The organism is Shewanella sp. ENK2 (genome assembly GCF_043568515.1).
Lineage (GTDB): Bacteria > Pseudomonadota > Gammaproteobacteria > Enterobacterales > Shewanellaceae > Shewanella > Shewanella japonica.
Map to the genome: position 1 here is coordinate 2,529,802 of NZ_CP171406.1, position 57,671 is coordinate 2,587,472.

General features: G+C 40.6%; 45 protein-coding genes, 6 pseudogenes and 2 riboswitches (2 of these 53 only partly in view). Of the genes and pseudogenes, 26 read left to right on the forward strand and 25 right to left on the reverse strand.

Translation table 11 applies throughout. The features are described from left to right. Window positions 1-97: the 5' portion of a DUF1852 domain-containing protein gene (locus ACGEDC_RS11200; protein ID WP_394493252.1), read on the reverse strand. The gene continues 881 nt to the left of window position 1, outside the view; only the first 97 of its 978 coding nucleotides appear in the window; the start codon lies at window positions 95-97; the stop codon falls past the left edge of the window. Window positions 98-595: 498 nt separating this feature from the next. On the opposite strand from ACGEDC_RS11200, the gene ACGEDC_RS11205 reads away from it, so the two are divergent. Then, complete coding sequence (locus ACGEDC_RS11205) at window positions 596-958, forward strand: hypothetical protein (protein ID WP_394493254.1); 363 nt, start codon at window positions 596-598, stop codon at window positions 956-958. 124 nt (window positions 959-1,082) lie between these two features. Here the strand turns inward: ACGEDC_RS11205 and ACGEDC_RS11210 are convergent, their stop codons facing one another. The 3 genes from ACGEDC_RS11210 to ACGEDC_RS11220 form a co-directional block, all read right to left on the reverse strand. Beyond that, a complete protein-coding gene (locus tag ACGEDC_RS11210) occupies window positions 1,083-1,535 on the reverse strand; it encodes a YHS domain-containing (seleno)protein (protein ID WP_394493256.1) in 453 nt (150 codons plus the stop codon). A 142-nt stretch (window positions 1,536-1,677) separates the two neighbouring features. Further along, window positions 1,678-2,193, reverse strand: coding sequence for a TlpA family protein disulfide reductase (locus tag ACGEDC_RS11215; protein ID WP_394493258.1), 516 nt, complete (start codon window positions 2,191-2,193; stop codon window positions 1,678-1,680). Beyond that, a complete protein-coding gene (locus tag ACGEDC_RS11220) occupies window positions 2,168-4,285 on the reverse strand; it encodes a TonB-dependent receptor plug domain-containing protein (protein WP_394493260.1) in 2,118 nt (705 codons plus the stop codon). Before ACGEDC_RS11220 ends, ACGEDC_RS11215 begins: the two co-directional genes overlap by 26 nt. 535 nt (window positions 4,286-4,820) lie before the next feature. On the opposite strand from ACGEDC_RS11220, the gene ACGEDC_RS11225 reads away from it, so the two are divergent. From ACGEDC_RS11225 to ACGEDC_RS11245, 5 genes and pseudogenes are all read left to right on the forward strand, one after another. Continuing rightward, window positions 4,821-6,533 (forward strand): sensor domain-containing diguanylate cyclase, encoded by a 1,713-nt coding sequence (locus ACGEDC_RS11225; protein WP_394493262.1) that lies wholly within the window; start codon window positions 4,821-4,823, stop codon window positions 6,531-6,533. Between the two features lie 263 nt (window positions 6,534-6,796). Beyond that, complete coding sequence (locus ACGEDC_RS11230) at window positions 6,797-7,963, forward strand: BamA/TamA family outer membrane protein (RefSeq protein ID WP_394493264.1); 1,167 nt, start codon at window positions 6,797-6,799, stop codon at window positions 7,961-7,963. Between the two features lie 54 nt (window positions 7,964-8,017). Continuing rightward, window positions 8,018-8,758 (forward strand): hypothetical protein, encoded by a 741-nt coding sequence (locus ACGEDC_RS11235; RefSeq protein WP_394493266.1) that lies wholly within the window; start codon window positions 8,018-8,020, stop codon window positions 8,756-8,758. 407 nt (window positions 8,759-9,165) lie between these two features. Further along, a pseudogene (locus tag ACGEDC_RS11240) lies at window positions 9,166-10,334 on the forward strand (MFS transporter). A 476-nt stretch (window positions 10,335-10,810) separates the two neighbouring features. After that, complete coding sequence (locus ACGEDC_RS11245) at window positions 10,811-12,295, forward strand: lytic polysaccharide monooxygenase (RefSeq protein ID WP_394493268.1); 1,485 nt, start codon at window positions 10,811-10,813, stop codon at window positions 12,293-12,295. 121 nt (window positions 12,296-12,416) lie between these two features. Here ACGEDC_RS11245 and ACGEDC_RS11250 read toward each other — a convergent pair whose 3' ends face one another. The 3 genes from ACGEDC_RS11250 to ACGEDC_RS11260 form a co-directional block, all read right to left on the reverse strand. After that, a complete protein-coding gene (locus ACGEDC_RS11250; protein WP_055022838.1) occupies window positions 12,417-12,671 on the reverse strand; it encodes a DUF2999 family protein in 255 nt (84 codons plus the stop codon). A gap of 211 nt (window positions 12,672-12,882) precedes the next feature. Further along, the gene (locus ACGEDC_RS11255) at window positions 12,883-14,265 is read right to left on the reverse strand and encodes a hypothetical protein (protein ID WP_394493271.1); all 1,383 of its coding nucleotides are present in this window, start codon (window positions 14,263-14,265) and stop codon (window positions 12,883-12,885) included. Between the two features lie 857 nt (window positions 14,266-15,122). Beyond that, window positions 15,123-15,596, reverse strand: a complete 474-nt coding sequence (locus ACGEDC_RS11260; protein ID WP_080914801.1) for a hypothetical protein — start codon at window positions 15,594-15,596, stop codon at window positions 15,123-15,125. Between the two features lie 535 nt (window positions 15,597-16,131). On the opposite strand from ACGEDC_RS11260, the pseudogene ACGEDC_RS11265 reads away from it, so the two are divergent. Next, window positions 16,132-18,200, forward strand: a pseudogene (locus ACGEDC_RS11265) (prolyl oligopeptidase family serine peptidase). A gap of 156 nt (window positions 18,201-18,356) precedes the next feature. Here ACGEDC_RS11265 and ACGEDC_RS11270 read toward each other — a convergent pair. Next, entirely contained in the window at window positions 18,357-18,728 is a 372-nt protein-coding gene (locus tag ACGEDC_RS11270) for a response regulator (RefSeq protein ID WP_055022834.1), read from the reverse strand. A 119-nt stretch (window positions 18,729-18,847) separates the two neighbouring features. Continuing rightward, window positions 18,848-19,153 (reverse strand): hypothetical protein, encoded by a 306-nt coding sequence (locus ACGEDC_RS11275; protein WP_394493274.1) that lies wholly within the window; start codon window positions 19,151-19,153, stop codon window positions 18,848-18,850. A 190-nt stretch (window positions 19,154-19,343) separates the two neighbouring features. On the opposite strand from ACGEDC_RS11275, the gene ACGEDC_RS11280 reads away from it, so the two are divergent. The 4 genes from ACGEDC_RS11280 (at window position 19,344) to ACGEDC_RS11295 (ending at window position 23,304) form a co-directional block, all read left to right on the forward strand. Then, window positions 19,344-20,183 (forward strand): hypothetical protein, encoded by an 840-nt coding sequence (locus tag ACGEDC_RS11280; protein ID WP_394493276.1) that lies wholly within the window; start codon window positions 19,344-19,346, stop codon window positions 20,181-20,183. A gap of 39 nt (window positions 20,184-20,222) precedes the next feature. Then, a complete protein-coding gene (locus ACGEDC_RS11285) occupies window positions 20,223-21,101 on the forward strand; it encodes a LysR family transcriptional regulator (RefSeq protein ID WP_394493278.1) in 879 nt (292 codons plus the stop codon). Between the two features lie 195 nt (window positions 21,102-21,296). Then, window positions 21,297-22,199 carry a cation transporter gene (locus tag ACGEDC_RS11290; protein ID WP_394493280.1) on the forward strand — a complete coding sequence of 301 codons (903 nt, stop codon included), beginning with the start codon at window positions 21,297-21,299 and terminating at the stop codon, window positions 22,197-22,199. Window positions 22,200-22,575: 376 nt separating this feature from the next. Further along, complete coding sequence (locus tag ACGEDC_RS11295) at window positions 22,576-23,304, forward strand: substrate-binding periplasmic protein (RefSeq protein ID WP_055022829.1); 729 nt, start codon at window positions 22,576-22,578, stop codon at window positions 23,302-23,304. 6 nt (window positions 23,305-23,310) lie between these two features. Here ACGEDC_RS11295 and ACGEDC_RS11300 read toward each other — a convergent pair whose 3' ends face one another. Both ACGEDC_RS11300 and ACGEDC_RS11305 read right to left on the reverse strand, forming a co-directional pair. After that, window positions 23,311-24,684, reverse strand: coding sequence for an alanine/glycine:cation symporter family protein (locus ACGEDC_RS11300; RefSeq protein WP_065109709.1), 1,374 nt, complete (start codon window positions 24,682-24,684; stop codon window positions 23,311-23,313). Window positions 24,685-24,833: 149 nt separating this feature from the next. Beyond that, a riboswitch (glycine riboswitch) is annotated at window positions 24,834-24,962 on the reverse strand. Between the two features lie 344 nt (window positions 24,963-25,306). Continuing rightward, window positions 25,307-25,684: a DUF805 domain-containing protein gene (locus ACGEDC_RS11305; protein WP_394493283.1), complete on the reverse strand. Its 378-nt coding sequence runs from the start codon at window positions 25,682-25,684 to the stop codon at window positions 25,307-25,309. 220 nt (window positions 25,685-25,904) lie between these two features. Between ACGEDC_RS11305 and ACGEDC_RS11310 the strand changes: the two genes are divergently transcribed. Beyond that, window positions 25,905-26,174 carry a DUF6482 family protein gene (locus ACGEDC_RS11310; RefSeq protein WP_394493285.1) on the forward strand — a complete coding sequence of 90 codons (270 nt, stop codon included), beginning with the start codon at window positions 25,905-25,907 and terminating at the stop codon, window positions 26,172-26,174. Window positions 26,175-26,227: 53 nt separating this feature from the next. Here ACGEDC_RS11310 and ACGEDC_RS11315 read toward each other — a convergent pair whose 3' ends face one another. The 3 genes and pseudogenes from ACGEDC_RS11315 to ACGEDC_RS11330 form a co-directional block, all read right to left on the reverse strand. Beyond that, complete coding sequence (locus ACGEDC_RS11315; RefSeq protein ID WP_394493287.1) at window positions 26,228-27,457, reverse strand: sensor domain-containing diguanylate cyclase; 1,230 nt, start codon at window positions 27,455-27,457, stop codon at window positions 26,228-26,230. Window positions 27,458-27,599: 142 nt separating this feature from the next. Next, a complete protein-coding gene (locus ACGEDC_RS11320; protein WP_394493289.1) occupies window positions 27,600-27,980 on the reverse strand; it encodes a DP-EP family protein in 381 nt (126 codons plus the stop codon). A gap of 15 nt (window positions 27,981-27,995) precedes the next feature. After that, window positions 27,996-31,262 (reverse strand): annotated as a pseudogene (locus tag ACGEDC_RS11330) (winged helix-turn-helix domain-containing protein). Window positions 31,263-31,634: 372 nt separating this feature from the next. Here ACGEDC_RS11330 and ACGEDC_RS11340 point away from each other — a divergent pair. Beyond that, window positions 31,635-31,937 carry a hypothetical protein gene (locus ACGEDC_RS11340; protein WP_394493297.1) on the forward strand — a complete coding sequence of 101 codons (303 nt, stop codon included), beginning with the start codon at window positions 31,635-31,637 and terminating at the stop codon, window positions 31,935-31,937. An 87-nt stretch (window positions 31,938-32,024) separates the two neighbouring features. Here the strand turns inward: ACGEDC_RS11340 and ACGEDC_RS11345 are convergent, their stop codons facing one another. Continuing rightward, window positions 32,025-33,122: a phosphotransferase gene (locus ACGEDC_RS11345; protein WP_394493299.1), complete on the reverse strand. Its 1,098-nt coding sequence runs from the start codon at window positions 33,120-33,122 to the stop codon at window positions 32,025-32,027. A 173-nt stretch (window positions 33,123-33,295) separates the two neighbouring features. Here ACGEDC_RS11345 and ACGEDC_RS11350 point away from each other — a divergent pair. Continuing rightward, window positions 33,296-33,555, forward strand: a pseudogene (locus tag ACGEDC_RS11350) (DUF5062 family protein). Between the two features lie 91 nt (window positions 33,556-33,646). Here the strand turns inward: ACGEDC_RS11350 and ACGEDC_RS11355 are convergent. Continuing rightward, the gene (locus tag ACGEDC_RS11355; protein WP_394493301.1) at window positions 33,647-35,479 is read right to left on the reverse strand and encodes a mechanosensitive ion channel family protein; all 1,833 of its coding nucleotides are present in this window, start codon (window positions 35,477-35,479) and stop codon (window positions 33,647-33,649) included. Window positions 35,480-35,873: 394 nt separating this feature from the next. On the opposite strand from ACGEDC_RS11355, the gene ACGEDC_RS11360 reads away from it, so the two are divergent. After that, complete coding sequence (locus ACGEDC_RS11360; protein ID WP_144430113.1) at window positions 35,874-36,686, forward strand: hypothetical protein; 813 nt, start codon at window positions 35,874-35,876, stop codon at window positions 36,684-36,686. Between the two features lie 81 nt (window positions 36,687-36,767). Here the strand turns inward: ACGEDC_RS11360 and ACGEDC_RS11365 are convergent, their stop codons facing one another. Continuing rightward, complete coding sequence (locus ACGEDC_RS11365) at window positions 36,768-37,298, reverse strand: GNAT family N-acetyltransferase (protein WP_394493303.1); 531 nt, start codon at window positions 37,296-37,298, stop codon at window positions 36,768-36,770. A 29-nt stretch (window positions 37,299-37,327) separates the two neighbouring features. After that, window positions 37,328-37,936: a cold shock domain-containing protein gene (locus tag ACGEDC_RS11370; RefSeq protein ID WP_394498320.1), complete on the reverse strand. Its 609-nt coding sequence runs from the start codon at window positions 37,934-37,936 to the stop codon at window positions 37,328-37,330. Window positions 37,937-38,081: 145 nt separating this feature from the next. On the opposite strand from ACGEDC_RS11370, the pseudogene ACGEDC_RS11375 reads away from it, so the two are divergent. The 6 genes and pseudogenes from ACGEDC_RS11375 (at window position 38,082) to ACGEDC_RS11400 (ending at window position 46,043) form a co-directional block, all read left to right on the forward strand. Beyond that, window positions 38,082-39,428 (forward strand): annotated as a pseudogene (locus tag ACGEDC_RS11375) (M20 metallopeptidase family protein). A gap of 103 nt (window positions 39,429-39,531) precedes the next feature. After that, window positions 39,532-40,026 (forward strand): peptidylprolyl isomerase, encoded by a 495-nt coding sequence (locus ACGEDC_RS11380; RefSeq protein WP_055022815.1) that lies wholly within the window; start codon window positions 39,532-39,534, stop codon window positions 40,024-40,026. 132 nt (window positions 40,027-40,158) lie between these two features. Next, complete coding sequence (locus tag ACGEDC_RS11385; protein WP_394493306.1) at window positions 40,159-40,950, forward strand: EcsC family protein; 792 nt, start codon at window positions 40,159-40,161, stop codon at window positions 40,948-40,950. Between the two features lie 188 nt (window positions 40,951-41,138). Further along, window positions 41,139-42,767, forward strand: coding sequence for an FG-GAP repeat domain-containing protein (locus ACGEDC_RS11390; protein ID WP_394493308.1), 1,629 nt, complete (start codon window positions 41,139-41,141; stop codon window positions 42,765-42,767). A 296-nt stretch (window positions 42,768-43,063) separates the two neighbouring features. Beyond that, a complete protein-coding gene (hcp, locus tag ACGEDC_RS11395) occupies window positions 43,064-44,722 on the forward strand; it encodes a hydroxylamine reductase (protein WP_394493310.1) in 1,659 nt (552 codons plus the stop codon). Window positions 44,723-44,810: 88 nt separating this feature from the next. Continuing rightward, entirely contained in the window at window positions 44,811-46,043 is a 1,233-nt protein-coding gene (locus tag ACGEDC_RS11400) for a hybrid-cluster NAD(P)-dependent oxidoreductase (RefSeq protein ID WP_394493312.1), read from the forward strand. A gap of 68 nt (window positions 46,044-46,111) precedes the next feature. Here ACGEDC_RS11400 and ACGEDC_RS11405 read toward each other — a convergent pair whose 3' ends face one another. Continuing rightward, window positions 46,112-46,447 carry a DUF2956 domain-containing protein gene (locus ACGEDC_RS11405; protein ID WP_055022812.1) on the reverse strand — a complete coding sequence of 112 codons (336 nt, stop codon included), beginning with the start codon at window positions 46,445-46,447 and terminating at the stop codon, window positions 46,112-46,114. Between the two features lie 159 nt (window positions 46,448-46,606). Between ACGEDC_RS11405 and ACGEDC_RS11410 the strand changes: the two genes are divergently transcribed. Next, window positions 46,607-46,882, forward strand: coding sequence for a YecH family protein (locus tag ACGEDC_RS11410; protein WP_394493314.1), 276 nt, complete (start codon window positions 46,607-46,609; stop codon window positions 46,880-46,882). A gap of 114 nt (window positions 46,883-46,996) precedes the next feature. On the opposite strand, the pseudogene gltS reads toward ACGEDC_RS11410, so the two are convergent. Beyond that, a pseudogene (gene gltS / locus ACGEDC_RS11415) lies at window positions 46,997-48,219 on the reverse strand (sodium/glutamate symporter). Between the two features lie 519 nt (window positions 48,220-48,738). Beyond that, window positions 48,739-48,948 (reverse strand): TOBE domain-containing protein, encoded by a 210-nt coding sequence (locus tag ACGEDC_RS11420; RefSeq protein WP_055022809.1) that lies wholly within the window; start codon window positions 48,946-48,948, stop codon window positions 48,739-48,741. 350 nt (window positions 48,949-49,298) lie between these two features. Further along, window positions 49,299-49,376: riboswitch (cyclic di-GMP riboswitch) on the forward strand. A 51-nt stretch (window positions 49,377-49,427) separates the two neighbouring features. Between ACGEDC_RS11420 and ACGEDC_RS11425 the strand changes: the two genes are divergently transcribed. Beyond that, window positions 49,428-50,852: a hypothetical protein gene (locus tag ACGEDC_RS11425; protein ID WP_394493316.1), complete on the forward strand. Its 1,425-nt coding sequence runs from the start codon at window positions 49,428-49,430 to the stop codon at window positions 50,850-50,852. 267 nt (window positions 50,853-51,119) lie between these two features. Continuing rightward, window positions 51,120-52,385: a tetratricopeptide repeat protein gene (locus tag ACGEDC_RS11430; RefSeq protein WP_394493318.1), complete on the forward strand. Its 1,266-nt coding sequence runs from the start codon at window positions 51,120-51,122 to the stop codon at window positions 52,383-52,385. A 115-nt stretch (window positions 52,386-52,500) separates the two neighbouring features. Here ACGEDC_RS11430 and ACGEDC_RS11435 read toward each other — a convergent pair whose 3' ends face one another. Further along, entirely contained in the window at window positions 52,501-53,508 is a 1,008-nt protein-coding gene (locus ACGEDC_RS11435) for a class I SAM-dependent rRNA methyltransferase (RefSeq protein ID WP_394493320.1), read from the reverse strand. Between the two features lie 310 nt (window positions 53,509-53,818). Here ACGEDC_RS11435 and ACGEDC_RS11440 point away from each other — a divergent pair, with 310 nt between their 5' ends. Then, window positions 53,819-55,717, forward strand: coding sequence for a tetratricopeptide repeat-containing diguanylate cyclase (locus ACGEDC_RS11440; protein WP_394493322.1), 1,899 nt, complete (start codon window positions 53,819-53,821; stop codon window positions 55,715-55,717). A gap of 31 nt (window positions 55,718-55,748) precedes the next feature. Here the strand turns inward: ACGEDC_RS11440 and ACGEDC_RS11445 are convergent, their stop codons facing one another. From ACGEDC_RS11445 to arfB, 3 genes are all read right to left on the reverse strand, one after another. Then, on the reverse strand, window positions 55,749-56,150 hold the full coding sequence (locus tag ACGEDC_RS11445) for a DUF3859 domain-containing protein (RefSeq protein WP_394493324.1): 402 nt from the start codon (window positions 56,148-56,150) through the stop codon (window positions 55,749-55,751). A 32-nt stretch (window positions 56,151-56,182) separates the two neighbouring features. Further along, window positions 56,183-56,626 carry a type II 3-dehydroquinate dehydratase gene (aroQ, locus tag ACGEDC_RS11450; RefSeq protein WP_394493326.1) on the reverse strand — a complete coding sequence of 148 codons (444 nt, stop codon included), beginning with the start codon at window positions 56,624-56,626 and terminating at the stop codon, window positions 56,183-56,185. 147 nt (window positions 56,627-56,773) lie between these two features. Continuing rightward, the gene (arfB, locus tag ACGEDC_RS11455; protein ID WP_055022802.1) at window positions 56,774-57,190 is read right to left on the reverse strand and encodes an alternative ribosome rescue aminoacyl-tRNA hydrolase ArfB; all 417 of its coding nucleotides are present in this window, start codon (window positions 57,188-57,190) and stop codon (window positions 56,774-56,776) included. A 160-nt stretch (window positions 57,191-57,350) separates the two neighbouring features. Between arfB and ACGEDC_RS11460 the strand changes: the two genes are divergently transcribed. Further along, window positions 57,351-57,671, forward strand: partial view of an STAS/SEC14 domain-containing protein gene (locus tag ACGEDC_RS11460; protein WP_055022801.1) — the 5' portion only. 33 nt of this gene lie beyond the right edge of the window; the window shows 321 of its 354 coding nt (coding positions 1-321); the start codon lies at window positions 57,351-57,353; its stop codon lies off the right edge, out of view.

Here is a 57,671-nt window from a genome sequence, read left to right on the forward strand (position 1 = left end):
AGTTGGCAAAGTTAGTGGTAATGCGAGTGCTGTCTGATGGTTGGTAGTTTTCATCAAGACAAATATTTTTAATCGAAAATGTAAAATCGTTACTCATGATCTGCTATCCCTTTTCGTAATAAACCCTGAACCTGTCGCTAATGCTTACTTGGCTTTCAAATCCTTTTGAAAGTGCTCTGCGATTAGCCTTCATCGTTTTTTGTAAGCTGAGTGTGTTTTATACGTGTTTAGGTAGATGATGAAAATTGATTAAATTTCCGCTGCAACATGAGCGTTGTTCATGTTGAGGATGTCAAGAAAATAACTTGGCTTAACTATAAGATTTTAAGGGTTTTAAGTGTTTTTTAGATATTTAGGTAAAGTGAGGTAAGGGCTGAATTTAGCGCTTTATGATGAATTAATTATGTTGTGGAGTGAGTTTCAATAGCTTAAAAATTAGCGCACTTAAAAATAAAGCGCTAAAGTTTTAAGCTAATTCTCAGATACGTTTATTACAATTCACACCTTATTGTGTATTTCACCCGTTAAAGAGGGACTTGTTATCAAGGATACAACTCAATCTAGTCAGTCAACTAAGTCTCGCAAGCCTTGGATTGTGTTAGGCGTCATTGCTGCCATTGTGATGTTAATTGCTGTGGTATTTAGTGTATTGCCGAAAGGTTTTAAAACGACACATGAAGATATTGGTTCTGGTAAACCCGTTTTAGTGTTTGTTTACGACCCTAACCTTGCAGTGAGTAACAGTCAGACTGAGCAAATGAATACAGCACGTGCGACGTTAGGTGATGACGTGTCATTTTTGATTGCGAGAATAGGGACGCCAGAGGGCGATCAATTTATTCGTAAATATCAAGCAAGACCAGCAGAGCTACTCATGTTTGAGCCCGCTGGTAGTTTGGTAAAAAGGCAATATGCCTTAATGCAATCCAATGAAATCATGCAGTGGGTAAATTATTGAAATAGCTAGTTAAATAGCTAAACCTCAAAGCGTGATATTTCACAGCTTTAGTCATTAAAAAGGGTCGAATGGTTTCATTCGGCCCTTTTTATATGTTAACTAACAGTCATAACTTAATTGATATTCAATTTTTGGCGACTTTTTGCTGCCAATATCCATCGGCTTCTTGAATAAATTGCGTTTTATTTTCGAGCCAGTTTTCTCGCACACTTAAACTGTAGTTTAAATATAGTTTGTCTTGATACACGGTAAAAGCTTGTGGATCACTGCTGACAACAAAGCCGCTGCTCATGGCGTAGGCGCAATAACCGCCGTATTGTGGAATGTAACGTTCGGGCGATTGTTCAAACTGTTGTTGATGTTGTTTAGTTGCAAACAACCACTGTGAGCCTTGGTATTCTGTTTGGAATGCTGTACTGCCTTTAACTGCTTTATTATCAGTAAAATACGCAACGACATCATAACCTGTAACCGCATAGCCTTGGTCGTTATAAATTGGCTTGTCACTCAAGCTAGTGCATCCCATCAGAGCCATGGATAAACCGAGTAATATTAAAAGGCGGTGTAATGTTCTCATCTTATTTCCTTTGATGTCCCTTGACTGATGACAATCACTGTTTAAGTCATTGGTAAATAAGACCCCGCAAACGAGAAAAACATTTCATTGTTGGGTATATCATGGAGGAGGTTATCTTTGGGAGTTTTAACGGCATCCCCTGTTATTGCAGGGCACATTCTCCTTGGCTGAGCTCATTTGTTAATTTGCGTAGCATTGCTTCATCAGTAAAACCACGGCGTTTAGCCAGCACATGACCTTGAGTATCGAGCACTAAGGTGGTGGGGAACCCTTTAACACCGCCACTTTTACGGGCAAATAGTTGTGTGCTTTGCTGAGAGGGAATCGTTTCTGAAAAATGACGCAACTCTCGTTTGAGTTGTCTTTTAGAACCTTTATCTCCAACTAAAGTAAAGTGGACTCTGTTACCGCACTCACTGACTAGTTGAGTAATGATCTTGCCCTGCTTTTTGCACCAACTACAGTCAGGTTGAAAGAACATCAATACGGTGGGCTTTTGTGAGTGATAACTGACGGATGACTGACTGGTACGCAAATCCTTTAGCTGGATTTGCGCCACAGACAGTTCAGTGCTGTTGTTACCTGCACTGGCAGTGCTACTAACAGCTAACGCTGTCAGTAGCACTAGGTTGTTAAAGCTTGCCTTCAATGCCAACATAGAATTCACGACCGTGAAGTGGACCATATATGTAAGCAACGTCATAGCCGCCATCAGCATCATAAAACAGTGGTGATTCCCCTTCTTCAATTTGGGTATAGTTAAAGATATTTGATAAGCCGCCGTAGACTTTGATTTGGTCTGTTAGGCTGTACTGTACTTTTACATCAGATACTGTAAAGGCTGGTGCATCTTGGCTTTTAAGCGAGCTAGGGTCACCTTTGATGTCATAACCTTCGTAACCGTAATCGGTTAAGTCACGCTCGCCAAACCATGTGGTATTCCAAAATACGGTGAAATCGTCAGTTTTCCACTCAAGCTCAATACCTGCACGGGTTTCAACCGGGGCAATTGAGTATGAAGAGCGAAATACGTCGTTATAATCAAAGTATTCAGCACTGGCATTAATGGTAAGCTCATCAGTTAGGCTGTAACCCGCCACGATGTCGACTGTAGTGACTGATGCATCTTCATCAAGCTGAGTCAGAATTGGTACACCGTCGTCAGTTTCTTGCAGTGATGCTAAGTTTTGCACTTTTGAATGCGCGACAGAGAAAGTTCCCGTTAATGTGCCTGCATCATAGCTTAAGGCATAGTTAGCTGATAACGATTCTTCTAATGAATCGACGTCAATCAGGTAGCCTTTTTCAGAGTCTAGAATACCGTGGTCAGTTTCAAAGAATGATAATGGCGCGCGGTAGCCTCGACCTGCAGACAAGCGTGAAGTCCATTCGTCGGTATGGAAGTAACGCATATCGACGCGAGGTGCGATAAAGGTTTCGTCGATTTCAGTGCCTGGTTTTTTGTCATCAACAAAATCAGCGGTCACTTTGTCTACCCTAAGTGCCATCGCGATTTCAATATCGTCAGTAGGAGTCCATGTATCTTGAATGAATACGCCTTTTACATCGTAATCAAATGAGTCACTGACATAAGCTTCAACGTCATGCAGCGCATCGGTATGCGAGCGCATTTCTTCGGTGCGAATATCTGCGCCGTAGGTTAAAAAGTGATTGTCGGTCAGTTCTGTATCAAACTTAGTTCGGGCATAGTACATGGTGTCTTTTGCACGGTAATCAATGCCTTCATAAAAAGAGTCTTGCTCATGTCTTGCATAGCTTACGGCAAACTCAGAGGTGGTGTAATCGGTTAGTTCGCTTAACCATTTAATGTAGGCTTCGTCACGGTTGGTTTCAATCCACTCAGTGGTTTCCCACGCTTTACCTATGTACTCATTACGGACATCATCACCAACAAATAAGCTATCAGACTCTACGCCATCATAGCTGCTGATCGCCTCTTGAATAGATCCAACATTGTCGCCAATCACAGGGCCACCAAAGATCTCGCTCCGCACCTTTGCTACACGCAGGTGAATGTTATTGGTGTCGTTTAAATCATGGCTGACTAACGAACTGACGGTATAGTTCTCTTGGAAAGGCGCTTCACTAACACCATTATCATCATGATCTTCCTGATCTTGTTTATCATATTGGCCGATTAAGGTGATACCCGTTTTGCCGTCATCTGAAATTCCTGTTGCCATTCCTTTCATTGCGGTGAAGTCATGTGATCCCTTAGCGATATCAACAGACACTTCGTTTTCGTAGGCTTGTTTAGTGACAACGTTAACGGTTCCGCCAATCGCTTCAGGGGCAATTAAGGAAGCGCCTGCGCCACGCGCGATTTCGATACGGTCAACACCCGTGGTTGAAATCGCATCAACCGCATAGTAACCAGAAATCATAGTATGTGTTGGTAGGCCATCTACTAAAATCGTCGTATGTTCGCCTTTCATACCATTGAGCATGATGCGCTTAACACCACACATTGAACATTCATTTGAAACATTCACGCCGGGTTCATTATTGATTGCATCAGTTAAACTCAAGGCGTTTTTGTTTTGAATCATCAGTTCATCCAACACTTCTGTTTTTTGAATGACATCTTTCAAACGACCATCTTGCTGTAATTTTTGACGCACACCTCTGACTTCAATTTTCTCGATTTCATCATCGGTGGCTGTGGTCTCAGCTTGAGCCGAAAAGGTCAGTGCGCTGAGTATTGCTGCGGCTAAAATTGAATGCTTCATATTGTCAACTTTTGTGATTGTTAGTGTATGTAAATGTTGCTTTCGTGCTGCACTTGTTAAGCTTGTTGCAATTTTATGGCGTAGATAAAGCTGATACAAATGATAATGATTAGCATTTGTTGTAATTGTGGGCTGGTGCACAAAGGTGTGAATTACTTGGCTTTATAGATGATCTCAGATCAATAAATGTTGTGATTTATTTTGCTGTATTTGGTGTGTAAATGACATATATCAGCTGAAAGTGGAGGGTTTTGTGATTTAATAAACTGTCAAGGATGTTAATTTTAGTATTTTCTTTATCATGTTTTTGGGCATTAAAAATGCCATTTAAAAGCTGTAATCACTTTTCCCTACATGATTAGAACGGCTTGTTCTTCAATTGAAACAAGCATCTATCGAAGATTTATTACTTCAGTGTTATTATCAAAAAAATAACAACTATATATCATTTGTTTTTATGCTTGAGCTGAGTGTATGGAATAAAATATTTTCAAAGAAAGCGGCGTGTGTTGGTTTCCAACATATGAGGCTGGTGATGATACTTTTTTACTCAGTCATGTCATTATTCATGAGCTTTACACTGCATGCAGACACAATTGAGATCCCTAGCTTTAGTAAAGGCAGTGTTGGTAAACATACGGCATATTTTCGTGAACGTGACGGTAAGCTTTCTTTAACAGAAGCGCGTCAACAATTTCAAACAACTGAACTTTCTCTTGGTACAAGTAACTCTATTTCTTTGGGCATTGGCGTTGATCCTGTGTGGATGTCAGTTAAGGTCAATAATGTCGCTAATACAAGCCAAGACTATCGCTTATCAGTAGAAACGCCATGGATTGATTATATTGATACTTGGCTGATTAAAGATGGGCAGCTAATCAAACATATTGCGGGTGGCGATGCTTTTAGTTTCGATACTAGGCCAATGCAGTATCGCTTTTACGCTTTCGAACATGCCTATTTACCTGGCGTCACTGACATTATTATGCGGGTTGAAACGAAAGGTCCAATGGCGCTACCTGTGCAATTTAATAGTGTAGAAAATGCGATAAATCGCGACATTGTCAGTGGTTATCAGTATGGCGCGTTATACGGAATTATGGTGGCGCTAGCATTATATAATTTAGTGCTATTTGTGTTTATTCGTCAGCGTGAATATGGCTTATATGGTTTGTACCTGTTGGGCTTTGTTTTAAATAGCTTGTCTTATACTGGTCAGTTGCACACGATTATTACCTATGATTTTGGTCCTTATTTCCAAGATTGGCTCGATATCTTTTTAATGATCACTTATAGCGTTGCTGGGTTACATTTTGCAAGATCGCTACTGCACACCAAAGAATATGCACCAAGATTAGATAAATTTGTATTGCGTACAACGCTGTATATTCCGCTAGGGATGTTAATTGGCTTTGCGTTTAACCAACTATTTTTTTCAATGGTGTTGGCATTTATCTTAAATACCTGTTTTGTCATGTTATTTATCGCCATGGGGATAAAAGCATTGCAAGCACAAAAGCCATTTGCGGTTCTTTTCATTTTATCTTCGGTGACTGCCGCGGTGTGTATAACTATTTCAACACTCGCTGTTGCAGGCGTGTTAGTGCCTTATAACGATTACACGTTTAAAGCAATTGAAGTGGGTATGGCATTCGAAGCAATTTTACTGGCATCCATTTTGGCAAGGCAGTTTAGAATAGCGCAAATTGACAAGTTGATAGCTGAAAAATATGCCCGCACGGATCCATTGACTGAACTGAATAATCGACGTGGTTTTAAAGTGCTTACAGAGTTAACTTGGCCAAACATTGTCGATACTCAACGTAATATCTCAGTTGCTCTCATTGATATTGATTTCTTTAAAAAAGTAAATGATGAGTATGGGCATAGTAAAGGCGATGAAGTATTAAAAAAAGTGGCGAAAGTCATTGCTGAAACATCAAGAGAAGGCGATATCTCAGCCCGCTGGGGAGGTGAGGAGTTTATTGTATTTTTACCTGATACCACACGAGATGGCGCTATTATGCATGCAGAAAGAATACGTGAGGCTATTGAGGCCATTTCATTTACGGGCATTGATTGCGAGTTAATGTTAACTGCAAGTATTGGTGTTGCTGGTAGCGTCGCTGCTCGATTTGAGCATGAATCAATTAATCATGACACCCTTGAGGTTATGATAAAAAATGCCGATAGGGCACTTTATATTGCTAAGCAAGATGGTAAAAACCAAGTTAGAGTGGTGAGTTAATGGTCACCTCTGTCATTCCGGTTAAGTTCATTGATGACTTCTTAAACTTATAAATCAAACTCTTAGCCTAATGCTGAAGTTCAGCACACCTCAGTGCTAGGTCAATCTTCATATTGAAACGCCGTAATATAAAATGTAAGCGCATTAAATTAATACCTAAGTTACAACAAAATTAATTGTTGAAAATTTTTGTAATGGTAGAATGCGCCCCACGAGCCACATGGCAATTTTCCCGATATTTTTCACTTCACATTAGAGCCGCTATGAAACGGATTTTATTACTCACTTTATTGGCATTTTCGAGTGCTACTCTTGCTGTTGAGCCATTAATCGATACACCAGAAGACATGGAGCCGACTTGGATCGATGATATCTTGTCGATATTTGGTGCTGATGGTGAGTTTGATGACAGTAAACCCATCGATATGAGTTATCTGCCTACGGCTTATTACACACCAGAAAAGAAGTTTGGTGTGGGGTTACTCATGGTCGGGTTATATAAAACTGAAGGGGCTGCCGCAGATGAACAGCCTTCATCATTGGTATTGAATTCATTTGTGTCGATGAACAACTCTTATGGTATTGAAGCTGAAAACATGACGTTTTTTAATGGCGGTAAGCAGCGCTTACTGTTAGACGTCGAATTATATAATGAAGCGGCGGTGTATTATGGCAAAGGAATTGATGATGGTAATCTAGACATTAATCATCATGAATATGAAGAACAGCTTTATAGCTTTAAACCTCGCTGGATGACAGAGGTTGCCGATAATTATTTTCTAGGTATAGGTGCAGACTTTACCTATGCAAGTGCCGATAAATTAGAATATGTTGAAACAGGTGAGCCTGTCGACGAAAGCACGATTTTACCAAGTAACTTTAGTTCTGGTGTTGTCGTCACTAGTATTTATGACTCACGAGATTATCGCTTAAACGCCACCAAAGGGTGGTTGTTTCAAGTTGATGCTGGTGTATACCAAAACAGTGAGTATTCGACGTTTTCAACTTACAATGTCGAGCTGGCAAACTACATCGATTTAAGCTCTACGTCTATGTTAAGTCATGCGCCTGGGTTAATTGCTTGGCAAGTTCAAGGTCATTTTACTAGTGGTGACGTACCGTGGAATGAATTACCAGATTTAGGTGGCTCAAGTGCTATGCGTGGTTTTATTAAAGGCCGTTATAGAGATGAGCAAATGATGATGGGCCAAGTTGAGTATCGTTTACCGATATTTCAGCGCTATGGCATGGTATTTTGGGGCGCGGTTGGCAGTGTAGCTCCTTCAGTGAGTGACTTAACTGATGAGTTATTAGCCTCTTACGGCACAGGCTTTCGCTTTAAAATTAAAGACAATATCAACTTACGATTTGATGTGGGTGTAGGCGAAAACGAAACTAACTTCTACCTTAATGTGAATGAAGTTTTTTAATCTACATTACTCAAGTTGTATGTTTGAGCACGATAGTAAAATAGTAGAGAAGTAATGAGCGTATTAAAACTGATAATAGCGGTAAAATTAGTGCTGGTGGTTATCTTGTTTCCACTTTGCACCAATGCATCTGAACAGGATGCTACTGTCGAAAGTCAGTGTAGTCGTACTTCTCACTATGATATTTATTTGAGTGGCATTCACACTGGCACCATGAAAAGAACCGAAACATGGCAAGGTCAGTCGGCTGTGGTCACCTCAACCAGTAAAGCCAGCATATTAGGTATTGGCACTCAATACGATCAGCGCGCTGAGCTGTCTTGGTCGAATACCCGTGATGAATGGATAACCGATAACTTTCATCAATTAGTGACAGGCTTTCGCGCTCGGGATATGAAGGTGTCATTTAGCCATGATGGGCTTGCATCCGAGGTTGATATTGATGGTGAAAAAGATCGTTACACATCTACCGAAATCCCCCTTCGAGATGTCGATACGCTAGCCATTCAAATGCGTCAATTATTACTCCAAGGTCGAACTCAATTCGCCTTAGTTAGGCAAGCATCTGATGCAATTGAGCCTTATCAACTGTATGTCAAAAAGCCTGTTTCCGAACAGATTGAACCATGGGGAGAAATGATCTTAATCCCTGTTGAGCAGTCTGGTGCAGAGGAAGTCACATACTTCTTCGCCCCAGAAATGGACTACCAACTTGTTAAAGCACGCTATCACGGCATTATTTTAAAAGGCCTAATTGAGCTTAATCATTACCATTCTACTTGTGATAAACAGTAACGAAAATTTAAGTGAATAGTTTAATCTTGTCATTATTGTCCAATACATTAGTATAGGTAAGCTAAACGTCTATAACTGGTGCTTTAATTTTGCTTTGTGGCTTTTTTTAGCTTATAAATATATTTTTTATTCATATATCTCCCTCCTTTTTTATTTGATGAAAGGTCTTTCCCTTTAAGCTATTGCACTTGCTAGTGCTATTTTACTAACGTGTTTTACGTACTAAAACATGATCTACATTCCATTTTTGAAGCATTTTTAACCATTTTTGATTTTGAAAACAAAAATAGCTTTACTTGTAATTGCTTCAAGAATACATTCGCCGAAAATAGTCTAAGGGTGATTTTGCCCTTTTAGCCGACAAGCATGATTTAACCCTTCAAAACCTTTCATTAAGTAGTACTAAATTGACGATAATCACGCATGATAATGTTGAAAATAACATTGTTACCCCTGTAGTTGGTTTAACTTTTTTCGCGGTGGCTTCAGGCTTTTTAATGAGCCTAATTCCTTTATCTGTGACCCATTTTGATATCGATTTATCATTAATACCTTGGCTCGCCAGTGTGTTTTATTTCGGTCTATTGGTTGGTGCTACCTGTATTCAACGAGTGATTAAACGACTTGGACATAGGCGATCTTTCATCTCTTTTTTGACTCTGGTGGCGCTGACCGTTGTTGTTATGATATTGGTGCCACATCAAGTGACTTGGTTAGTCGCTCGTTTTGTTGCTGGCATGGCTGTAGCAGGTGTATTTGTAGTCGTAGAGTCTTGGTTGTTAATGGCAAATTGCTCTAAGCAACGTGCTAAGCGGTTAGGGCTATACATGGCGGCTTTGTATGGCGGTAGTGCTGTAGGCCAGTTAGCTATTTCAGTGTTTGGTACAGACGGAATACAGCCATATTTGTGTGTATTGTTACTCTTGTTTATGGCGACATTGGCTCCCATTCTGATTCGTTCTGGCCAGCCCCATAGTCACGATCAACAAAGTATTAGCCGCAAAGAAATCCGTCATATCAACCGACCAGCGATTATTGGCTGTATGGTGTCAGGGTTATTGCTCGGTCCAATTTATGGATTAATGCCATCATATTTAACGCATATCAGTGTTTTTGCAGAGCACACAGGACTGCTAATGGCGAGCATCATTATGGGGGAATGTTAGTGCAACCCATTGCCAGTGCGATGTCGACCCGAATGAGCAAAAGCTTATTAATGGCGATATTTTGCATGCTAGGTTGTTTAGCGGTTATGGGCGTGCTTGAGTCTTCTACGTTAGTAATGATGGGGTTTAGTTTATTGCTATTAGGCGCGAGTAGTTTCGCGCTCTACCCCATAGCCATCACACTGGCATGTGATCATTTACCGACTGAAAAAATGGTATCGGCTACAGAAATGATGCTGCTGTGCTATAGCGTGGGTTCTGTTTTAGGTCCGCTGTTAGCCACAACATTTACCGAAGTCGGAAATGGCTTGATCATGTACTTAGGTGTTTGCTTAATAACAACCTGTATTTATATGTTGATGAAAAGCGCTGAAACCATTTCGTCAGGCCAAAAGCCCATTGCGGGTTAACGCCCTTACGGCAGCTGCGAAGTCCTCGCAGCTGCACTTCATTCTACAAGCTTTACTGCCTGTTATAGGCAGTAAAGCCATCAGTTGAACAAAGCGTGCTAGCTTGGATAAATCGAGTCATTTTTTCTATTCAAAAACAGGTCACGACACAAACTTATCAATATGTTGCATCGGTGGTTCGGCCTTTTTTACACTCAGCTTCATTTAATAACGTGTAAATTTCTCACTCTATTAACGCTTCTATTTGTTTATATTGTGTTTTTTAGCAAATAAAAGCAGTTTTTCTTTCGTTAAAGCTTATGTGGCAGTGTACTCATAGCGCTGATAATAGTTCTTTATATTACATAATTACTCTTATTTATCAGTAATTTGATACTTAGGTTTATTTTTTGTTGAATTGGTCGCTTTGTTCAACATGTCGACCGAAATGAATATTAATGAGTGAGTTAATATTCAAAAACTATAAAGGATATTTAATGACAACAATAAGACTCATAGGTGCAATGGCAGCTGTTTCTGCTTTGTATTTTACTATGCCTAATCAACAAGCACACGCTCATGGCTGGGCTGAGTTTCCTGAAGCAAGGCAATCAATCTGTTATGAGCAAGGTGGGCTTTGGAGTGGTACACCGCCGAATGCGGCTTGTGCACAAGCAAAAGAGATTTCTGGTACGTATCCATTTATTCAGCGTAATGAATTTGCCATTAACATACCTGCGCCTGCTTATAATGACATGGATGCGGTGAAAGCGGCGATCCCTGATGGCAGTTTATGTTACGCCAATGATGCTCAAAAGCGGGGAATGGGGGCTGAACATACAGCATGGACACGAACTGAATTAGCACCAGGTGAATTTGAGTATGTGTTTAATGCAACTGCGCCTCACAACCCTTCATTTTGGCAATTTTATTTAACCAAACCTGGAGTGGATGTTTCTAAGCCACTTAACTGGGATGATTTAGTCTTACTGCAAGAGTACGGTAATGTTGCAGTCGGCGAAGATAAAAAGTATCGGATGAATATTACAATACCTGCAGACCGTTCTGGTGATGCGATTTTGTATACTCGCTGGCAACGTGAAGATCCAGTCGGTGAAGGGTTTTATAACTGTAGTGATATCACAATTACTGGTGACGGCCCAATTGATCCAGAGCCAACAGAACCCTATTTAGAGCAGGGGGATGCGTTTATTCCACAAGAGGTGAGCTTAACAACGCCACAAATAGGCGAGTCAGTTAACTACAAAGTCTACAATAACAATGGCGAAATCCATTCTAGCTTTTCACTCGTTATCACCGAAGAGAACCATCTGGCTTGGGATCGTTTATTGGCTGCTGAAGTCAGTGGTTATTATCACGACCATTATGATGGCAATGTGTTTATTGGTCGCTGGCATGCTGAGATGAATCACTATATGTATTTTCAAAATCAGCTGCATGAGAATTTCTTTAACTCAAAGAATGCTCAAGCCTATGGAGAGTTTAGTATTTCTGAGAAGAATGAGTTTGTCGAAGCCGTCATTACGCCAACGGTATTAAAACCTATTACCGATGCTACGGTGTCACATGGTGAGTATGTCGTATTAACCCCAGCGAACAGCCAGGGTGATATTGAGCATGTGGCATGGGTGCAAGTAAGTGGCACACCAATTGAGACTGAAGTTGGTCAGCATGACGAACTAATTATTAATACTGCACGACTCGATAATCTCGCTCAAAGCTTCAGCTTTGAACTCACTGTCACAGGGCAAGGTGAGGAAGATAAATCAGTTTATAGCTTTAGCGTAACGCCGAGCGATGTTGAGCCAGGACCAGGCCCTGAGCCTGGGGAGCAATGGAGTGCATCTGCAGTGTATACCGGTGGTGAAACCGTTATACATAATAATCAAACTTGGACAGCTCAGTGGTGGACTCAAGATGAAGAACCAGGTACCACAGGTGAGTGGGGCGTGTGGCGCTAAGTCACAGTGGTATGGTCAATTTGTCATGTAAGGTGATGAGTATTGATCTATAAGATATAAAAACGGCCAATCAAAGATTGGCCGTTTTTATTGATAAAGCTTGCGGGTTAATGCAACAGGCTTATTGAGGTTGCATTTGCGCTTTCGCTGCTTCTACTTTAGAGAAGTCTAAACCGAGTTCCAAAACGGCTTCTTTAATCAACCCAGGGTTTTGCATAACCATTGCCATTAGCTGTTGTAGCTTTTCCGCTGGAATACCTAATTGACCAATAATGCTCATAGCCATCATTGGGTTTTGAGTTAATGCTTGGAACACTTCACTGATTTTTTCATCACTGACGCTATGTTCTTTTAATAGGGCAATAATTGGATTCATTGCAAGACCTTGTGTTAATGGATACGAATTATCTGATTATTTTACCATTGATATCGTTATTTTGCAGAGTGGAAAACTTGCTAAATGATTTCATTAACTTATGAATGAATTTCCCCCATTATGGCTACAGGTGTAGAGCGTAGTAGTAAAAAGCCAGCATCAATTGCGCTGGCTTTTTGTTGACCAAGTTGGGATCAGCCTTAATATTGCATTATTTATAAATGTAATCGGTTGCGATCTCACCATTTGGAGTATGGGCATCTCCCATATAAAGAATGTCAGGGCGCGACTTTTCTCGGTCAGTCAGTGCAAGTCCATCTTGAATGATATTTGCGTCGCAATAATCGACGCCATAAAAGCCTTCAAAAGCTGACTGATCGCCAATTTCAGTTGCTGATAGCTGAGAGAGCGCTAGGATCGGTGCTGCTGGAAAGGTTAAATACCAACGTGATCCCGAAACATTACGCTCAATATCAGCACGAGAGATATCGGTGGTGCTTTTACCTGTCTGCTGGGCTAAATATTCACGGTTTGATTCACTTAAAAAGTAAGTCGCAACATTACCAACTTCAGCCACAGGCTCATCATAGATGGTTTGACGTAAAATAATGTCACCACTGACTGTTAAGTTGTTGATTCGGCCACGTGTTAAGTCACGACAACTACTTTTACAGGCAAATGAGCCTTTGCCGACAAGTAATGCTGAACCACTGTCGATAGCTTCGATGTTCTCTACACTAATGTCTTTCATTATCTTACTGTGTGGCTTTAACCACACTCCGGTAAACCCGTTAGTGACTTTAATATTTGAAATTTTGATTTTATTGGCTGAACTAAAGTAAGGGCCTGAGCGGTTAAAGTTGTCTTTGTTAGTGCCATTACCTGCCTCAACTCGAACACCAATACCATTAAAGGCTTCAATATTATCAATTTCAATCCAGTCTCCACCGTAAACTTGCACCACTCCGTATCCTGTATGTGCATTAATTGACTTAATGTTTTTAATTGAGCCTTTAATAGGGGTGCGAGCGTAGGTCGGGTTACGTTGAATGGCAAACATGTCAGGTACGATATTGCCGCTATCATCGATGAAATTGCTATTCTCATCGGTTGGGATGGGAATATTAATAGGGTTCATTGGTCTATTTAAGTTAGGTGAACCTTCAGGATTTTTTACATAGCGATTTTGAAGATAAAGTGGCGCAGAGCCAAATCGATACGTGAATGAGCCATCTTTGTAGTCGGCATCGGCAAACATTTGCACAGATACTGATTCAGTATGATTATCTTCAATGGTGACATTCGACACTGAAAAGTTTTCGACATAAAATAATCCAAATGGAATAGCACGAGTTAAGTTGACTAGCCCACCTCCATTTCCACCCTGCATTTCGCCATAGTTAAATGGCATATTGGTTTTAGCATCGACAGTAAAGTTTCGAGTCGGATCCGTTGATGTGACTTGAACGTTCACCGTGCGCTCAGCTGATAGCTTACTTGGACCAATACTGCGACCAAATGAGAATAAAAATTGGCGATTTGGTCGGTTATTTGGGTTACCAGTAGGGTTGGTATCTTCTTTAATGCCACGCATTTCAAGTATGACTTCAGGCTCGACTTCAATACGGACATTCGATGGTACGACGATGTGCGCCAAGCTGTAGCGGTTATTCGTCCCTTTTTGAGACGCCCGTAGAATAACAACACCGCCATCGTCTTCTTTAGCCGCAAACCTAAGGGCTTTTTTAGTCTACTGGTGTCATTGACTGTGTCATCAAAACTGTCTGATGCATAGAGGACTTCGGGTTCATCATCGAAGACTTTATTTTCGAAGAAGCCAAAATCTTCTCCCGTATACCCCGTTAAGTCAGTATCTGTTGGAAGGTCGGCTTCAGCAACCTCAGGTATACCTTGGCAAAAGGCACGTTCGTATTTGCAATGTCGGTGACCATTATGTTCTTGGTGTTTATGGCCATGTGACTTATCTTTTCGCCATTTATGGGCGTAACGTTCACTGTGGTGCCCAGTTCGCTGAGTGCGATGTCGCTCTGCGTAATTTTCGCTATTTTGCGTAAGTTTTGATGATGATTTCATCTCTGAATGGTTGTGCTCAGTGCCAGCAAAAGCCCCCAATGGCATGAGTGCGAGTAAACTTATTATGGTGAGCTTTTTATAGGTCTCGTTGACACTATTTTGGTTATTTTTCATTTTCATATCCCTATTATTTCGAATATATCAGCGGAGCTTCTCCCCATCATTCCGCTTGAAGGCACCTAATGTGCGTTAAAAAGTGTATATAAAAACAACAATAAATCAACAAACATAGTATGAATATATTTTTAATATGTTCAAGTGGAGATGAAAAAAACCGGCAATGGGTCATGAATGCCGGCTTTTTAAGTTTCTAATAGATTGAAAAAAATGATTATTATTGATTAAAGAATCGTTGGGTTAATTTGTACTAGATGAATCATCGCGTCTAGAAGCCACTTGGATTAAGAGGAAGATAAACCCCATAGACACATGTGCGCCCCAGAATATGGCATCATTTAATTCGAGCTTAATGTACTCAGAGTGTTCTGCATTGGCTTCAGCCCATGTACTACTGAGACCACCAATAACCAAAACCAACACCAATAAGCTTAAAATGTTGCTGTGAGATCCCCAAAGCCACCATGAAACAAGTTCTAGCAATATGACTAGCGCGGTAGCGATTAAGGTAAATGGCTTTTTTTGTAAATATCTTTCTGGTAAAAACACGTTCGAAAATAATAAAAATAGCACCATGAATACGGCATATTTTATAAAATCTATTATGATTTCAGTGCTTAGTGATTGTAAGAAGTAACAGAGAAAAGCGCCTGAACCTAATAAAATGAGATTAAAACCTGTAAAAATGTAAATAGGTTGCCCTTTATCTAGCATGAGTACGCCACATATACTGGATACAAAAAAAGGCCCAATATCGGCCAAAATCCAAGGGTGTCTATCCATAGCGAAGGGATATAACTGATTGCCATATATTGGGTTAATCCACCCCAAAATATCAGTAAACAGATAATTATATTGAATTGTAATTTGCTAATTTCAGGATCGAAGAGTAATAAGCTTTTAACTGGACCAAATTTTTGCATGTTGCACCATTGTTATTTTTATTGTTAATTATCAATAATTAACTAAATTATGGTAGCTGTTTTTATTGATGGATATCAATGAAAGTAGGTTGAAAAGTCAGCGGTTAATGACAGTCGAGACGTTTTATTTTTATCTTCCTCAGGTTTAAGCTTTATTTAATTGTTAACCATGACAATGGATTTATGTTGATGTAACAAGGGTGATGGTTGTCCCGTTCTCTCGGTGTTAATTCGATTAACATTCATCGCTAGCTTTACTTACTGCCGCAATTTACTAATGATGGCAGCGGAAGAAAATAACAATAACTAGATCAAGGAGACCTCTCGTGAAGAAAGTCGGGATAGTGCTTATGTGCTTGTTGATGCCTGCAGCGTCAATCGCCGCAGAGCCAACAAAATCAGCGCATTCAGTGCAAAATCAAGCAGAAAAAATACAAAGTTATCAGTTGATGTGCTTTGGCAATTAAGCCGAATTGGCAATCCAATTATTTCGCCTAATGGTGAGTACATTATTGCCCCTGTTACTCAATATGATGTGCCTGAAGACAAAGGCGCCACTCAGCTATGGTTATTCGATAAAGATGGGAAAGGGCAACGCGCGCTGACTGCTGAAGGGCAACGTGCAAGTGAGGCGACGTTTTCTCCTGACGGTAAAACACTCGCGTTTATCAGTAAGCGTAATAAAGATGATGCTGGCCAAGTGTATTTACTCCCATTGGACAAAGCGGGCGAAGCACAGCGCTTAACCAATGTGCCAGGTGGCGTTAAAGGCCTTAAATGGGTTGGCGAAAATGTTTACTTCATTAGTCGTATCTTCCCAGGTAAAAATTGGGATGAAATGGCAACTCAGTTAAAAGCGAATAAAGACAATAAAGTTTCTGCGCATCAGTGGAATGCATTACCTTTTTCAAGCTTTGATCACTGGATTGAAGAAGACAGACAAGCGCATGTATTTCGTATTCCGGCAAAGGGTGGCGAAGTAGAAGCGATCACTCAACCATTGAATAAGCAACTGCCACGTTCATCACAAAGCAGTGGCAACTACGATATTTCGCCTGACGAACAGTTCATTGCGTTTAACAGTAATGGTTGGGACAATCAGGTTGATCCAAAAGTTGATATTTTCATGGCGAAAATTGGCAGCGGTAAAGTGGTTAACTTAACGCCTAAGAACGAAGCGCCAGATTCAAACCCTACCTTTAGTCCAGATGGTAAAACGTTAGCGTTTACCCGCCAGCTTATCCATGGTTTTTACGCTGATACAGCAAACCTTGTGTTATTGGATGTGAAAAAGCGTACTGAACGTGTGATCACAACTGACTGGGATCGCTCTGTTGCCCGCTTTAGCTGGACGGCTGATAACAAAGGTTTTTATGCTGCTATTGATGATGCTGCCACTCGCCGCATTTTCCACATCAATGCCAGTAATGGCAAGGTAAAACCGATTACCAAGCAAACCAACTTCGGTGCACCTGCTATTGCGAATGACGGCACGATAGTGGCTGCAAATGACAGCTTTTTGTACCCAGCTCGCTTAGTTAAAATTAATCCAAGCAATGGCAAAACCACGCGTTTAGATAGTTTTAATGATGACATTCTAGCGAATGTAGATATGGGTACATATGAGTCAGTGACCTATAAAGGCTATAACGACGAAGATGTGCAAATGTGGGTACATTACCCGCCAGGGTTTGATAAAAGTAAAAAATACCCACTAATGATGTTGATTCATGGTGGTCCTCACAGCGCGATTTCTGATGGTTTTCATTATCGCTGGAATGCACAAACATTTGCCTCTTGGGGCTATGTCACAGCATGGCCTAACTTCCATGGCTCAAATAGTTTTGGCCAAGACTACACTGATAGCATTAACCCAGACTGGAAAAACAAGTCGTTGGAAGATGTATTTAAAGCAACGGATTGGTTTAAAGCAAAAGATTGGATTGATAACGAACGTTTAGTTGCTGGTGGCGCAAGCTACGGTGGCTACTTATCATCGATTATTTTAGGTCAAAAAGATCAGCCATTTAATGCATTGTTCATTCATGCTGCGGTTTACAACATGTACTCGCAAATGGCAGCCGATTTCTCGGTGCATAGCACACGTTTTGGTGACTACTGGGATAACCCTGAGATTTATAAATCTATTTCTCCGCATTACGGTGCTGAAAACTTTGATACTCCAACCTTAGTGGTTCATGGTCAATTAGATTACCGTGTACCAGTAGGCCAAGGTTTTGAGTTATTCCGTACTCTTCAAACCAAAGGTATTGAGTCGCGAATGATTTACTTCCCAGACGAAAACCACTGGATCATGAAGCCGAATAACTCAATTTACTGGTATAACGAAGTTGAAAAATGGATGAATCAGCATGCAGAGCCAGGTGCTAAGTAATGCTTAATTCATCGAGTACATTCACTATTCAATAGCGTGGTGACTGATATCTCAGTTAATAAAAAATGCCGCAATCAAAAGATTGCGGCATTTTTATAACTTGGAAATAGAATAACGACAACGCCTTATTTAAGGCAATAAAAGTGTCAGTAAAGATTATGCTCCGTCGAGATACTTATCGACAGTAAGCTGCACAGTATTAGGAAGAATAGGTTTGGTGAGGTATTCGTCTGCGCCAATTTTAAGCGCTAACTTTTGATCTGATTCTTCAGTAAGTGAGCTGATAACCACGACAGGAACATGCTGCGTCAGTTCATGCTCTTTCATGTATTTAATCACTTGATAGCCATTCACATCAGGCATGGTGATATCCACAAACACAAGATCTGGTTTCATTGAAGAGAGTACTTCAATCGCACCGTCACCAGAGTTGGCAGTTAATACCAGATAATCATCACCAAGAAGCGCCAGTATCATACTGGTACAGATTGGATCGTCGTCTATCACAAGTATTTTCGCTTTATCCATTGGTGCCTCTTTCTAATGTTGTGATATCGCTGTCGATATATTCATCATTGTATGTAAAACAATATTAATTGCTAGGGCTAATTAAGCATAGAACATAAGCTAACTTGATGAAAGCACTACTATTCAGGCTGTTTATATTGACGATATTTTTCAATGACGCCATTTCTATCTAGACCACGTTTTACATTTTTACACAGTTTAGCAAAGCGACTAATATCGCCAAGCTGTGGTGCGTTGCCATGTTCAATTGCCGCTTCCCAATAGCTTATTTCGCTATCAACCAATTCGAGTAACTTTTTCGGACAACCTTGGCAATTCCCTTCAGGGCCACATACAAAGGTGTCGGGCTCAGTTAATGGAAACGTGGCTTTCACCTGAGTCATTATCTGTTGCATTGCAGTGATGCGATCAGGTTTCTTGTTCATTAGCCTTAATACTCAGTAGGAATAAAGCCTTACATGTCATACTTAATACTATTATTAGTCCAATAGGAGCAGGATTTAGTTCAATTAAATCTATGCTGAATAAGGCGAATATAAGTGATACTCTTTGGCGATATCAGCGCATTGCAATATTCATTATAACAATAATAATCTTTCTGGAAGCCAGTCTACTATGCCTCAATTTACAATAATCTCAGCCATTTTAATCATTGTTTTATTGTGGCTGAGTCCCTCGCAATCATTTGCAGCTGACCGCTTTTACGCGAATCAAGCATTACAGCAACAAGCGCCGCAAGCTTTTGCACTTCAGCCTCAAAGTGATGCCTTCCTTGCGCCAGCTTATGCGTTAACAATATCCCATGCGGATCGCTTAGTTGGGTTAATTAACCAAGATAAAAATGTGACTGAAGCAATAGCAAATTGGTCTGATTTAACCATAGATGAGCAAATACCTTGGCTTAAAAAGGTATTTGCTTTAGCGGTGCAAAGCTTTGGCACCCAAACTCCGCTATTAATTATTGATAACCATAGCTATCCGAACAAAATGGTGTATTTTGATTTCGATGTGGAAAAAGGCGGTAGTGGCATTGTTTACCTCAACCCTGAGAAACTTGCAGAGGAAGACCCTTATGCCTCACTGGCATTTTTAGTTCATGAAACTCGTCATTCATATCAATTTCAGCAAGCTTTATCCGGTAATAACGATCCCATTTCTCAGGGGTATCTAGCGGCATTCAACGCTCAAAAGCAATTAAAGGGCTTTGGGTTTAGTGATTTTTTAACCCTACTGAACGAATATGAAGCCTTTCAATTTGGTAATTATGTGATTGGTCAATTAACAGATTGGCAAGTTGATATGTTGAATATGGGGACATTTGCGAGTCAATTTAATCGCCAAGGCCAGCTAAAAATTGATTTACAAGCATTGTCACTCAATACGAGTGAACAAACCTTGTTGGAGCAATATAACGAATTGGCACAAAAGCAATTTAACCTGCGCCAACAGCAATAAAGCAAGCTTCTTTATAACCTGACGATATGCGGCTGAACTATGAATCTTAAACAGCTTGAAATCTTTTGTGCAATCGCCGATACCGGTTCTGTTACTGCGGCGGCAAAACAGCTAAACAGTAATCGTACTCAGCTGAGTATGGCGATGAAGGCATTAGAAACGAGCCTTTCAGCTAAGTTATTTGTGCGTTCTGGTAACAGTTTAGTCTTGTCTGAGGTGGGCAAGTCAATTTACAAAGACTGCGAAAGTGTCGTCGCAACATGTGAGCGTATTCAGCAAACTTGCGAGCAAACGATCGATAAGTTTCGTTCGGAAATTTGGCTAGCAAGGGATGATTCTTTTCCTGATGAAGTATGGCAAACCTTTATTATAGAACTGAATAACCACTTCACAGCAACCACAGTGAATACTGTATTAGCATCAAGTGGTGATTTAGCTAACCTCGTCAATACTGGGCAAGTAGACTTTGCCTTTGGTGTTGATTTTGAACGAGTGGATGATGCCAATACTGACTATCTGCCCTTGGGGCGAATTCGAATGATGTCAGTGTGCGAGCATACACATCCACTTGCGAGCCTTAAGCGGGTGTCGGACAACCAATTACGTGAATCACTACAAGCAGTAATGGTTTACTTAAATGACAAAGATAACCCTGAATTACAGCCTTTTTCATTGCGACATATTGGTTTTTCAAGTTTCGAATATATGTTGAATACAATTATGTCCGAAAAAGCATGGGGCGTGTTACCTGAGCCATTGATTAGACCTCATTTGAGAAATCAAAAACTGGCGGTGATAAAACATACCTATGGGTTAACTCACGAAGATTACTGCATGTTTTCAATGCCAGGCAGCGCACAACCTGAAAGTGTCGCTTGGCTGTGCGATCAGATCAGCGATTATCTGTTTAAGTTTTAATGCCTTTCAGCCTTCGAATGTATCACTAACTCACTGAGCGTCATGTTTTTTGACGCTTAATGTTCGCATTAACTTTATGATTTATATGAATTTATATACTTAGTCCTATCTTGGGATTGTTATTACCAAGAATCACTGTTGAGAAAATAGTCACCAATGGCAATAATTACCACAGGTTTTAATTGGTGATAATTCATGTGTGTAAGAGATAAAAATAAAGATAAACAATTACTTAATCTTTCAGCTGCAGCAGCGTTAGCGTTTGCTGTGTTAGGTGTTGCTGTGGGTGGGTTAAGCGGCTCAATTGTCATTTTATTTGACGGTGCTTATTCGCTGATGAGTTTATTTCTTACCATGCTTTCATTAGCCGCCTCGAGTTACATGCGTGCTCCCTCAAGATCTCAATTTGCGTTTGGCAAAGCGATCATCGAACCCCTCGTGGTGGCAATTAAAGGTACGGTGATTTTAATGTTACTGTGCTTTAGCTTATCGTCAGCGATGACAACAATACTAAGTGGTGGTAAAGCCATTGATATGTCTATTGCGGCTGTATTTGGTTTCATTGGTTTATTAGGGTGTGCTGGTGTTTGGTGGTTTTTAGCTCGCCAAAACGGGCCGCAGCGCTCGGGCTTATTTGCTGCTGAAATAAAACAGTGGAAGATGGATACCATTATCAGTGCAGCAGTTTGTGCAGGCTTTATTATTGCTGTGTTAATGGCATATACACCTTGGCATGCATATGCCGTCTACGCAGACTCTGTCATGATGCTGCTTATCGGTAGTTACTTTATATCGGTGCCATTAACCATGCTCACTGGTGCGTTAAGAGAGCTACTGATGATGAAGCCGAGCCAAGAGATTTGCTCTCTAGTGCATGAAAGTGTCTCAGAGGCCAACGGTTCTAGCCTACAAGAGCTTGAGATTACAGGTATTGCTAAAGTAGGTCCCGAGTTGATGGTGAACATTAATGTAAACCCGAAGAAGTCGAATCAACTATTACCTGACTTGCAAAAGATCCGTGCATTGATGGATAAAAAATTAGCGACGTTATCATTAGATATTAAGCTCAACTTAGATATTGTGACAGAAGCGAAGTAGCGCGCCGCCATAGTGTTGGTGCGACTAACCAATACCCAATTTACTGCAACATCGATTACTCATTTAACACATATCTTCGAATAAACCACTTGGTTAGCCTATGACTTGATTCACAGGCAATGTAAACTGAAATACTAATTAAGTGATTGCTTATATTGTTGGTTTGATAAGAATCAATTACCAATGAGTGAGTTAAGTGAACAAAAGCCGAGTTTGGCGCTGCTTTTGTCATCTTCAGAACGCTATTTTTTCCAAGTAAGGCTAAAATCAGCTTAACAATGTTCCACAATTGTTTTAGTTTAAGGTGTTGATAAAATTAATTTTGATAGCACTTTTTTAAAGTGTGTACGTTTTGGGGGATAATTATTTGCATAAAATGTACTACTTATTCTTGCTGAGTGCAGTTTTGCTGTTTCATGCAAAACTGCATGCCACCACTCTTAAATATAATGTCAATGGCTCAAGTAGTTGGGTGCCCTATTATATTACCGAAGACGCGAATAACTCAGGTATATTAGGTGAGTTAGTTCCGCAAATCCTTGCAACGGCTTCAATCGACATCGAGCGCCATGATTTTCCTCCCCAACGTACAAATCAAGCACTTGAAAAAGGGTTATTAGATTTTGATTTTGTGAGTCCAAGTTGGTTTGCTGAAGGAGATATGGGAGCGCAATTTGTTCAGTCAGAGCCAGTGCTTCATATTCAAGAAAACATCATAACGCTTAAAGAGAATCAGGAGGCTTGGTCTAACATTGCTAAGATCAAAGGGCAGCCAATAGGCACTGTATTTGGCTATTTGTACCACGATGATGATATTTTTACTCGAGTGGACTTCAGTTCTGAAAAACAATTAATAAAAGCTCTGCATAAAAACAGAGTTAATGCTGCCATTTCGGGAGATTTACCTGCTTTGTATTGGGCGAAAAAGCTCAACCTCCCAATCGCATTAGCTGCTATTCATTCAAAAGGGGTGTTAGTCATGCGCTTAAGGAAAGAGCATCAAGCGTTAATGCCACAAATTAATGCCGCCATTTTAGAGTTAAAAAATGACGGCACCATTCAAGACTTAATTGACAAGTATACCAAAACAGAACTCTATTTGTAGCAGGTACTAATTTGCCAGTTTTACCTGTGAAAACTGCTTTTTCTTTCGCTCAAAATAATGATGTGTCTCAGTCATAATGACATGTCTTAAGCCAATAATTGCAATTAAATTTGGTATGGCCATTAAGCCGTTAACAGTATCGGCAAGCATCCAAATTAAATCTAATTGAATAAATGCACCGACAGCAATCAAGCCTAAGAAGGTTAATTGATACACCTTAATCCCTTGGTCTCCAAGACGTTTGTGGGTTAGGTAGTACCAACAACGTTCACCGTAGTAATGCCAGCCAAGAATTGTCGTGAAGGCAAAGCACACTAGCGCTATTGTCACAATATATTGACCGACAATGGCTGAGCCTCCCGTTGAAAATGCGGCACTGGTCATTGCAGCACCCGCAGTATCACCATTCCAAACACCCGTAATAATCAGGACTAAACCTGTCATGGTACAAATCAAAATTGTATCAAAAAAGGTCCCCGTCATACTGACAAGACCTTGCTCTACAGGTTCTTTAGTTTTGGCAGCAGCAGCGGCAATTGGGGCACTACCTAAGCCAGATTCATTTGAAAAAACACCTCGGGCAATACCAATTTGAATCGCTTGGGCAACAGTGGCCCCTAAGAATCCACCTGCAGCTGAAATGGGGGTAAAGGCTGAGTGAACTACTAATTCGAGCGCCGGTATAATTTGCTCTGAAAAGCTAAACAAAATCCAAATACACGCTAAGACATAGCCCAGCGCCATTGTAGGTACCAGCTTTTGAGCGACATTTGCAATACGTTTGACGCCGCCCAATGTGACTGCTGCCACCATTGTTGTCAGTACAATTGCTGTCACCCATGTAGGTACATTGAACGCAATTGTCATGGCATCGCTAATGGCATTCACTTGGGCAAAAGTACCAATGCCAAAAAACGCCACACCAACACCGAATACCGCAAAGATTTTGGCTAGCCATTTTAGGCCAAGCCCTTGTTCAATATAATACATAGGGCCGCCAGCAATATTACCTTTGGCATCTGTGGTGCGATACTTAACCGCTAGCATACATTCGGCGTACTTGGTTGCCATGCCAAAAAAGGCGGCTAACCACATCCAAAATAATGCACCTGGGCCACCAATTTTTATCGCAGTAGCCACCCCGACGATATTACCTGTACCTATGGTCGCCGATAGGGCAGTACACAAGGCTGCAAATGATGATAAGTCACCTTTGCCTGTTGCAGGTTTGAATAACAAACTTAAGGCAAAAGGGAGCTGAAATATTTGTAATAGTTTAAGCCGAATAGTGAGATAAAGACCGGTACCAACCAGTAAGCATAGGGTGATTGGGCCCCAAACAATGGCATTGATATCAGCTAATAGCGCGTGAAAGTTCATGGTGTTCCTCGAATATTAAACAACAATATGGAGGAGGAAAAGATATGGCTGTTATGTGGTACTGAAGAGGGCAACTGACAGAGCATCCACCCACATAGGTAGATTTTAGGCGCAGCAACAAACGACAGTGACCATAAATGAATACAGTCATCCTCTCCTCTGTCCTTTTGCCTGAGCGTTTCGCGTGACTGATAAGTCAGCCTCACTTTCGCCTTCGGCGCTGTAATGACAATCGCTGACGAACAGCGTTTGTTTACAGTCTCTCCAGAGGCTCGTCCAGTAACAGTCCTCACCACAATGTGGCACCTGAAAGAGTGCTTTACTAGCGGATAATCCACTAACTAAAGTTGCCTCGTCGGTGTGGGGTTAGTCCCCACTCTCCTGCTACCTTCATCCGAACGGATCTTTTTGAAAATGCGTGTTAAATAACAAGCCATTAATCAAAAAGGGCAATTAGCATGCGGGATATAAATCAGAGGCTCAAGAGGTGTAGATCACAGTTTGAAATCGAGGTGGTTTGTCTGCGGTAAATTTGAACAAACAGTCATATTAAAGGGCAGAACAGCGCTGGTTAGCACTATACTGCCCTTTGTTGACTATTACTGAGTCCTTAATTCCAAGGCTAGATTTCGACTTCGTTACCCTTAGGGTTAGGGCCAAAGCGGTTAGGTTCAGATTGACTGTCAGACACAAAAAAGTACAACAATACAAAAGCACCGATGAATGGAATAAGTGCGATAAGGAGCCACCATCCTGATCTATCCGTGTCATGAAGACGACGCACAGATACGCCAAGGGCAGGTAGGAATACCGCTAAAGAATAAATACCACTTAGTAACCCATAGCCAGTTTCAGGGTTTAAGGTGCCGGTGATGTTATCAAGGATACCTAGTAGGATCCCTGCGATGACATTGAAAAGTACAAAGAACCAATACTCCTTACGACGCGCTCGGTCTTTAAAGTTAATGTAATTCTTCAATACCTTGATATACCAATCCATGATGATTCCTTGTCAGTATGCTTACTTTTTAATCATATAGTTATAACAGCAAAGAAAGTGGAAAGGCAATGAAGGACAACATTCTTTAACTGGCGTTATGACCTCTGAAATGTCATTGGTACTTAGTAGAAGTGGCTTACTGGTTGCTTTTTGAACTAGATGTGAATTGTTGACGTATAACATGGTTACTAAGTGAACCAAACTCAATTGAGGATACGTCATGGATAATGTGAACCAATCAGGCAATATCGCGACAATCATTGGTATAGCTGATGCAACCCACTATTTAGTGGGGCTGACCGATGCTGGTAATAATTTTGTAGGCTTAAATGGCGCCGGTTCAGGCGAGTGCGTGAACTCGATTGTAGAAGCTAAAGCCCTACTAAAAAGCCATGACTATTCGGTTGCCAACCTTGAATATCAAACCGCCTATGATGAAATGTGTGGCTTAGACAATACGGGCAATTATCAACAAGTGATAAATTTATAAACTGCCTAATGGTGCGAGCCATGTAATGATGTTCTGCTCGCACACTTCCCTCTCTAGCAGCAAGCATTAATCCGATTGCGGCCCTCAGTTTTAGCACGATATAGCGCGGTGTCAGCAGCGCACAATAATGCATTTGCAGTTCTGAATTGGCCGTTAATTTCACTAGCATGACCTTGGCTTACACTGACTGTCACTGATATATCCAAACCGATATCCATATAGGTTAATGCATTAATGTTTTGCTGTATTAACTGTGCAGTTTGCTGCACTTCTTCGGTATTGCAGTTAGGCATCACTAAAGCAAATTCTTCACCACCATAGCGCGCTGCAGTGCAATCTTCATTAGGTAAGGCGCTTTTAATTGCGTTGGCTATCTTTTGTAAACAACGATCGCCCATGACATGGCCATAGTTATCATTAAATGATTTAAAGTGGTCAATATCGATGATTAATACACTGATCGGATCGCCTTGTTCAAGGCAGTTTTTCCAATGATGTTTTAAGTCTGCATCAAATACACGGCGGTTAGACAAATTAGTTAAGCAGTCGGTCGATGCCCATTTATACAGCTGCTGATACTCAGCGCGATATTTACTTAAATCTCTGATGATGATGCCAAATAAAGGCTCAGACATCGGAAAATGGGTGACAGACATTTCCACATCAATGGTTTGGCCATTTGACATGTTAAGGGTCGTTTCATTAGGTAAGTGATTTAGCGGTCTTGGCTCTAATCTAGATTCAAGGATCATTTGTTGATAGTGCGACTTTTGCGGCTCACACAAATAAGACTGCCAGCGCTGACCAATTAACGAGTTTGCTGAGGTTTTATCGCAATCAAGCAATAAAGATACTGCATGTCGATTTGCCATTTGAATATTACCAAACTCATCGACAACAATCATCGCTTCCATCATGTGTTCAACTAACGTTGATAATGAGCTGAGTGCGTTACCACCGAGTTTAGTTTCTGTAGCGTTAACATCTGTATTGACTTGATTGCTATCAGCCTTATTCGCACCGGTATTAGCACTGTTATTAGTATTAGCATTAGTATGGACGCCAGTGTGATTACTAATAGCGCGATTACTAATAGTGTGATGGGCTAAATTGTTTGATAAAAACTGTGGTTCAAGTTTTAAAGGGTTAGTACTCGGAGGAAGTTCATTGACGCCAAATTGGCAATTGATATTGCCCGTCTTGGTGTCGCCAATGAACATGTCCATATTCACTTGAGAAATTTGAGTTAATTGATTCTCAGCAGTGGAAGTGAGTTCTAACATAACGAGTATCCTTACTAGAAAGTTAATATCGCCGCAGTGATTGCGTTTTCTAGTGATTACTCTATCGAACTCTGTTAACTACAACCTTTCGCTAACCTTCCGGCTTAAGGTGTTGAATTAATTGTTTTTAAATTCTTCACTGTTAACAATTTTCTACACTGCCGTGCCCCTTGTTAATGACTTGAGGGTCCTCACTAAGGAGAAGTAAGGAGTTATCCGTGTTAGTTAACACGAATTGAAACTTAGTGGTTCCGACTACTTTATCCAAGTCCATTAACTGAATTATTTGACCATCACTACTCGTAGTGACAGCATCGACTACGCCATCAAAAGGGGTTTCAAAAGCGGCGCCAACAAATTTTAATCCTTTGTCTGTAAGGTCATCTAGAAGGTAAGTAATGGTGCTTTCTCCAGAAACTTCTACAGATCCAGTTTCATTACTGTATGAAAATGTCGGTACTTCATTTTTATCAATTGTAACTGTTACAGTGATAAAAGTGGCCTTGCCTGTGATATTTAACATGATGACTCCATTCATTTAGTGAACATTTTTAAGGTTTATTCCAGCTTGTGCAACAGTATTAAAAAGCTGGGGTTCTGAGGGTAACTCCCCTAAGCATTGCAATGCTTTAAGATAGGGAATTGTTATCAATGGGTTCCTGTTTGTGTCGATTAAGGTTTGTAATCTAGATTTTATTTCAGTACACAAAGACGTTTCGGTTATTTTGTGATTTAGCAATGTAGAGCTCGAGTAAACGAGTATCTGGCTGGATGACAGTATTGCTTTATAAGTAACATTTTGACTGTGTTTATTAGAAATGTCATGAAGCAGTTCTTCAGCGATTGAGGCATATTCTTTGCTTTTATTGTATTGATTGTGATTGAAAAAGTACCTTGCTGATGAAAGATAATAATTAGCCCATACAAATTTATTTCTAGATGTACTTTTTAATGACTCATTATCTGTCATTGATACTGCCAAAGAATCAATGTCGTAATTTAGTTTTTTTATTCTGGTCATCAACTACTTCTAGTAGCCTGAACATTGAATTAAACCGATCTATTTGCCATTGCTCATTTTTAGGGTCTTGTGTTAATGCTTTATTAATCGCTGCGAGCCCTAGTTGAGTGACTTCAAAGGCATGTTGTTTTTGATTTTGATAACGCAATAAATTGGAATGTATTTGATAGCTAGCAAATAACCTATCAAGTGCATATGGGGTTAGCTGTGCAGAAGAGCTTAATAGTTCCAACTGCAGTTTTTCGTGTAATCTAATAGCTTTGTTAACATTACCTTGAGATATAACAGCAGTTGCCAGCCAAGAACGTGTATCTGCAATATCTGCAATAAGTTGAGTGTTTTGGGGCTGCTTAATCAACGCTTTTTGTTTTAATGCTAATGATTGTTGAAAAAAATCATTAGCAACATCAAATTTTTGCTGGTTTATCGATATAGAACCTAAAGAATTATTTGCATAGGAAAACTCCATAATTGCATCATGATCATCTGGCGCTAACTCATACATGGTTTGGCTGTAAGCTAAGTATTGTTCAAACCATGTTTTAGCAGCTTGCCAATCACTTTGGTCGTAGTCCAACTGTCCTAACCAGAATGCATTTGCCCCTAAAGTTTTAAGTAGTTCGAAATGTTCAGGTTGCTCAATTAACAATGCAGTGAGTTTTTCTCTAGAGGCTAATAAGGCTTCTTTAGCTTCGATAGTTTTACCCCGTGAGTAGGCGACTTCACCCATGGCCTCTAAGGTTTGTCCATGTTGAAAGCGGGCTTCAAAGCTTAAATTGGTATCGCTAGGGTTCGAGGCGTTACTGAAATATTCCAGTGCTTTGTTGTTGATACCATCCAGTAAATCCATGCGACCAATACCGCGCATTTTGTCGGCGAAATCACCCACCATAAAGCCGAGAAGGTCTTCTGCTGCTTGCCTTTTCTGTTGGGCCATTCTTTCTGCTTCGAAGCTTTTAACGCTGGCTAAAATCGAGGTGATTGTGAGTAAAAAGAGTAACGAGATGGTGAAGGTTTTTTGCCAACGTTTGATTTTTTCGTGCTTACTTGATGCAGTAATTAATTCAATCTCTTCAGGCTCTAACTCGAATAAGGGATTGTTTTTGAGTGACTTTGCTTCTCTGAGTGGTTTACCGTCAGCTAGCAAGTAAGCATGGTTTTTGTTTTCTTGTAGCCAGCGAGTGGATAAATGATGGAGTCTGCTTTTAATTCGCAAACTTTGGTTATGTTCGGCTATCCATGAGGTTGCCCTTGGCCAGCGGCGCAGTAGCGCTTCGTGGGCAATGCTGAAGCAAGGTTCGCCGTTTTGCAGATTGGACACGAACAAGCGACTGTTAATCATCGCCTGAGTCAGGGTGCGTTCTTCTTTGGTGTGCAGCTGTGCCCAGCGCGCAGTGCGACTAGTGATCGATGACTCGTCTTCTCTTAGCGTCACTAGCAGTGAAAATACATGAGGGAGACTGGCTTTTTGCTGGGGGGTGAGCTCTGCAATAGCATCTTCGGCATTTTTGCCTATTGCCCCTTCAATGCCTCCTAACTCCTGATACACGCTAAACAGCAATTGGTTGTCTTTACTGCGCTTTAAGTAAAGTGCTTGCAGCATGTATTGCAGCATCGGCAGTGCGTCGGGGTTACTGGCAGCTTCTGCGCAGAGGATTTCATCTAAAGGTGTTGCAGTATCAGGGTCGCTGGTCCAAGTTAAATTAGCCGCAATAGCGGGCAAACGGATCATTTGTAGCAATTCGCTGCGAGTCGGTGGCGATAAATCAAAATGCGCGCCTTGGCCCTTTCCTGTCATTAAACTAGGGTAGCCAACAAGCAAGGGGTAGAACTCGTTACGACAAGCACTTAATACAATAATGCAGCCAGAGTTGGCGAGTTGTTCGAGTATGCCAACAAAGGCAGAACGCTGCTCATGGGTAAAAAGCGGTGAAGACAATAACACTTCTAGACGATCGATAAACAACGCAAAATGAGTGTGAAGTTGACGGTTAGCTTTAATGGCTTTTTTACATTGGTTAACAATCACCTGTGGTTCTGTGATGAGTCGGTGGGATAGCGAATCTGCACTGTCGCCGTCAAACACAGGTTGATCATTAACTTCCCAATCAAGCATCGCTCCTGCAAGCTCGATAAAGAGTTGTGATTTAGCGACATCGGCAAAGTCTAGGCCGCTGTATGCGACTACATGCACCCCGTTATACCCTGATCCTACGGTAAGATTAGGAATAATGCCTGCATTGATTAACGATGATTTACCGCTGCCGCTCGGGCCGAGTAATAAACAAAAACCACGACCGAATTTAACTTGCTGGCTAATACGCTCAAGTAGCACGCTAATTTGTTTACTGCGGCCAAAAAGACTTCATAGAAGTCTTCTGAGTAGGCCTGAAGACCAGGAAAAGGTGAGCCAGCACTCCACTGTTGATGGTCAGCAACGGTTTCATGACCTATGGGAAAATTAACATCGGCGAGGGTGCGGTAGCCTCGCTTACGAATGGTTTCAATATAACGTGGTGATGTTGCTTTATCTTCGAGTGCTCGGCGTAATTGATTGATGATTTTGTGCAGTGGGTTATCGCCAATATCGGTGTTAGGCCAACAATGATTGACGATATCGTCAGCACTGAGTACTTCACCGCTGCGTTGGCATAATAAAACCAATACATCCATAGCTTTGGGTTCAAGCTGTTTTGTTTTTTTACCAAGGTTTACGCTATTGCTATTGGGATCAACCTGCCATTCACCAAAGAAAAAATCTCGTTTTTCATTATCACATTCCATTGAAAACCCAGTGTTATGCTTCATGCATTCGGTAACAACTTATCGCGATTGCGTTTCATTAGTATTTACTTATACCAACTTATGGTTAGATTGTAACCACTTAAAGTATAAAAGTGAGTAAAAAACAGACTAATTGGGGATAGGTAAAATGGTTCGAATGATTCTATAGAGGAGTTTCAAATATGCACAAGTTGTGATGTTGCTTTTAATTGTGACTTTGCTGTAGGGCTAAGAGTTTTCATTTCTATAATCTAAGATTATCTGAGTAAAAGACTTAACCAAGTCTATAATTTTATTACGTTAATAAATCTATTTGTTATTATGTTTTTCAATAAACTGGACATTACTAGAACCTTATTGCCATGGAGGCTTATGAAATCTGCACAGATTATAGGATTTATACTCAGTATTTTTAGTGCGTGGTATTTATCATTGTTCTATGACTCGTTATTGATGAAAAGCTCAAGTTCGCCAAGTTTAGGTATTGGAGTCGCCGTTGTTTTTGCTTTGTGTACTATTTCAGTTGTTTTGACTATTCCGACCTATGTATTGCTGAGAAGTAAAAAAGTACGAGCAGAAAAACAGTTTACTGGCTGGTTTTGGAGTAGTTTATTTGCTCTCAATTCAATTTGTGCAATTGCTTATCTAATCGTGGGTTTGTCATTCTTATTTTGATTTAAACGTTAAGTTGAAATTAACCCTTAGGTGTTTATCTTCTAGACACTCCATACTCCATACTCCTTACTCCTTACTCCTTACTCCTTAGCCCTTTAGCTGCTCCAGTGCCTTAACGGTTAACGCTTCGGTGTATGGGTTAATCTTAAAATGATTGGGACTCCAGCCTTTTACAAATCGCTGAAAGTCGGCCCAAGCGATTGAATATAATGGCCGCCATGTGCTCTCTAAAGTGTCGGTACAGATGTCAGGGTGGTGTAGCGCAGCACTTTGAGCTAACTCGCTAAAGTAATAATCAAGCCATTGTGTAATTTGCGTTTCCTCTTCTGAAAAAGTCATCACGCTGCTCAGCAATAATGCCACATCCTTCATACCGCAGCCTTGACCAACATATTGAAAATCTACCGCAGCTGCTTGTTGGTGGTTTTCGGTAAAGCAAAAGTTAGCTAGCTTGGCATCACCATGGACTAAGGTTTGAAATGGAGTATTACTGAGTACTGCATCAATTTGTTGTGCTGCGGCTTTGAGGCGTGAATCTTTGAGAGCTGCTAGTTCGTCAGGGCGGGTATCAAGATGCCAATAAGTACCTTGTAACCACAGTTTTGCATGTAAGTGCTTACTTACTTTGTTTGCCAATACTTTGTGTTTGTTGTTTGAGTGATGCTGTGATTCGCTTGAATCACGGTTTTGGTATAAGAACTGGCCATGAAACTGTCCTAGCCATTTAAGGCAAGCTTTAATGGCCGTATCATCAGCTCGAGTGAGCACTTTACCAAAACCAACAGTGGCTAAGTCCTCAAGTATCAATAAGCAGTCATCACCATCTTGTTCTAGATATAAACATTTAGGCACCCGATTATCTTGGCTACATTGGTTGGCGTAATCTTGATACCAATTAAACTCTACTTGATATGATTTTATTTTGCGCTGATGAGAAAGGGCTGTATTCCAACCTTTCGGGTGCGACTGTGCTGCGGTGCTATCTTGTGGGTCCATCACAGGTAGCTTGATGTGTTTAACAATGACGCTGTCATAGGTTGAACCGGATAAGTGAGCTCTGAATAATTCTCCGTAACCACTCCAAAGTGATTGGATTAGTTCTACTTGAGTAATGTCAGTGGCACGAGTTTGCCGTTTAATTTGATCAAGCAGTTGTGGATTAACTTCAAAGGCATCAGTATTCATTGGTATCAGTTATCTCAATTTCATTTTTAACATGCCGATAAGGCGCAGCACTGGATCAATTGTATGGCTAACTCATTAATAAGTGAAATAGTTCTCAAGTCTGATGGAAAAGCCATTGAGTTTTAAATCAATTAGCGTAGTTTTAATGAATTGGAATCTGACTGGAGTTGAAGATGAAACCAGGCAAGAATGACAGCAAGTTATTGAAACTTGCGATGGAAATTGGTGAAGGATATGCCAAAAAAGAGGTTTTAAAGATTTTGGAGTGGGGATTTCACCAAAGGATAAAGTGGAGTGCATCTATCGCTTATTGGTGCAAGATGGCCTGATACAAGCGTTAGCTGAAGATAAGGATGATGGGCCAAACAGAAAACACAAACTGGTGTTATGGATAAGCAAGCAACTACCGCCTGAGCACCCGTTACTGAATTAATATTGAGGCGATACTCTGCATTGCATCAATATTTAAAAAATCAAAAAGCCAAGCGACTGCTTGGCTTTTGTGGTTTTGTAAGGCCGTAGCATTAAGATTTAGCTTCGATTTCGTTTTCTACTTCTAATTCTTCTGGAGATTTGAGCACATCTTTTGGTTTTGTCACACTGCCAATAGGGGGATATGCCACACTGTCTTTAAATTTATCACGGTTGTCTTCGCTGTAATTAGGGAATGGTAGCTCTTCTTCCTCAATCAGTTGGCGAATCGTTTGTTCTGCCCGTTGCTGCACTTCTAAATCAGCAGGTACGGCATGATTTAACACCACGTTTTGACCTATTGGCGCAATGTGAATATCGAGCTCTTTCATAATATTTAATAGATGAAAGTTGAGATCTTCAGCAATACCAAAATATTCATTGATATCCCCTGTATCAATGTAGGCATTTACATTGACGACAAAGGCATCACGTTCGATAGCAAGAAAGCGTGCTCGCTGGGCAACCTCTAACACTCTTGGATGTGATAACAGTAGTTTACGTAGCTCCATCAATAGCATTTGCAGCTGTTCTTTAGTGGTATCAAGGCTAATACGTAAATCATGCTTATAGCGGCGGCGATCGATTACCGAGAAGTTCTCTAATTCTTGAGAAGAAAAAACCGAGTTAGGAATATGTACCACGGTGCGATCAAGTTTACGAATTCGGGTTGAACGTAAACCGATTTCTTCAACGACACCTAAGGTCGCACCAAAGCGACAAAAGTCCCCAGGTTTAATTGGTCTTGCAGCGTATAACGTCAGCGCGCCAAACACATTTTCTAATGGTTTTTGCGCGGCTAAGGCGATGGCCAAACTGCCGACACCTAAACCTGTCAAAATCGTCGCCATGTTGTAGCCTGAACTTTCAAACCACATCAATGCGATAATGACCACAATGACGATTTTTAAAATGGCTACCATAGGGCGGAGTAGGGCTACACTGTAGCTTTTATCTTGGTCATGTAGTTGTTTTGATTTATAGGCAGAGTAAAGCTCAACTAAGCCAAGAATTAATATGGTGTTGGCCAGATACAGCAAGGTACTGTTATCAAACCATACTCTTGCTCTGACGGATAATCCGAGTGCGAGCGCGGCATATTGCAACAAAGATAAATACAGGAACCAACGCAAACTACGCCCACAAAAGCGGCTTAATCCTGCGATTTTAGGTTCAAAGTGCTTTGCGATACTGATAGCCGCAAGACTGATTAACCCCGTACCAATCCAACCAAAAAGAATGCTTAAACTGAGAATAAGTAATTGCCAGTTTTCCATATGAAAAGCAGAGAATTCAGGTAGGAAGTTAGCAAGTGCTTCTATTTGGGGGCTATATCCGTATTCATCCCATAGTTCAGGTATTTTGGCGACAGTAGCATTAGATATTTTCCAAATCTTACCGCCTTTACCGTCGGGCACATGCTGCATATAAACGGGAACGGGGCCGGTATTCGTTTCTAATACGCCAAGCAAATCTCGGTAACTTGGGAGTTTGTCATTTAAGTGGCCAGTTGGTTGGTCGCTAATTTGTGACAAGTCGATGATGTTTTGTTTGTTCCATAAAATGACCAGTTTACGGAGTAATTCGGGGCCATCTTCTGGGTTAATACCTTTTGGCAAGTATCGTAAATCAACAAACTCGGCAGCGGCTTGCCAGTCATTTTCTTCTATGGCTTGACCTATGGCGATTAAGGCGGTCAATGGCGTTTCGCCATCTCGAGCCATGATTAAGCCACCTTGGGCTTCGGTGATGGCTTCGCTGCGTTTTTCAGCTTCAGCGACTTTTTTTAGGTTGATATCATCTGCAGCAGTAACAGAAAAGACACTACATTGAATACTGAGCACAAATAAGATTGAGAAAATTTTACGCCAATGGTGTCGTCCCATGAATATGTCCCTAAAAGCCCAGTTACTGTATCAAATATATGCGTTTTAGCGGCAGACTGCTAGGCTGATTTATCATAAGTTTCACAAAGTTAGTTTAAATGGTTTATATTTGCGGTGATAAATTTGTCTGTTACTAAAATTGTTTCGACTTTTTACGTGACGTGAGGCAAAAACCGTATATTTCTTGGTGAGTTTGTTTGGTTTATAGCAAGGTTTAATTGCTTATTTTTGAAGTATATTAAGATGACATTGATTATAAATCATTAATATGGCTGGTTAAGTTTGATGAGTGTCCTACACTGTTTTTAGTGAAAAATTTAATAAAGATGTGTTCGGCTTATTAAAAGCTTACTTATGTGGCTCGATGACACCTATGGCTCAACAAGGAGGTTGTATGATTAAACAGGGAAGAGATTGCTTAAAGCATGCTAAATCAGCTTATAGGCGTGTAGTAGGGGGAGGGATAATCATTGCCTCGCTTGTTATGCCTAATCTTGTTATAGCAAAAGGTGAAACGGGCCAGTGGAACAATAGTATTGAGCTGTATGGAATGGCGTTGAATATCCGCGGCGATACGACTCTTCTTGATCAAAACCTAGAGGTAAATGTCGACCCTAAGTTTATATTGGATACCTTGGAAATGACCGCCATGGTTCGCTTTGAGAGTATCTATGATAATCAATGGGGATATTACATTGATTATAGTTTCATGAAGCTCAATGGCGAAACGAATAACGTTTTGGATAATACTAATAACTTGGTATTGAAGGGGGATATTGATATTCGCCAAGGGGTACTAGAGGCTAAAGGATTTAAGCGTTATGACTATGGTGATAGCACGTTAGATTATATGGTTGGCTTACGCTGGTGGGATAACGACATCGATATGCAACTGTATCGTAAAGACAATAATACCATATTCAGTGACATTAACTTTGAAGATGATTGGATTGACTTTGTGGTTGGTGTGCGCTGGATAAAACCGATAAATCAAGATTGGCTATTTTACATTAGTGCTGATGCAGGGATGGGTAGTGATACTGATTTTACTACCGCTATTCAATCTGGCGCACGGTATCAAATTAACTCATGGTCTGATTTGAATTTGGCTTATAAATCCACTTGGGTTGATTACGATAATGAAGATAACTTTGCTTATGATACGGCATCGCAAGGCTTTCTAATCGGTTGGGCAGCGTATTTTTAGCCTTAGCTGACGATTAAGAGTTGAATGTATAAAGGGCGCCCTAATAGAAGTCGTTGGCGCCTTTTTTGTGCCTTCATCCCATTAATTTGCTGGTAGTGGATTACCTTTTAACGAGATTGCGTATCTCAGTAAAGTAAAGCCTTCTTCTTCATATTGTCTGATAAACGTCATACCTAACTTTTTAATGATGTTGACTGACCCAAGATTCACGTCCACCACTTCGCCGTAGACGATATCTAAATCCATGTGCTGCTTTGCAAACTCAATACAGGCTTGATTTGCCTCAGTGGCATAGCCCTTTCCCCAAAAATCTTGATGTAAACGGTAGCCGATATCGATAGCATTTATTCGCGAGTCATTTTTAAAACCACAAAAACCAATGACTTGATTTGTGGCTTTATGGACTACAGCCCAACGGGCAAAGCCGAACTTTTTATATTCCGCTAACCATATCTCTTGGATAATATTTTCAGCATCTTTTAGCGTGTTACATAAGCCTGCATCGCCAGTGTAGCGGTTGACTTCTTCTGAATTAAACTCAAGCACAGCCTTTGCATCGCCAAGATTAAATTCACGAATGATTAGGCGGTCAGTTTCAGTAATTATTGTCATTATGATCCTTATAAATTTTGCTACGCCATTTAATTACAGAATTGACGTTCACATGGCACACCGTCAAAGTCACCATCCATTTGAGTATCAGGACAATGATTAATATAGAAAATCGCTTCTTCACATGATCGCATGTGGCTGCAGTGAGTTTTACCCGCCTCGCAGCTAAACTGCGGTGAAGGTTTTGTCGATTGAGTCGGACTGTTATCTATCGTGACAGGCTGAACTAGACTCGATTGACCGGGAGCATTCGTTACATCGTAGTAGGCTTGAATTGCAAATCTGCCAATGGCGATGACAATTAAGATAATGACAATGCGACTCATCGTGCCCGAAGCCGTGGTGGCTTTTTTCATTTTTATTGGTGGACGCTGCTTTGCTTGATGATTTTTGCCAGAGTTATGGCGAGATTTATGAGTAGGATTGATAGCCACACCTACGATGAGTGCTTTGCCTGCTTTAACTTTTCCGTCAGCTTGCTGCTCTACAACATATTCAATCTGATCGCCAACTATGGGCTTTCTAGCCATATGTTTAAGGGTTGAGATATGGATAAACACGTCTTTGCCACCCTTATCAGGCTCGATAAACCCGAAGCCTTTACTGCCATTCCAGCGAACTAATCGACCTGTTTCCATCATCACTCGTATTATTTCCCTTTGAAAGGTTTATTGTTTTATACACATTATAAAATTCATTAAGCCTATGCTAGGTTATTAACAGAGCATAATAAATTGTTTTTATCTGCGGCTTAGACATCTAGCTGTTCACAAGGAAAATAACATGAAATTACCAGCACGCTTTGCTGTTATACCCGTATCATTGTCAGTCACACTGGCTTTAGCCACAGCATTAAGCAGCACCTCACTTTATGCTGAAAACTTTGATGCTTCAGTGATGAAGTCTATGCCCAAACTTGAAGCGCTCTATACTCATTTGCATCAATATCCAGAGTTGTCTTATCAAGAAAAAAACACCAGCGCCAGAATGGCTAAAGAGCTATCAGAGCTTGGTTTTGACGTGACTGATAACTTTGGTGGCTACGGTGTGGTAGGCATGTATAAAAATGGTTCGGGACCAACGGTTATGATCCGTGCAGATATTGATGGGCTACCAATTATTGAACAAACAGGTAAATCTTATGCTTCAAAAGTCACTACGGTTGATGAACATAATAATACCGTTGGGATCATGCATGGTTGCGGTCATGACATCCATATGGCCAGCTTTATTGGTGCAGCAGAACAACTGATGAAACATAAGTCAGATTGGAAAGGCACGTTAATGATGGTAGCCCAGCCCGCAGAAGAAGTCGGTGGTGGAGCAAAAGCCATGCTAAAACAAGGCCTGTTTAGCAAATTTCCCACTCCAGATAGTGTGATTGGTTTACATGTGAGTGCTGGTATTCCCGCAGGTAAAGTAGGCGTAGTAAGCGGTTATGCGCTTGCCAATGTTGATTCTGTGGATATTACCATTAAAGGTAAAGGTGGCCATGGGGCGTATCCTCATCTTACGATCGATCCCGTGGTGATCGCAGCAAGAACAGTATTAGCACTGCAAACTATCCCAAGTCGTGAAGTATCCCCCTTGAGCCAAATGTGGTTACTGTTGGGTCAATTCATGGTGGTTCTAAGCACAATATTATCTCTAATGAAGTTAAACTGCAGTTAACACTGCGCTCGTACAATCCTGAAGTAAGGGAGCAGCAAATAGCGGCAATTAAACGCATTACCAAAGGGATTGCGTTAAGTGCAGGCTTACCTGAAGAGCTGGCTCCTGAAGTGTATGTGCATGACGATGAAACGATTCCATCAACCTATAATGAGCCGCAATTAGCTGCAAAAGTACAAGCCAGTATTGAAACTGAAATTGGTAAAGACAATGTGGTTATCGCGCCGCCGGTCATGGCTGGCGAAGATTTTGGATTGTATGGCCGCACTGAGCAAAATGTGCCGATTACCCTATTTTGGTTGGGGGGTAGAGCCCCAAAAGTATCAGGCGAGTCTAGATTCTGGTGAGCCATTACCTTCATTGCATTCGAGCCAATTTGCGCCAGATTATCCACTTACGATTAAAACTGGCGTGCGAGCGATGACCCGCACCGCAATGGATTTATTCAATAGTAAATAGCATTTAAAACAGCGAGCAGATAACTCACGCTGATGATGTCACGCTATAATAGCCGTTATCAAAGGGGTGACGTCATCCCTTATTTAACTTAGGTATGAGCAATATGATTACGTTTACGACTAACTTGGGTGATATTTGCATTGAGCTTGATATGGAAAAAGCGCCAGTCAGTTCTAAGAACTTCTTACAGTATTGTAAAGATGGCTTTTATGAGCACACGATTTTTCATCGCGTGATTAAAGGCTTTATGATCCAAGGTGGCGGATTTACTGCCAAAATGAAAGAAAAACCAACTCGCGATCCGATTGTAAACGAAGCTAATCGTGGTTTAAGCAATGTATTAGGCACCATTGCAATGGCGAGAACCGATGCGCCGCATTCAGCTACTGGGCAGTTTTTTATTAATGTTGCTGACAATACCTTTTTAGATCATACCGCTACGACCAATAATGGTTGGGGTTATGCAGTGTTTGGCAAAGTGATTGCTGGTATTGAAGTGGTAAAAGAAATTGAAAAGGCTAAGACAGCCACTATTGCAGGGCACGATGATGTTCCTAAAACGCCTATTATCATTGAAAAAGTCACGATAGAAGAGTAAGGCTTGTTTGGCTGAGTGAGCATTGCCTTAGCTTTTCTGAAAGCATGTATCGAAAGCATACGCCTTCGATACATTTTTTATTTCAATGTCATTGTGCTAGCGCCGAACGAACAAATATAAAAGGAAGCTCATTTGAGCCTTACACCACAAGATAAGCTGCAGCTTGCTCAAGCAAAACAGTTACTCGATAACCCAGGACTTGCGGCTAAGATGACCGACTTTATTGGTACGCCAATCGAGAAAGGTTTTGCTATGCTGCCGAAAACCGTGAGTGAAGGGATTGGCAAGGTGACGCAAGCGGCGTTGATGAAAGCATCAAGTGCAGCGTTATTTACCATGAAAGATGTACCGGGCGAGCAATCATCTGATCGCTGGCACAAATTAGGTGTGGCAGTGAGTGGCGGTGTTGGCGGCTTTTTTGGCTTATCAGCATTGGCACTGGAGTTGCCTATTTCAACGACTATTATGCTGCGATCCATTGCGGATGTTGCTCGCAGTGAAGGCGAACAGCTCACCGATGTGCAAACTCAATTAGCTTGTCTTGAGGTTTTTGCTCTGGGTGGTGAGTCTAATGACGATGATCAAGCTGAAAAAGGCTACTTTGCGGTGCGAACCGTTATTGCAAATTCACTGGCTGAAGCTGCTGAGTACGTTGCCACAAAAGGAATTAGTAAAGAGGCTGGCCCTGCCATGGTGAAATTAGTGGCAGTGATTGCAGAACGATTTGGGGTACAAGTCACTCAAAAAATGGCAGCGCAGGCAGTACCTGCAATTGGCGCAGCTGGTGGAGCAATCATTAATACTTTGTTTATTGATCATTTCCAAGACATGGCAAGAGGCCATTTTATTGTGCGCCGCCTTGAGCGATCGTATGGTGAGGAGCAAGTGAGATTAGCTTATGACAGTTTACTGATCGAAGATTAAAACACGTTAAATAGCACTTCAGCATTAACTTCTGTAATGACCAACAGCTTGGAACTCACTCCTTTCTTAACTCCATAATTAATCGTAACAATTAATCTGTGTGAACTTTCATCAAGACTCGTTATCTTAATAACATAAGCAATCATTAATGTTGACGTTATTACAAAATCAAAGGATACGATTTCAGGATGAATTTAATTAATCGAACCAGTTTGAATACGCTACTGGCAAGTTGCACAGGTCTATTGTTAGCTGCACACTGTCAATCTATCGCTGCTGAAACCTCGTTTACTCCTCAATTTACCGCTCATCATATTGATGCTGATTTTGAGCTAACTCAAGGCATAGTGAGTGCCAACATTCTTGAGCATCAAGGCAATGAATTAATTGCTGTAGGCGTTGATGATAATCACGAACGCTGGTTAGCTATTTATGGTTTTGAGAATGAGGCATTAGTGCAGCTTGATAAATTAATGCTCTCAAAAGATATATATAGCTTTGATATTAATGAGCTAGAACCAGCTAAAGTCTCAGGTTCTAATCAAGCTGAAGTACTTACTCAACAGCTCTTTTTCGTTACCAATAATGCCTTATTGCAATATTCACCAGCGCAAAACACCTTGTTAGTATCAACGACTGAATCTGATGAGGCATTAGACTCCGTTGATGCTATGCCCACCCAAGGTTCGCTTAAAAAAGTGGCAGATATTCAGTCTATTTCTGTGACGACGCAAGCTGATTATATTTCTCGCGGCAATTTCGTGATTGATATTAACAATGATGATATTGCCGATATTCTTATCAGTGACTTTAGAGAAACGGCTGTGCTATTAGGCCAAGCTGATGGTGGATTTACCCAACAATCTTTACCCCTTCTTCCTGTGGTTGAGCTTAAAAATAATGGGGCAGAATATAGTCATGCCAAGCTGTATCACAGTGATATGAACTTTGATCAGCGCGATGACATTATTAAAGTTGGTGAAGGCTCACTTGAAGTCTATTACCAACAAGAAGATGGGCAGTTTTCTGAAATCGCAGAGTTTATCTCAGTCAGCCAGCCGATCAGTGGTGTTGATTGGTGGAATAAACGTGATGCCTATGGTGAGAATTTAGATCAAAGTGATTTGCTCTATCGCAAAGTTGAGCGCATCGGTGATGTGAATGGCGATGGCATCAGCGATCTGGTGGTGAGATACACTAAAAGCTCAGGCGTACTCGATAGAGTTAATGATTATGAAATTTACTTAGGCATTAATAACAATGGCAAGTTAACCTTCCCTCGAGAAGCAAACACCACCATTAAAGCGGATGGCACACTGACAGGCTTACGTTTTGAAGATCTTGATAATGATGAAGTTGATGAAGTGATTGTCGCAGGTTTTGATATTGGTTTGTCGCAGATCGTCAGTGCGTTATTGTCTGGCAGTATCGATCAAGATGTACACGTTTTTAAAATGAATGATGCCAGTATGTTTGCAGATAAAGCCAATGTCAGTAAAGAAGTTGAGCTGAGTTTTAGTTTAACCTCGGGCCAAAGTGGTGAACCAGTGGTTGCTTTAGCGGATATTAATGGTGACGGTTTTAAAGAGTTATTATTGTCAGACGATAATGAAGAACTCGATATTTACTATGGTCAAGCGGGTAGAGAGCCTTTTAAAAAGCGCGCCGAAGAATGGCCGGTAACGATCCCTGTTGAAGGGGCTATGTTATCAGCGGTGGATATTAATGCCGACGGTAAAGATGATTTATTGCTTAAATTTGGCAGGCAAGATCCTGAAAATCTACAGCGCCGCTTTAGTGTGTTAATTGCCAATTAATGGCAATTAATGCCGATTTTTCATTCTAGTTTATAAACTAAATAGCCAGCAGTAATGCTGGCTATTTTTATTGGTCGTTGTTCAAATCTTTATCGATTTAGTGGTGCTTGTTTAAGCTAATGATAAGCCTACTCTTTGCCCGAAACTGGGGTTATATTAGGTTTTGCTGAAAGTGATCAACCTCAAATAAACAGATAAAGATCGTAAAAATCGGTTTTGCTTTTCGATGATGAGCGTAAACTAATCTTAAACATGTAAATTAAATGCATGATTAGATAATCATCAGGAGAAAGGCAATGTTCTGTATTCAATGTGAGCAAACAGTGAGAACCCCAGCAGGAAATGGTTGTAGTTATTCGCAAGGCATGTGCGGCAAGCTAGCATCGACGTCAGATCTACAAGATCTGCTTATCTATATGTTGCAGGGCGTATCGGCATATGCTGTAAAAGCGCGTGAATTTAATATTATCAATGCTGAAATTGATACCTTTGTGCCTAAAGCATTCTTTGCCACGTTAACTAACGTGAACTTTGATGATGAACGTTTAATGGATTACGCCTATCAGGCGCAAGATTACCGTAACGAATTAAAATCAGCTTACGAGCAAGCGTGCGCCGACAAAGGCGTAGAGCCTGAAGCTGTTATTGCACAAGGTTCACTAAACCTTGCTGCTTCAAAACCTGAAATGTTAGATCAAGCGCCATTAGCACTGCCAAACCGTGGTGACGTCCACGAAGATATTCTTGGCCTTCGTTTATTGTGTTTATACGGTCTTAAAGGCGCAGCTGCTTATATGGAGCATGCGCGCGTATTAGAACAAACAGATGCTGATGTTGCTGGTGAGTTCCATCAAATCATGTCCTTTCTTGGTGAAGATTCTGTTGATGGCGACAAATTATTTGGCACAGCAATGCAAATTGGCCAACTAAACTACCGCGTGATGGCGATGCTTGATACAGGTGAAACCAGCGCATTTGGTCACCCTGAGCCGACAGAAGTGAACACCAAGTCAGTTAAAGGTAAAGCGATTTTAGTGTCTGGTCATGACATGAAAGATCTTGAGCTTATCTTGCAACAAACAGAAGGCAAGGGCATTAACGTGTTTACTCATGGCGAAATGCTACCGGCTTTAGCTTATCCAGAATTTAAAAAGTATCCGCACCTTGTGGGCAACTACGGTAGTGCATGGCAAAACCAGCAACGTGAATTCGGCACTTTCCCAGGCGCTGTTGTGATGACATCTAACTGTATTATCGACCCTAACGTGGGTGAATACTCTGATCGAATTTTCACACGTAGTATCGTAGGTTGGCCTGGTGTGACTCACGTTGAAGGTGAAGATTTTAGCGAAGTGATTGATAAAGCATTAGAGCTTGAAGGATTCACTTATGATGAAATCCCCCACAAGATCACCATTGGTTTTGCTCGTAATGCCCTAATGGAAGCTGCACCTACAGTGGTTGAGAATGTGAAAAACGGCTCAATTAAGCATTTCTTCTTAATCGGTGGTTGTGACGGTGATAAATCTGAACGTAGCTACTTTACTGACTTAGCTAAATCAGTGCCTGACGACACCATTATCCTGACCCTTGGTTGCGGTAAGTACAAATTCAATAAACTTGAGTTTGGCGACATTAATGGGATTCCTCGCTTATTAGATGTGGGTCAGTGTAACGATGCTTACTCTGCTATTCAGTTAGCATTAGCGCTTAAAGATATCTTTGAATGTGACATCAACGAGCTACCATTAAGCCTTGTTCTATCTTGGTTTGAGCAAAAAGCGATTGTGGTGTTATTAACCCTATTATCGCTTGGTGTTAAAAACATCCGCACCGGTCCGACGCCGCCAGCTTTCTTAACTGAAAACTTAGCTAAAGTGTTAGAAGATCAGTTTGGTTTACGTAATACCACTGATGTTGAATCAGATCTTAAAGCAATGATTAAGGCCGCTTAATCAGCTGTATACGGTGATATAGGCTATCAGCTTGTATCACCGATTTACATCTCTAGTTATTTATCATTGACCTAGTGAAAGGTGCCCTATGAGCTCATCAGGATTTTCATTTTCTGCAGCACTATCTGCGGTGCAATCAACAAAAGACGAGATCAAAGACTCAGCTGAAAAAACCAAAACGGTATCGGTTTTTTCAATGTCGAATGCACTAGCAAGCACTGCTAAGAAATCGGCTGCATCGCTTAATTCTGATGCTGAATTTTTAGCTGCAGATAATTGGCAACGTGGCGATATAAAGCTTCGCTGTGTAGAAAAGTGGAATGAAACTCATGATGTCGTTAGTTTTCGCTTTCAAGGCTTAACGCCGGTTAAATTTAATTACAAACCGGGTCAATTTATTACCTTAAAACTCGAAATTGATGGCGAGGTGGTTTATCGCAGTTACACCATGTCATCGTCACCTTCACGTCCCTATTCTATAGTGGTCACCATTAAGCGTATTCCTGATGGCAAAGTATCAAACTTTGCCGCTGATAATATTAATGAAGGTGATGTTATCTCTGCATTGGGGCCTGATGGAGTCTTTAACCTTGTCGATGTGAAGGCAGATAAATATCTATTTTTAAGTGCTGGTAGCGGCATAACACCTATGTACTCAATGTCTCGTTGGTTACTCGATACCAAAGTCGGCAGTGATATTGGCTTTGTGCATAGTGCAAGAAGCGAACAAGACATTATTTTCGCTGATACGTTAAGTGCGATGGCGCATAGAAGCTCGAAGTTTAATCTGAATTACCTTTTAGAGTCGGCACCTGAGCTTGTGGATGGGGTTAATCACACTGCTAATGACTGCAGAATGTCAGGCCGCTTCGATATGGCAAAGCTTGCTCAGCTGGTACCAGACTTTATGGAGCGGACTATTTTTGTCTGTGGGCCAGAGCCTTATATGGTAGCGGTAAAGTCACTGGTTGAAGCCAGCGGCTTTAATATGATCAACTTTCATCAAGAAAGTTTCGGTGGTCCAGCAAAACCTGCAGCTAAGGTAAGTCATGCCAACAGTGACAGTGGGTTTATGTTGAGCTTTGCTGATAAATCGATTTCCTTATCGGTTGATGACACCTTACTTGATGGTATTGAATCTGAAGGGTTACCGATTATTGCAGCTTGCAGAAGTGGTGTTTGCGGGGCATGTAAATGCCAAGTGACCTCGGGAACAACCGAATCAACTAGCTCTGCCACCTTAAGTGAGGAAGAAATCGCAGCAGGTTATGTATTGGCTTGCTCAACTAAAATCACTTCAGATGTGACATTAAAAATGTAGCTAATGATTCACTCGCAATTAAAACAAAAAAGTCAGCATTTGCTGACTTTTTATTTTTGAGAGTGAGTTTAAATGTTTAAGTTGCCATTTAATAAGGCATAGATTAAAAATCCCACCCAGCTCGCTGCCAGTAATATCCAAGGGAACTTAGGCGATGAGGTCGGCGCTTCAGCGATAAACTCAATTTCACTCGTTTCTTGGCGTGACTTGGCTTTTAAGTCTTGCTTACGTTGTTTATCTCGGCCACGGGCTTTTGCCTTTTGCTGCTTTTTATATTCCGCAATGCCTTTTTCGATACCTTGAGCAATTAACTTAGTTTGCTCTTTGGTTTGCGATGGTTTTTGCGTGGCTTTGGCCACTTTCATTGCTTCGTTTTGGGTTTCTTGAGAAATCTGCTTCGCCATTATGCCTACAAATACAGTATTGAATTCTTAAAGACACTATACCGAATCTTGAGTGGGAACTTAAATTGTAGATTAATTATTGTTAAACCATGAGCTATCGCACTAAGTCTTACCATTGCTTTGTCGTAAAATGTTTCTTTCAATATAAGGAATCGATAAATGTCTGACTCAATTCATGGTCGTAATGTTATTAAGCTAATGAAAGAACAAGGTACGCCTAAGGCTCACCAACAATGGCTAGCACTTATGGCACAAGAGTTTGGTGAAAATGCTGAGTTTCATACTTGTAGAGCCAGCGATATGAATGCGGCTCAGTTAGTCGATTTATTTATCAGTAATGGCCGATTAACTGAAACAAAAGCGGGTTTTGTTATTAACCAATGTGGACATTGTGCAGGTAAAGAGCACAGTGAAGAAGGCCATTCGCACGATTAGTTGATGACTGATGAGGCAATGGAGAGCTATTTGGCTTGATGTTTTAGCTTATTGCCTTGACAAATTTACCATAAAAAACGCCACTATTGAGTGGCGTTTTTTATAGGTGAAGGCTTAGCCAATCACGCTTAGATAGCCTTGCAAAATAATCGCATTAACAATATCTATAAAGAATGCGCCTACAATTGGCACGACCATAAAGGCTTGTGGTGAAGGGCCTGTTCTTGATACTAATGCACCCATATTCATAACCGCAGTTGGGGTTGCGCCCATACCAAAGCCGCAGTGACCGCCAGCCATAACAGCAGCATCGTAATTACTGCCCATTAATCTAAAGGTGACAAAGTAGGCAAATAAAGCCAGGATTATGCCTTGGGTCAGCAAGATAATTAACAGTGGAATCGCTAAATCAAAAATCTCCCATAGCTTTAAATTCATTAATGCCATTGATAAAAATAGCGCTAATGACACGGTGCCGAGGATATCAACACACTCACTGTTTATTTTAAATCCACGGGTTAACTCTGTGGCATTGGTGATAACAACACCGAAGAATAGTGCATAAACAAATTCAGGCATTTTCAGCCAAGTAATGTCGTATGCAGTAACAAATTTACCGAACCATTTAGCCCCAGCAACACATAACAGCAGAACAAATAAAACTTCTAAAATCCGTTTAGCGGTTACTCTGTCTTCTTCAAGCTGGTCGTAGGTCACTAAATCTGGGTGATCTTCATGATGATTTCCCCCACACCGTAGGATGAAACCAGCTTGTTTTTGTTAATCAATCGCTGAGCGACTGGGCCACCGATAATACCACCCATTACCAAGCCAAACGTCGCTGCTGCCATGGCAAACTCAAGGGTGTTCATCCCGTAGTTCTCTTGGAAGGTTTGTGCCCAAGCTGCGCCAGTGCCATGACCTCCTGAAAGGGTGATAGAGCCAGCAATTAAGCCCATTATAGGTTCCAAACCTAATGCAGTAGCCATGGTTACGCCAACACCATTTTGGATAATGATATATAAGGAGGCGATACCTAAAAACAAAAAGACTTTACTACCGCCCTTCATAAGCAATTTGTAACTTGCCGCTAAACCAACGGTGCTGAAAAACATTAGCATCAAGGTGTTTTGCATCGATAGCGTAAATTGAAGACTGATGTTATTGAAGTGCAGCAAAGTAATAAAGCTGGCAACGATCAGTCCGCCCACGATGGGTTCTGGGATATTATATTTTCTAAAAGCGGGTAAATGACGGTTGACCGAATGGCCAATGAATAGGACTAAAATCGCTACAAGAAACGATTCAAGCTCTCCAATAGAATAGACTGTATTCATGAAACTCCTTTGGATAGCAATGAAAAAAGTAACACACTGCTTTAACGCATCACCACATGGTATGCCTTTATATATGACTTAAATTAATTAGTTATGCTGATTATAGATTATGACGGAGCTAAAGATAATGCTATCAAGCTAAATTGATGGCTTATTGCGCTAAAACAAACACAAATTAACATGTAATTAATCTCACGAATGCAGTTGTTAAGTTCAAAGATACAGATGTAGGTGACTTGCTTGTCACTTGTTAACTTTTAAGGACTGGACTTTGCGTTAATTTAAACCCTTGTCATTGATAAAAGGTGATTTGATGAGAGTGACTATTGAGTTTGCTGATGAGCATTAATCTGAGCTGCGGTAACTATCATTGATTTTATTTTGGTGTCAAAGGAGGGATTAGGATGAAATTCAATGCTAAAAAATGGAGTAATGACTTTCATCATTACTCCATTTTTATCACTATTATAATGCTTTAAAACGCAATTAAAGCTGCACTCCAAGAATTAAAATAGAAAATTAATCTACTGCAACCATAACATTGCTAGCTTTGATAATGGCATAAGCATTGCCACCAACCACTAAACCTAGTTGCTCACAAGATTTTTTAGTGACAACAGAAGTGATTTCAACACCTGCAGCTAATTCGATAACGATTTCGTTATTAACTGAACCTTCTTCAATAGAAAGAATTTTTCCAACAAGTGAATTACGTGCGCTGATTTTCATATTTTTGAAATCTCTATGTAGTAAGTGAATATATATCAATGATATATATGATTAATTTATCTTATAAAAAATTGTTTGCAATAAGATAATGCGGCTAATGTTATAAGTTTAGTTAGTATTTTGTGGTTTTGGGGGCTATATCGCAGTTTAGTTTATGAAATTGCACTTTATCTTGCTTATTGTATGTCATTCATTAGTTGTAATTTTCAATGTTTGTTATGCCATTATCTTGTGAGCCTATATAACATTCATTAATTATCAGTGAGTTATAATAATGTAAATAGTCAATAATTTGACTTGTTAACTGCTTGGTGCTGGTGTTAAAATTCGCATGTTTTTTTAAACTGTAGATACTCTAATGGCAAACTCGTTGCAAAATGAGGACGCAAAGTGACAGCACAGGCGGGTCTGTGGGCTGCATTACTGAGTGTTAAAAGATGACAGATAATTTTGTGCAACTTATAACACTAGGATTTTAAATGAAATTGACAACTAGATTAGGGATGCTGTTAGCACTGTCTTGTTCAACGGCCTCTGTAGCTCAAGCTGATGAACTTGAACTGGTATCAGGACAATACTTCTACGGCTATGAAGAGCAGTTTAATCATGGCTCTTGGGGGATCATTGATGATTTAGATTTTTCTGAGTTACAAGAAGAAAACCCTAATTCGTTAAAGAGAGAACTGAAGGCATTGTACTCTGAAGATGAGAAAATGTACTTTGATGTTCAATGGACCCGTAAAACGTTAAAGAAAATGTTCCCTGAGCAATGGGCACAAGTTAAAAACCTAGAAGGTGATGAGCGCCGCGACGCCATTAAGAATATACGTAACCAAGCATGCGATGCCAAAATGGAAGTGGGTTATGCCACAACATATGGTATTGACGGTGAAGGTTATGCTGCTGAATTAGATACGCATGCCTGTGGCGGTGAAACTCAACTTGGAACCGTTAGAATGCGCACTTATGTGCCAACAGTTCCAGGTGCAAAGTATGCCATTTCTGTTAAATATCAAAAGCGTGACTATGATTATGAAGCTCATGGCGCACGAAATGAAGCAAATGCATATCGTGATTTAATTGTACGAGTAGGCTCGGAAAAACATAACTTATCACTTGACGCTGTCGAAGGTGAGTCACTGGATCAAGGCTTTAAAAAAGCTTGGATAACGTTTACAGCTGATCGCTTTTATACGCCTGTGATTTTACGTGACAGTGGTTTTCCAGATAGTTACGGTGTCTTGATCCGTGGTGTGCAAGCATTTAAGACTGAAGACAATGATCGTGAGTTAGAATGTGCGGCTTATTATCCTGAATTTAGTCGTGATCTAAAGCGTTGTTTAGTGGGAGACGTTGATCCTAACTTAATGGGCTGTGACTTAACACAAGCAACACTAAATTGGACGAAAGGCGATAAGCTTATTGATGACGAAAATCGTTCTATTGAAGAAAATATCTTTAGTACTGCTAAAAATACCTTCTTATCTTTGGGTCAAGCAGGAAAGCTTAACCTGATTTTAAAAGAAAATGGTATCAATGCTAGCTGCCCTATTTCAGGTAAAACCTTACACCTTAATGAGTACACAGGTAATAATGGTACTTATGAAGAGTATGCTGAAAAAGGAGTGATTGCGGTTAAATTATTAGGTTGTATGGACGATAGTTTAAACGGTGTGTCTTTATTGGCAAATCAACATTTCTCTGCTGATCCAGAGAAGCCTTTTGAATTACAAACTAACGATAAATTCGAATATAACTTCGCTCCAGAGGTTTATGCTGAATGTCGATTATCAAGAATTACCATTAAAGATAAAACGCATAAAATCCCAGAAACACAACAGGGATATGTAGAGAATAGTGATGGTATCGATTTAAATAAGATGACGCTTTCTAACGAAGATTAATTCGCACGTTGCTTCATTTAATGAACTAAAAGGCTGCCAATTGGCAGCCTTTTTATTTGTTAATTCTTCCCATAAGACTCTATTTCAAAGAAGGATTTTTGTTTGTTTGAAATTATTTTTCATCACTTACTATTGGAGGTGTGTATAAAAAGTGTGCTAGGTTAGAATTTGTAAGGATGAGCTTAATGTCAATATCAATGGCTCATTACGCTTATGAAGCTGTGAATACTGAAGAATGAATAATATTAAGGATGATAAGAGGTGTTTATGCTCAGGATGTTGCGATTAACGATAAATGGAACCGCAGTTGAACCGTGTCGCAAAAATATAGTTGGTTACTTAACGCCATTGTTTTTTGGCGGCATGTTATCTGTTTTATTAGCAGGTTGTAGTACCACCTCGCATTCTTCAGCCAAATTAAATGTAATACCTCTTCCTGAAAATGGCGCTTATTTTGTTAACGCAATTGATTTGGATATAGCAAAAAATAACTTAGTTCCATCGGTAGAGAGTTTGTCAGCATTACTACCAGATCAAGTCGACGAGCTTGAAGCCTTCATTGCAAGACCTGAGATTGCTGAGCTTTCGAAGCGATATCAAGTGGTTCGTTTTATTAACAATAAAATGGTTAATTTTAATTACGAAGGCTTAAATTATAATACGGCTCAAGCTTGGCAAAATAAGTCTGGTAATTGCATGGCTTTAGCTATGCTGACGTATGGTGTGGCAAAGCATTTAAACGTGAGAGCTGTTTTTCAAGTGGTCCACTCGGCGCCTTTATTAACGCATATTTCAAATGACTTAGTCGTGACCTCAGATCATGTCCGTACCTTTTTATATGAAACGGATGCTGGCGGTGTATATATTAATGGTAGTGAATTCACCGTCATAGATTATTTCCCTGATAGAAACGATCGCACGGGAGCGGTGGTCAGTGAAGATGAGTTTCTTGCTATGTTTTATCGTAACCTCGCTGCAGATGCCCTTCTCGCCAATGACTTAACCTTGACCTACTCTCTGTTAGAAAAAGGCTTACAACTTGCCCCTAAGTATATTCCATTGATTAATATGATGGCTGTGGTGCATCGACGAGTGGGAGATTATCAAGTTGCTGATGCTTACTATCAATATGGCCTACAGTTTGAATCTAACTCACTGACATTATTAAGTAACTATAATTATTCATTATATTCACAAGGTAAAGTACTAGAGGCTGATGCCGTTTATCAGCAACTCATTCAGCTAGAGAATGAGACACCTTACGGTTGGTACTCAATGGCGCAAGAAGCGACGAGACAGCAAGACTATTTTGCTGCAGAAGCATTCTTAGAAAAGTTTATCAATAACAGCCCTTATTATCATCAAGCCTATTATGAACTCGCCAAAGTACAGAATGCACAAGGCAAAGTGTTAAGTGCGAAAAAAACGCTTGAAAAAGCATTGGAGTTAACATCTATGGGCAAGAGTCAGCAAAAGTACTTAGCAAAATTATCTTGGCTTAAGCAAAGTAACAGCCCTAGTCATCAGCAGTAGAACAGCTATCAGTTAATAATAAAGCCGCATATTGCGGCTTTTTAATTTCTGAGTTTAAGCGAGGCTGCTGCGTTCTAATCAATATCCAGTTCTCAGCTTTGGATGCGCTTTGGTATTAGTCAATGCTTAGCGCGACCATTTTCAACGGATGATTGCCATCAAATGAAGGGAAGTCTTCATGGCAGTGGATCCATTGTTGATGAGTCACACGCCGACCTTGTTTTTCAACACAGCGAATTAAGCTCTTCAGCCAAGTATCACGCTCAACTTTAGCGACATTATTACAACACACAATCGTGCCGCCAGATTTTGTAGCTAACATGGCAGGTTTAAACAAGCCTTGGTAATCATTGATTAAATCGACAGTACCAAATGGACTTTTAGCAAAGCGAGGGGGATCGAGAAAGACTAAATCAAATTGTGTTGCTGGCAGCTTTGGGTATTTAGGTAATTTTTGCCCACGGCGTCCGCCGACCTTAAGGCCTGCAAGCTGACGTAAAGCTGGAAAAGCATCACTTTGTATAAACTCACACACTTCTGTTACGTCATTAAGTTCGGCATTTTTCTTTCCAGCTGCTAATGCAAAAGAAGAAAAGTCTACGTTCGTGACCTTGGTTGCCCCGCCCATTGCTGCCGCAGTGCCGATGCCACAGGTGTATGAAAATAAATTCAGCACCGTTTTATGTTCACTATGCTCTCTAACAAATTCACGGCCAACTCTCATGTCTAGAAACAGCAGAGGGTCTTGCCCTTCATGACGTAATTTAGACGTAAATTGAATGCCATTCTCTTTAATAACTTGTTCAGAGCAAGCAAATTCGTGATGGTCACTTTGTAGTGCATTTTCGACACGGGAATTGCGTTTTGAGCGATCATTATAAATGACAGGTAATGCCGTTAATTTTGTGAGGACTTGAGTCAATTCTTCCAGCTGCGTTTCAGTTAAGGTCTGGTGAAATGTTTGAATTAACCATGCATTGCCATAGCGATCAATATTCAGTCCATTTTCACCTTCAACAGTGCCATGGTAAATACGAAAGCAATCTGTTTGACTGGCTTCTGCTTGAGCGAGAAATGTTGCTCTACGATCGATGGCATGGGTTAATGATGTTTGCAAAGACATAAATAAGTGCTCAGTGGCGAATAGAGATATAAACGGTGATTATATCAAGCTTTACTAGATTAAGGGGAAATCCCTAGCCTGAAAGGCTGGTAATTATGGCAATAGCGCCTAGGCTAAAAGAAGATTATCCATAAATTTAGTGATGGAGGCTCAGTTTTCAGATGTTAATAGTATTTCAGCTATTGAATAGGGCATATATTACTGAGCCCGTAGGTTGATTGGTTAGGATTTAGAGGTTTATTTGAAGCAGCTATTTTGTATTTCCGCTAAAAAAATGTTGTTTTGTATCCTGGGCCTATGTGGTTTTAGCTTGACTTTATCTGCCAATGAACTGGTTTTTGACCCTTTGCTCACGATTAATGATAGTCAGCAAGGGCGACAGTTGGTGGAGCTTTATTTTCAAGCAGAAAATTCACCAGATAACACATTTAATACCATAACAAGCATGAACACTTCAGGCGTGTTTGATAATAATGTGTTTTACACCGCTGTTTATTATCGCATTCTCCATAATATTGCTGTTGCAAAATCGGATCTCGATGCTGCGTCCCAGTCCGCTGAGAAATTATTTGAGTATGGTCAATCGCAACAGCTGGATTGGATCCTTGCAGAAGGCTTGACCTTAAAAGGGATCCTCGCTGCCCGCCAAGGTGAAAGCAAGCAGGCTTTTGACTATATTGAGCAAGCGATTGTAATCTGTGAATCAATTCATTATGAGCGACTATTAGCAAGAGCACTCAATACTCGAGGTATATTACACTCACGCAATTTAGACTACGAAGCATCTTTAAGTGATTATCAAAAAGCCATTTCATTGTTAGATGAGAGTAACCAATATCATTTTTTAGGGCGAATATATTCAAATATTTCAGTAGTTTATTCGAGATTGAAAGATTGGCGAAATGCCATTGAATACAATCAGAAAGCCGCCGAATTGTTGTTGAAGGACGACAATATCAGTTATGAACTACTGGTTGTTTTATATAGTAATGCCAGTAATTTGATGTTGCAGGTTAACGATATCGCCGCCGCGACAGATTTTAGCCATAAGAGTACAGTTGCAGCACGTCAGTCAGACAATGTGCAGTTAATTGTAAATGCATTATGGACTGAAGCAGAATTATTGTTGCAGCAACAACAAATGAGCCAAGCAGAGCCGATTATATTGGAATGTCTATCACTTGCTCACGAAGCCTTAGATCCCCTAGCATCAAAGCAATGTTTATATGGTTTAAGTGAGGTAAGATTTAGTCAAAAAAACTATGAGCAAGCAACAGAGTATGCAAACCAATTATTGCTAGATTTTGAAGATATTAATAATCAAGATTGGCTCTTAAAAACACATCAATTACTTGCCCAAATTTACCAAGAAACGGCTCAATACCCAGAAGCTCTCGCACATTTGACCACTTATTATGAAGGCACTCAACGGCAACTGTTCGATAAACGTGAAAAACAAATCTATGAGTTACAAGTGAAATTCGATGCGCAATTACAAGATGAAAAAATTGCGTTATTGACTGCGGAGAATAACTTAAAAGCTGCCACGTTAGAGAAAAAAGAGCTCCAAGAAAAGTTGTGGGTTTTAGTGTTTAGTGGATTAACTATCGGAATCGCGCTTCTCATTCATCGCTATACGTCTAATAAAAAACGTATCTCAACATTACGTTCAACCAACAAAAATCTCTATATGCAATCGAATAAAGATCCACTGACGGGTTTATACAATCGCCGGTTTGTAGATAACTTTGTTGAGCATAAAATCACTAAAACTGGGGTAGAGTATTACAGTGTGCTCATTTTGGATTGTGATTTGTTCAAGAAAATCAATGATACCCATGGTCATGACGCTGGCGATGAAGTGTTAATGGCATGTGCCACTCGTTTGCAAAACAGAATCAGAGCAAACGATGTGCTAGCTCGCTGGGGCGGTGAAGAGTTCCTGATATTATTAGCGCTTGAGTCTGATGAATTGCAGCAGCATATCTTGGAACGATTTAATCAGGTGATAGCAGATACCCCGGTAGAATATTCTGGACATTCACTCAAGGTGACGATTTCTATTGGGGCAACTAAGCCTATTTTATCGTCTGAACTTGTGCAACATTGGCAGCATTATCTAACTTTAGCCGATAGTGCGTTGTATCAGGCTAAATCACATGGACGAAATTGCGCTTTTATCGATGGGGCAATTATTGAAGCTTCATAGTTTACAAAGCTCGTACATTGCCAAGGTTTGCTTAGGAATTTGAAGGTACAGAATGAACCTTAAAGGTTTTATCGGCAATCAGTTTACCATTGAGTTCTAGTGTCATGCGCCAGTTTCCCACTTTGTTACTCACAGGTGCCCAAATACAATCGCCTAAATAAAACTTCCAATCATTTTCTTTTATATACACTTCGCCATCGTAAGGCGCTTCAATATTACCTTTTGCATCAGGGATATTTGGATGATAGATACAATATTTAAGCACTTGGTTTTTCGCTTTTTTAATGCGAGTGACAAAGCCGAACTCCATGTCTATTACGGCTGGTACATGGACTGTTGCTTCTAAAAAGCGGGGGAGCTCATCACTTTCAGAGTCCCACTTACTGAAGATGCCTGATTGGATAATCTTGATATCTGCTTTTAATTTACTCATAAACGTCTAAATTCAATTGACTTGGGTAGCGATTATTTCGCCTTAATGTGCTTAATCGCTGCTTGCATTGCAAACTCATAACCCTGAATGCCTAACCCGCAAATAACCCCTTGTGCTTTATCTGAAAAATAAGAATGACTTCTAAAGGCCTCTCTGGCGTGCACATTTGAAATGTGAACCTCAATAAAGGGAATGTTAACGCCTAAGATCGCATCTCTTAGTGCGACACTTGTATGAGTGAACGCCGCAGGGTTAATAATAATGAATTGAGCGTCAGTTGCATGAATCGCATCGATAAGCTGATACTCGGCATTAGATTGAATATGATCAAACGCTAAGCCAGACTGCTGAGCTAATTGGCGAGCATTTTCAACCACGGTGTCTAAGTTATCGTCACCGTATAATCCAGGCTCTCGGCGGCCCAATAAGTTAAGGTTCGGGCCGTTAACCAATAAAACTTTTGCTTGCGTTGACATGTTCATTCCTTGCTAAAAGTGTTGCAGCTCGCTGCGTTAAGTCAATTGCGATGTTACTGATCAAATGATTGGACTTAAGTGAGTGTAATTTATCATGATAATGATAGCCAAATCGGGAATTATTTTCATGATAACCCGCGGTAATGGCTAATAATCAGATTTGCTTCTTCGTAGCGCTTTAGTCGCTCCGCGCTGTTTTTTTGCGTCAACACGGCGACGCTGACTAGCCTTAGTTGCCTTAGTGGCAATTCGGGCTTTTTGAACAATCCCGACGCTTTTCACTAATTCAATAAACTGCTCTAGTGCCAGTTGTCGATTAAAATCTTGGCTACGACTTTGCTGACACTTAATAATAATTTTGCCACTTTTAGTAATGCGGTGATCGGCTTTGGCTAGTAACTTTTGCTGATAAAACTCAGGGAGTGAAGACTGCCTAATATCAAAAATGATCTGCGCCGCAGTTGACACTTTATTGATATGCTGGCCACCTGCACCACTTGAACGGATAAATTGCCATTCAATTTCATTATCTTCAATGCTGACACGGTTGGTAATATTGATCATTGTGCTAAAACGCTTCACTTTTTTAAATCATAACTGTGGTTAGCTTAACAAACTTTTGTTTAGTACAGCGGATAAGATTTGCTACTATCAACAATAATATAGGCTGAAACAGATGTTGATACATCGTTATGCAGCCGCATAGACAGTTTGGAGTTGCGTTATGTTGTGCCAAATCCCTGATATTTCCCCAGGTGTCATTAGCTTGTTTGTTAGTGGACGTTTATCGACCCATGATTACCAAACGCACTTGCAACCATTGATTACTCAGTATCGTGACAATAGTGGCCAAGTAAAATTATACATCGAAGCTGATGTGTTGCTAGAAGGGTGGGATGTCAGCTCATTAATGGGCGGAGATAAAGTTCAATTACCGCCATTTGATGCTTTGGTGTTTGTAGGAGGCCCTGACTGGGTAGGTAACTCGGTTAATTTACTTGCGCCATTCATGCAAGGTGAAGTAGCGTGGTTTCCGTTAGAGCAA

Bases quoted from the DNA above. Each gene is read 5' to 3' on its own strand.
- ACGEDC_RS11435 (WP_394493320.1), bottom strand. From the start codon at position 53,508: ATGTCTTTGCAAACATCATTAACCCATGCCATCGATCGTAGAGCAACA.
- ACGEDC_RS11220 (WP_394493260.1), bottom strand. From the start codon at position 4,285: ATGAAGCATTCAATTTTAGCCGCAGCAATACTCAGCGCACTGACCTTT.
- ACGEDC_RS11370 (WP_394498320.1), bottom strand. From the start codon at position 37,936: ATGGAAACAGGTCGATTAGTTCGCTGGAATGGCAGTAAAGGCTTCGGG.
- ACGEDC_RS11340 (WP_394493297.1), top strand. From the start codon at position 31,635: ATGAAATCTGCACAGATTATAGGATTTATACTCAGTATTTTTAGTGCG.
- ACGEDC_RS11280 (WP_394493276.1), top strand. From the start codon at position 19,344: ATGCCTCAATTTACAATAATCTCAGCCATTTTAATCATTGTTTTATTG.
- ACGEDC_RS11255 (WP_394493271.1), bottom strand. From the start codon at position 14,265: ATGCGTGGCATTAAAGAAGATACCAACCCTACTGGTAACCCAAATAAC.
- ACGEDC_RS11315 (WP_394493287.1), bottom strand. From the start codon at position 27,457: ATGTTAGAACTCACTTCCACTGCTGAGAATCAATTAACTCAAATTTCT.
- ACGEDC_RS11225 (WP_394493262.1), top strand. From the start codon at position 4,821: ATGATACTTTTTTACTCAGTCATGTCATTATTCATGAGCTTTACACTG.
- ACGEDC_RS11210 (WP_394493256.1), bottom strand. From the start codon at position 1,535: ATGAGAACATTACACCGCCTTTTAATATTACTCGGTTTATCCATGGCT.
- ACGEDC_RS11215 (WP_394493258.1), bottom strand. From the start codon at position 2,193: ATGTTGGCATTGAAGGCAAGCTTTAACAACCTAGTGCTACTGACAGCG.
- ACGEDC_RS11400 (WP_394493312.1), top strand. From the start codon at position 44,811: ATGAGCTCATCAGGATTTTCATTTTCTGCAGCACTATCTGCGGTGCAA.
- ACGEDC_RS11295 (WP_055022829.1), top strand. From the start codon at position 22,576: ATGTACTACTTATTCTTGCTGAGTGCAGTTTTGCTGTTTCATGCAAAA.
- ACGEDC_RS11390 (WP_394493308.1), top strand. From the start codon at position 41,139: ATGAATTTAATTAATCGAACCAGTTTGAATACGCTACTGGCAAGTTGC.
- ACGEDC_RS11260 (WP_080914801.1), bottom strand. From the start codon at position 15,596: ATGCTAGATAAAGGGCAACCTATTTACATTTTTACAGGTTTTAATCTC.
- ACGEDC_RS11275 (WP_394493274.1), bottom strand. From the start codon at position 19,153: ATGAACAAGAAACCTGATCGCATCACTGCAATGCAACAGATAATGACT.
- ACGEDC_RS11380 (WP_055022815.1), top strand. From the start codon at position 39,532: ATGATTACGTTTACGACTAACTTGGGTGATATTTGCATTGAGCTTGAT.
- ACGEDC_RS11345 (WP_394493299.1), bottom strand. From the start codon at position 33,122: ATGAATACTGATGCCTTTGAAGTTAATCCACAACTGCTTGATCAAATT.
- ACGEDC_RS11410 (WP_394493314.1), top strand. From the start codon at position 46,607: ATGTCTGACTCAATTCATGGTCGTAATGTTATTAAGCTAATGAAAGAA.
- ACGEDC_RS11355 (WP_394493301.1), bottom strand. From the start codon at position 35,479: ATGGGACGACACCATTGGCGTAAAATTTTCTCAATCTTATTTGTGCTC.
- ACGEDC_RS11430 (WP_394493318.1), top strand. From the start codon at position 51,120: ATGCTCAGGATGTTGCGATTAACGATAAATGGAACCGCAGTTGAACCG.
- ACGEDC_RS11235 (WP_394493266.1), top strand. From the start codon at position 8,018: ATGAGCGTATTAAAACTGATAATAGCGGTAAAATTAGTGCTGGTGGTT.
- ACGEDC_RS11405 (WP_055022812.1), bottom strand. From the start codon at position 46,447: ATGGCGAAGCAGATTTCTCAAGAAACCCAAAACGAAGCAATGAAAGTG.
- ACGEDC_RS11365 (WP_394493303.1), bottom strand. From the start codon at position 37,298: ATGACAATAATTACTGAAACTGACCGCCTAATCATTCGTGAATTTAAT.
- ACGEDC_RS11245 (WP_394493268.1), top strand. From the start codon at position 10,811: ATGACAACAATAAGACTCATAGGTGCAATGGCAGCTGTTTCTGCTTTG.
- aroQ (WP_394493326.1), bottom strand. From the start codon at position 56,626: ATGTCAACGCAAGCAAAAGTTTTATTGGTTAACGGCCCGAACCTTAAC.
- ACGEDC_RS11230 (WP_394493264.1), top strand. From the start codon at position 6,797: ATGAAACGGATTTTATTACTCACTTTATTGGCATTTTCGAGTGCTACT.
- ACGEDC_RS11270 (WP_055022834.1), bottom strand. From the start codon at position 18,728: ATGGATAAAGCGAAAATACTTGTGATAGACGACGATCCAATCTGTACC.
- ACGEDC_RS11420 (WP_055022809.1), bottom strand. From the start codon at position 48,948: ATGAAAATCAGCGCACGTAATTCACTTGTTGGAAAAATTCTTTCTATT.
- ACGEDC_RS11425 (WP_394493316.1), top strand. From the start codon at position 49,428: ATGAAATTGACAACTAGATTAGGGATGCTGTTAGCACTGTCTTGTTCA.
- ACGEDC_RS11445 (WP_394493324.1), bottom strand. From the start codon at position 56,150: ATGAGTAAATTAAAAGCAGATATCAAGATTATCCAATCAGGCATCTTC.
- ACGEDC_RS11310 (WP_394493285.1), top strand. From the start codon at position 25,905: ATGGATAATGTGAACCAATCAGGCAATATCGCGACAATCATTGGTATA.
- hcp (WP_394493310.1), top strand. From the start codon at position 43,064: ATGTTCTGTATTCAATGTGAGCAAACAGTGAGAACCCCAGCAGGAAAT.
- ACGEDC_RS11250 (WP_055022838.1), bottom strand. From the start codon at position 12,671: ATGAATCCAATTATTGCCCTATTAAAAGAACATAGCGTCAGTGATGAA.
- arfB (WP_055022802.1), bottom strand. From the start codon at position 57,190: ATGATCAATATTACCAACCGTGTCAGCATTGAAGATAATGAAATTGAA.
- ACGEDC_RS11300 (WP_065109709.1), bottom strand. From the start codon at position 24,684: ATGAACTTTCACGCGCTATTAGCTGATATCAATGCCATTGTTTGGGGC.
- ACGEDC_RS11285 (WP_394493278.1), top strand. From the start codon at position 20,223: ATGAATCTTAAACAGCTTGAAATCTTTTGTGCAATCGCCGATACCGGT.
- ACGEDC_RS11290 (WP_394493280.1), top strand. From the start codon at position 21,297: ATGTGTGTAAGAGATAAAAATAAAGATAAACAATTACTTAATCTTTCA.
- ACGEDC_RS11320 (WP_394493289.1), bottom strand. From the start codon at position 27,980: ATGTTAAATATCACAGGCAAGGCCACTTTTATCACTGTAACAGTTACA.
- ACGEDC_RS11360 (WP_144430113.1), top strand. From the start codon at position 35,874: ATGATTAAACAGGGAAGAGATTGCTTAAAGCATGCTAAATCAGCTTAT.
- ACGEDC_RS11305 (WP_394493283.1), bottom strand. From the start codon at position 25,684: ATGGATTGGTATATCAAGGTATTGAAGAATTACATTAACTTTAAAGAC.